Source organism: uncultured Aliiroseovarius sp. (genome assembly GCF_947492455.1).
Classification (GTDB): Bacteria; Pseudomonadota; Alphaproteobacteria; order Rhodobacterales; family Rhodobacteraceae; genus Aliiroseovarius.
The window spans coordinates 168,266-223,353 of sequence record NZ_CANLNB010000004.1 but is presented as its reverse complement, the minus strand read 5'-3'; the positions used below and the strand labels follow the sequence as shown (position 1 = coordinate 223,353).

The 55,088-nt window shown below is 59.6% G+C and carries 59 protein-coding genes, 1 tRNA gene and 1 riboswitch (2 of these 61 running past the window's edge); of the genes, 27 read left to right on the top strand and 33 right to left on the bottom strand.

The features are described 5' to 3' along the window. The 14 genes from ihfB to miaB all read right to left on the bottom strand — a co-directional run. A protein-coding gene (gene ihfB / locus Q0677_RS11015; protein WP_142851987.1) for an integration host factor subunit beta crosses the window boundary here: on the bottom strand, positions 1 to 12 show its beginning. 270 nt of this gene lie to the left of the window's left edge; the window shows 12 of its 282 coding nt (coding positions 1-12); the start codon lies at positions 10 to 12; its stop codon lies beyond the left edge, outside the window. A 276-nt stretch (positions 13 to 288) separates the two neighbouring features. Next, positions 289 to 1,974 carry a 30S ribosomal protein S1 gene (gene rpsA, locus Q0677_RS11010; RefSeq protein WP_298909655.1) on the bottom strand — a complete coding sequence of 562 codons (1,686 nt, stop codon included), beginning with the start codon at positions 1,972 to 1,974 and terminating at the stop codon, positions 289 to 291. 201 nt (positions 1,975 to 2,175) lie between these two features. Continuing rightward, positions 2,176 to 2,712, bottom strand: coding sequence for a hypothetical protein (locus tag Q0677_RS11005; RefSeq protein ID WP_298909653.1), 537 nt, complete (start codon positions 2,710 to 2,712; stop codon positions 2,176 to 2,178). Between the two features lie 100 nt (positions 2,713 to 2,812). Then, positions 2,813 to 3,325 (bottom strand): hypothetical protein, encoded by a 513-nt coding sequence (locus tag Q0677_RS11000; RefSeq protein ID WP_298909651.1) that lies wholly within the window; start codon positions 3,323 to 3,325, stop codon positions 2,813 to 2,815. Between the two features lie 62 nt (positions 3,326 to 3,387). Beyond that, positions 3,388 to 3,993 (bottom strand): (d)CMP kinase, encoded by a 606-nt coding sequence (cmk, locus tag Q0677_RS10995; protein WP_298909649.1) that lies wholly within the window; start codon positions 3,991 to 3,993, stop codon positions 3,388 to 3,390. A 5-nt stretch (positions 3,994 to 3,998) separates the two neighbouring features. Then, a complete protein-coding gene (locus Q0677_RS10990; RefSeq protein WP_298909647.1) occupies positions 3,999 to 4,511 on the bottom strand; it encodes a hypothetical protein in 513 nt (170 codons plus the stop codon). Continuing rightward, positions 4,508 to 5,860, bottom strand: a complete 1,353-nt coding sequence (gene aroA, locus Q0677_RS10985) for a 3-phosphoshikimate 1-carboxyvinyltransferase (protein WP_133489315.1) — start codon at positions 5,858 to 5,860, stop codon at positions 4,508 to 4,510. Before aroA ends, Q0677_RS10990 begins: the two co-directional genes overlap by 4 nt. 126 nt (positions 5,861 to 5,986) lie before the next feature. After that, positions 5,987 to 6,715 carry a tRNA (guanosine(46)-N(7))-methyltransferase TrmB gene (locus Q0677_RS10980; protein WP_298909645.1) on the bottom strand — a complete coding sequence of 243 codons (729 nt, stop codon included), beginning with the start codon at positions 6,713 to 6,715 and terminating at the stop codon, positions 5,987 to 5,989. Positions 6,716 to 6,788: 73 nt separating this feature from the next. Further along, positions 6,789 to 7,955 carry a methionine adenosyltransferase gene (gene metK / locus Q0677_RS10975; RefSeq protein ID WP_298909643.1) on the bottom strand — a complete coding sequence of 389 codons (1,167 nt, stop codon included), beginning with the start codon at positions 7,953 to 7,955 and terminating at the stop codon, positions 6,789 to 6,791. A 6-nt stretch (positions 7,956 to 7,961) separates the two neighbouring features. After that, a riboswitch (SAM-SAH riboswitch) is annotated at positions 7,962 to 8,010 on the bottom strand. A 39-nt stretch (positions 8,011 to 8,049) separates the two neighbouring features. Further along, a complete protein-coding gene (gene lnt / locus Q0677_RS10970; protein ID WP_298909641.1) occupies positions 8,050 to 9,567 on the bottom strand; it encodes an apolipoprotein N-acyltransferase in 1,518 nt (505 codons plus the stop codon). Then, positions 9,560 to 10,516, bottom strand: a complete 957-nt coding sequence (locus Q0677_RS10965; protein ID WP_298909639.1) for a hemolysin family protein — start codon at positions 10,514 to 10,516, stop codon at positions 9,560 to 9,562. Before Q0677_RS10965 ends, lnt begins: the two co-directional genes overlap by 8 nt. Positions 10,517 to 10,548: 32 nt before the next feature. After that, positions 10,549 to 11,043: an rRNA maturation RNase YbeY gene (gene ybeY / locus Q0677_RS10960; protein WP_298909637.1), complete on the bottom strand. Its 495-nt coding sequence runs from the start codon at positions 11,041 to 11,043 to the stop codon at positions 10,549 to 10,551. 1 nt (position 11,044) lies between these two features. Further along, positions 11,045 to 12,094, bottom strand: coding sequence for a PhoH family protein (locus tag Q0677_RS10955; protein WP_298909635.1), 1,050 nt, complete (start codon positions 12,092 to 12,094; stop codon positions 11,045 to 11,047). A gap of 118 nt (positions 12,095 to 12,212) precedes the next feature. Next, positions 12,213 to 13,538, bottom strand: coding sequence for a tRNA (N6-isopentenyl adenosine(37)-C2)-methylthiotransferase MiaB (miaB, locus tag Q0677_RS10950; RefSeq protein ID WP_298909634.1), 1,326 nt, complete (start codon positions 13,536 to 13,538; stop codon positions 12,213 to 12,215). A 161-nt stretch (positions 13,539 to 13,699) separates the two neighbouring features. On the opposite strand from miaB, the gene Q0677_RS10945 reads away from it, so the two are divergent. Further along, positions 13,700 to 14,560, top strand: a complete 861-nt coding sequence (locus Q0677_RS10945; RefSeq protein ID WP_298909632.1) for a hypothetical protein — start codon at positions 13,700 to 13,702, stop codon at positions 14,558 to 14,560. Between the two features lie 110 nt (positions 14,561 to 14,670). Continuing rightward, positions 14,671 to 15,099: a peptidylprolyl isomerase gene (locus tag Q0677_RS10940; RefSeq protein WP_298909630.1), complete on the top strand. Its 429-nt coding sequence runs from the start codon at positions 14,671 to 14,673 to the stop codon at positions 15,097 to 15,099. A 115-nt stretch (positions 15,100 to 15,214) separates the two neighbouring features. On the opposite strand, the gene irrA is transcribed toward Q0677_RS10940, so the two are convergent. After that, complete coding sequence (gene irrA / locus Q0677_RS10935; RefSeq protein WP_298909628.1) at positions 15,215 to 15,631, bottom strand: iron response transcriptional regulator IrrA; 417 nt, start codon at positions 15,629 to 15,631, stop codon at positions 15,215 to 15,217. 186 nt (positions 15,632 to 15,817) lie between these two features. On the opposite strand from irrA, the gene fabA reads away from it, so the two are divergent. The 10 genes from fabA (at position 15,818) to Q0677_RS10885 (ending at position 25,554) form a co-directional block, all read left to right on the top strand. Beyond that, positions 15,818 to 16,327, top strand: coding sequence for a bifunctional 3-hydroxydecanoyl-ACP dehydratase/trans-2-decenoyl-ACP isomerase (gene fabA / locus Q0677_RS10930; RefSeq protein ID WP_133489293.1), 510 nt, complete (start codon positions 15,818 to 15,820; stop codon positions 16,325 to 16,327). Between the two features lie 26 nt (positions 16,328 to 16,353). Next, the gene (locus Q0677_RS10925) at positions 16,354 to 17,013 is read left to right on the top strand and encodes a thermonuclease family protein (RefSeq protein ID WP_298909627.1); all 660 of its coding nucleotides are present in this window, start codon (positions 16,354 to 16,356) and stop codon (positions 17,011 to 17,013) included. Positions 17,014 to 17,091: 78 nt separating this feature from the next. Continuing rightward, positions 17,092 to 18,321, top strand: a complete 1,230-nt coding sequence (fabB, locus tag Q0677_RS10920; protein WP_298909625.1) for a beta-ketoacyl-ACP synthase I — start codon at positions 17,092 to 17,094, stop codon at positions 18,319 to 18,321. 9 nt (positions 18,322 to 18,330) lie between these two features. Beyond that, the gene (locus tag Q0677_RS10915) at positions 18,331 to 19,119 is read left to right on the top strand and encodes an enoyl-ACP reductase (RefSeq protein WP_298909623.1); all 789 of its coding nucleotides are present in this window, start codon (positions 18,331 to 18,333) and stop codon (positions 19,117 to 19,119) included. 185 nt (positions 19,120 to 19,304) lie between these two features. After that, a complete protein-coding gene (locus Q0677_RS10910) occupies positions 19,305 to 20,132 on the top strand; it encodes an alpha/beta hydrolase (RefSeq protein WP_298909620.1) in 828 nt (275 codons plus the stop codon). Next, positions 20,111 to 21,100 (top strand): threonine/serine dehydratase, encoded by a 990-nt coding sequence (locus Q0677_RS10905; protein WP_298909617.1) that lies wholly within the window; start codon positions 20,111 to 20,113, stop codon positions 21,098 to 21,100. Before Q0677_RS10910 ends, Q0677_RS10905 begins: the two co-directional genes overlap by 22 nt. A gap of 12 nt (positions 21,101 to 21,112) precedes the next feature. Then, positions 21,113 to 22,318: an endonuclease/exonuclease/phosphatase family protein gene (locus Q0677_RS10900; protein WP_298909615.1), complete on the top strand. Its 1,206-nt coding sequence runs from the start codon at positions 21,113 to 21,115 to the stop codon at positions 22,316 to 22,318. After that, a complete protein-coding gene (gene pcaD / locus Q0677_RS10895) occupies positions 22,315 to 23,112 on the top strand; it encodes a 3-oxoadipate enol-lactonase (RefSeq protein WP_298909612.1) in 798 nt (265 codons plus the stop codon). The genes Q0677_RS10900 and pcaD overlap by 4 nt, the downstream gene beginning before the upstream one ends. Before the next feature lie 101 nt (positions 23,113 to 23,213). After that, complete coding sequence (locus tag Q0677_RS10890; protein WP_298909609.1) at positions 23,214 to 24,305, top strand: zinc-binding dehydrogenase; 1,092 nt, start codon at positions 23,214 to 23,216, stop codon at positions 24,303 to 24,305. A gap of 4 nt (positions 24,306 to 24,309) precedes the next feature. Further along, positions 24,310 to 25,554: a mandelate racemase/muconate lactonizing enzyme family protein gene (locus Q0677_RS10885; protein ID WP_298909606.1), complete on the top strand. Its 1,245-nt coding sequence runs from the start codon at positions 24,310 to 24,312 to the stop codon at positions 25,552 to 25,554. Here Q0677_RS10885 and Q0677_RS10880 read toward each other — a convergent pair whose 3' ends face one another. Continuing rightward, positions 25,555 to 26,526 (bottom strand): Hint domain-containing protein, encoded by a 972-nt coding sequence (locus Q0677_RS10880; RefSeq protein ID WP_298909603.1) that lies wholly within the window; start codon positions 26,524 to 26,526, stop codon positions 25,555 to 25,557. It abuts the gene before it with no gap. Between the two features lie 354 nt (positions 26,527 to 26,880). Here Q0677_RS10880 and Q0677_RS10875 point away from each other — a divergent pair, with 354 nt between their 5' ends. The 3 genes from Q0677_RS10875 (at position 26,881) to Q0677_RS10865 (ending at position 29,635) form a co-directional block, all read left to right on the top strand. Next, a complete protein-coding gene (locus Q0677_RS10875; RefSeq protein WP_298909602.1) occupies positions 26,881 to 27,840 on the top strand; it encodes a dihydrodipicolinate synthase family protein in 960 nt (319 codons plus the stop codon). A 25-nt stretch (positions 27,841 to 27,865) separates the two neighbouring features. After that, the gene (locus tag Q0677_RS10870) at positions 27,866 to 28,888 is read left to right on the top strand and encodes a proline racemase family protein (RefSeq protein WP_298909599.1); all 1,023 of its coding nucleotides are present in this window, start codon (positions 27,866 to 27,868) and stop codon (positions 28,886 to 28,888) included. Positions 28,889 to 28,954: 66 nt separating this feature from the next. Further along, a complete protein-coding gene (locus tag Q0677_RS10865) occupies positions 28,955 to 29,635 on the top strand; it encodes a GntR family transcriptional regulator (RefSeq protein WP_298909596.1) in 681 nt (226 codons plus the stop codon). A 36-nt stretch (positions 29,636 to 29,671) separates the two neighbouring features. Here the strand turns inward: Q0677_RS10865 and Q0677_RS10860 are convergent, their stop codons facing one another. The 3 genes from Q0677_RS10860 to Q0677_RS10850 all read right to left on the bottom strand — a co-directional run bounded on the left by Q0677_RS10860 (position 29,672) and on the right by Q0677_RS10850 (position 32,915). Then, positions 29,672 to 30,631: an NAD(P)-dependent alcohol dehydrogenase gene (locus Q0677_RS10860; protein WP_298909593.1), complete on the bottom strand. Its 960-nt coding sequence runs from the start codon at positions 30,629 to 30,631 to the stop codon at positions 29,672 to 29,674. 74 nt (positions 30,632 to 30,705) lie between these two features. Beyond that, positions 30,706 to 31,182, bottom strand: a complete 477-nt coding sequence (locus Q0677_RS10855; RefSeq protein ID WP_298909592.1) for a YqhA family protein — start codon at positions 31,180 to 31,182, stop codon at positions 30,706 to 30,708. 137 nt (positions 31,183 to 31,319) lie between these two features. Next, the gene (locus Q0677_RS10850) at positions 31,320 to 32,915 is read right to left on the bottom strand and encodes a glycosyltransferase family 39 protein (protein ID WP_298909589.1); all 1,596 of its coding nucleotides are present in this window, start codon (positions 32,913 to 32,915) and stop codon (positions 31,320 to 31,322) included. Between the two features lie 96 nt (positions 32,916 to 33,011). On the opposite strand from Q0677_RS10850, the gene Q0677_RS10845 reads away from it, so the two are divergent. Continuing rightward, entirely contained in the window at positions 33,012 to 34,004 is a 993-nt protein-coding gene (locus Q0677_RS10845) for a glycosyltransferase family 2 protein (RefSeq protein ID WP_298909587.1), read from the top strand. Positions 34,005 to 34,120: 116 nt separating this feature from the next. Here Q0677_RS10845 and Q0677_RS10840 read toward each other — a convergent pair whose 3' ends face one another. Then, positions 34,121 to 34,414, bottom strand: coding sequence for a hypothetical protein (locus tag Q0677_RS10840; protein ID WP_298909586.1), 294 nt, complete (start codon positions 34,412 to 34,414; stop codon positions 34,121 to 34,123). Positions 34,415 to 34,619: 205 nt separating this feature from the next. Between Q0677_RS10840 and Q0677_RS10835 the strand changes: the two genes are divergently transcribed. From Q0677_RS10835 to Q0677_RS10825, 3 genes are all read left to right on the top strand, one after another. Further along, positions 34,620 to 35,912 (top strand): insulinase family protein, encoded by a 1,293-nt coding sequence (locus Q0677_RS10835; RefSeq protein ID WP_298909583.1) that lies wholly within the window; start codon positions 34,620 to 34,622, stop codon positions 35,910 to 35,912. A gap of 1 nt (position 35,913) precedes the next feature. Next, complete coding sequence (locus tag Q0677_RS10830; RefSeq protein WP_298909581.1) at positions 35,914 to 37,299, top strand: hypothetical protein; 1,386 nt, start codon at positions 35,914 to 35,916, stop codon at positions 37,297 to 37,299. 294 nt (positions 37,300 to 37,593) lie between these two features. Continuing rightward, positions 37,594 to 38,235, top strand: a complete 642-nt coding sequence (locus Q0677_RS10825) for a hypothetical protein (protein ID WP_298909577.1) — start codon at positions 37,594 to 37,596, stop codon at positions 38,233 to 38,235. Positions 38,236 to 38,380: 145 nt separating this feature from the next. Here the strand turns inward: Q0677_RS10825 and Q0677_RS10820 are convergent. The 5 genes from Q0677_RS10820 to lepA all read right to left on the bottom strand — a co-directional run bounded on the left by Q0677_RS10820 (position 38,381) and on the right by lepA (position 41,615). Beyond that, positions 38,381 to 38,457: transfer RNA gene (locus Q0677_RS10820), tRNA-Arg, on the bottom strand. A gap of 54 nt (positions 38,458 to 38,511) precedes the next feature. Continuing rightward, the gene (locus Q0677_RS10815; RefSeq protein ID WP_298909574.1) at positions 38,512 to 38,691 is read right to left on the bottom strand and encodes a CTP synthetase; all 180 of its coding nucleotides are present in this window, start codon (positions 38,689 to 38,691) and stop codon (positions 38,512 to 38,514) included. Between the two features lie 70 nt (positions 38,692 to 38,761). Continuing rightward, a complete protein-coding gene (locus Q0677_RS10810; protein WP_298909572.1) occupies positions 38,762 to 38,956 on the bottom strand; it encodes a CTP synthetase in 195 nt (64 codons plus the stop codon). A 46-nt stretch (positions 38,957 to 39,002) separates the two neighbouring features. Further along, positions 39,003 to 39,509 (bottom strand): alkylphosphonate utilization protein, encoded by a 507-nt coding sequence (locus Q0677_RS10805; RefSeq protein WP_298909570.1) that lies wholly within the window; start codon positions 39,507 to 39,509, stop codon positions 39,003 to 39,005. 306 nt (positions 39,510 to 39,815) lie between these two features. After that, entirely contained in the window at positions 39,816 to 41,615 is a 1,800-nt protein-coding gene (gene lepA, locus Q0677_RS10800) for a translation elongation factor 4 (RefSeq protein ID WP_298909567.1), read from the bottom strand. Positions 41,616 to 41,877: 262 nt separating this feature from the next. Here lepA and Q0677_RS10795 point away from each other — a divergent pair, with 262 nt between their 5' ends. After that, positions 41,878 to 42,393: a hypothetical protein gene (locus tag Q0677_RS10795; RefSeq protein WP_298909565.1), complete on the top strand. Its 516-nt coding sequence runs from the start codon at positions 41,878 to 41,880 to the stop codon at positions 42,391 to 42,393. A 127-nt stretch (positions 42,394 to 42,520) separates the two neighbouring features. Here Q0677_RS10795 and Q0677_RS10790 read toward each other — a convergent pair whose 3' ends face one another. After that, positions 42,521 to 42,976 (bottom strand): Lrp/AsnC family transcriptional regulator, encoded by a 456-nt coding sequence (locus Q0677_RS10790; protein ID WP_298909563.1) that lies wholly within the window; start codon positions 42,974 to 42,976, stop codon positions 42,521 to 42,523. Between the two features lie 124 nt (positions 42,977 to 43,100). On the opposite strand from Q0677_RS10790, the gene Q0677_RS10785 reads away from it, so the two are divergent. Then, entirely contained in the window at positions 43,101 to 44,150 is a 1,050-nt protein-coding gene (locus Q0677_RS10785; RefSeq protein WP_298909560.1) for a Glu/Leu/Phe/Val dehydrogenase dimerization domain-containing protein, read from the top strand. A gap of 147 nt (positions 44,151 to 44,297) precedes the next feature. Then, on the top strand, positions 44,298 to 44,603 hold the full coding sequence (locus Q0677_RS10780) for a hypothetical protein (RefSeq protein ID WP_298909557.1): 306 nt from the start codon (positions 44,298 to 44,300) through the stop codon (positions 44,601 to 44,603). Here the strand turns inward: Q0677_RS10780 and Q0677_RS10775 are convergent. Continuing rightward, entirely contained in the window at positions 44,600 to 45,052 is a 453-nt protein-coding gene (locus Q0677_RS10775) for a low molecular weight protein-tyrosine-phosphatase (RefSeq protein ID WP_298909554.1), read from the bottom strand. The genes Q0677_RS10780 and Q0677_RS10775 overlap by 4 nt on opposite strands. 35 nt (positions 45,053 to 45,087) lie before the next feature. Beyond that, on the bottom strand, positions 45,088 to 45,321 hold the full coding sequence (locus Q0677_RS10770) for a YdeI/OmpD-associated family protein (RefSeq protein WP_298909551.1): 234 nt from the start codon (positions 45,319 to 45,321) through the stop codon (positions 45,088 to 45,090). 105 nt (positions 45,322 to 45,426) lie between these two features. Here Q0677_RS10770 and Q0677_RS10765 point away from each other — a divergent pair, with 105 nt between their 5' ends. Next, the gene (locus Q0677_RS10765; protein ID WP_298909549.1) at positions 45,427 to 46,077 is read left to right on the top strand and encodes a helix-turn-helix domain-containing protein; all 651 of its coding nucleotides are present in this window, start codon (positions 45,427 to 45,429) and stop codon (positions 46,075 to 46,077) included. Further along, on the top strand, positions 46,074 to 46,763 hold the full coding sequence (locus tag Q0677_RS10760) for an NAD-dependent deacylase (protein ID WP_298909546.1): 690 nt from the start codon (positions 46,074 to 46,076) through the stop codon (positions 46,761 to 46,763). Before Q0677_RS10765 ends, Q0677_RS10760 begins: the two co-directional genes overlap by 4 nt. Positions 46,764 to 47,010: 247 nt before the next feature. Here Q0677_RS10760 and Q0677_RS10755 read toward each other — a convergent pair whose 3' ends face one another. The 5 genes from Q0677_RS10755 to meaB form a co-directional block, all read right to left on the bottom strand. Beyond that, positions 47,011 to 47,535, bottom strand: a complete 525-nt coding sequence (locus tag Q0677_RS10755; protein ID WP_298910450.1) for a copper chaperone PCu(A)C — start codon at positions 47,533 to 47,535, stop codon at positions 47,011 to 47,013. Between the two features lie 51 nt (positions 47,536 to 47,586). Next, positions 47,587 to 47,934: a hypothetical protein gene (locus tag Q0677_RS10750; RefSeq protein WP_133489226.1), complete on the bottom strand. Its 348-nt coding sequence runs from the start codon at positions 47,932 to 47,934 to the stop codon at positions 47,587 to 47,589. Between the two features lie 130 nt (positions 47,935 to 48,064). Next, positions 48,065 to 48,352 carry a 50S ribosomal protein L28 gene (gene rpmB / locus Q0677_RS10745; protein ID WP_163037863.1) on the bottom strand — a complete coding sequence of 96 codons (288 nt, stop codon included), beginning with the start codon at positions 48,350 to 48,352 and terminating at the stop codon, positions 48,065 to 48,067. A gap of 202 nt (positions 48,353 to 48,554) precedes the next feature. Next, positions 48,555 to 50,384: an ABC transporter ATP-binding protein gene (locus Q0677_RS10740; protein ID WP_298909542.1), complete on the bottom strand. Its 1,830-nt coding sequence runs from the start codon at positions 50,382 to 50,384 to the stop codon at positions 48,555 to 48,557. Between the two features lie 282 nt (positions 50,385 to 50,666). After that, positions 50,667 to 51,641, bottom strand: a complete 975-nt coding sequence (gene meaB, locus Q0677_RS10735) for a methylmalonyl Co-A mutase-associated GTPase MeaB (RefSeq protein ID WP_298909539.1) — start codon at positions 51,639 to 51,641, stop codon at positions 50,667 to 50,669. A 131-nt stretch (positions 51,642 to 51,772) separates the two neighbouring features. Here meaB and hrpB point away from each other — a divergent pair, with 131 nt between their 5' ends. The 3 genes from hrpB to Q0677_RS10720 form a co-directional block, all read left to right on the top strand. Continuing rightward, positions 51,773 to 54,226, top strand: a complete 2,454-nt coding sequence (gene hrpB, locus Q0677_RS10730) for an ATP-dependent helicase HrpB (RefSeq protein WP_298909536.1) — start codon at positions 51,773 to 51,775, stop codon at positions 54,224 to 54,226. A 161-nt stretch (positions 54,227 to 54,387) separates the two neighbouring features. Beyond that, positions 54,388 to 54,801 (top strand): NUDIX hydrolase, encoded by a 414-nt coding sequence (locus Q0677_RS10725; protein WP_366940967.1) that lies wholly within the window; start codon positions 54,388 to 54,390, stop codon positions 54,799 to 54,801. 128 nt (positions 54,802 to 54,929) lie between these two features. Beyond that, positions 54,930 to 55,088, top strand: the 5' end (the start) of a protein-coding gene (locus Q0677_RS10720) for an inorganic phosphate transporter (RefSeq protein ID WP_298909531.1). 1,323 nt of this gene lie beyond the right edge of the window; the window shows 159 of its 1,482 coding nt (coding positions 1-159); its start codon is at positions 54,930 to 54,932; its stop codon lies off the right edge, out of view.

The following is a 55,088-nucleotide window of genomic DNA, read 5'->3' as shown; positions in this document are numbered from 1 at the left end:
AGACCGGATCATTCTGGTCCCCCCAAATTGGCCTATCTAATGGATTTTGCATCCTTATTCTGTCCGAGTATAGGAGCAAACCAGCGCCCTGCATACAAGTCTTAGGTTAGAACTTGGGGGAATTTAAACGGATTTCAGCCGTTTTCTGCGCGAAAAAACCAATGCTGCAAATGCACATCGTTTCCGCCTTGGAAACGCCCACCGATGATCGACGTGATTCGCTGTGCCTGAAAACAGAACGGCCCCACGCATCGCGCAGGGCCGTTCCAGAATTTATGACGCGAGGACTTAGTCCTGCTTCAGAGCGGCGCCCAGGATATCACCCAGCGATGCACCCGAATCCGACGAACCATACTGTTCTACGGCTTCTTTCTCTTCTGCGATTTCGCGGGCTTTGATCGACAGACCCAGACGACGCGACTTCGAGTCGACGTTGGTCACGCGTACGTCGACCTTGTCGCCGATGCCGAAACGCTCGGGGCGCTGTTCAGCACGGTCACGCGACAGGTCCGAACGACGGATGAACGACTTCATGCCTTCGTATTCGACCTCAACGCCGCCATCTTCGATCGCGGTCACTTCAACAGTGATGATCGAGCCACGCTTCACGCCGCCAACGGCTTCTGCGAAGGGGTCACCGTCCAGGGCTTTGATCGACAGCGAGATACGCTCTTTGTCGGTGTCAACTTCCGAAACAACGGCTTTGACAACGTCGCCCTTCTTGAAGTTCTGGATGGCGTCTTCGCCACGCTCGTCCCACGAGATGTCCGACAGGTGAACCATGCCGTCGATTTCGCCGTCGAGACCAATGAACAGACCGAATTCGGTGATGTTCTTGACTTCGCCTTCGACCTCGGTGCCCTCGGGGTGGGTTTCTGCAAACACTTCCCACGGGTTGCGCATGGTCTGCTTCAGGCCCAGCGATACGCGACGCTTGGCGCCGTCGATTTCCAGAACCATGACTTCGACTTCTTGCGAGGTCGACACGATCTTGCCGGGGTGTACGTTCTTCTTAGTCCACGACATTTCGGATACGTGCACCAGACCTTCGACACCGGGCTCCAGCTCGACGAATGCACCGTAGTCGGTGATGTTGGTCACGCGGCCAGTGTGCACCGATTCCAGCGGGTACTTGGCAGCAACCAGATCCCACGGATCGTCTTGCAGCTGCTTCATGCCCAGGCTGATGCGGTGGGTTTCTTTGTTGATCTTGATGACCTGAACCTTGATGGTTTCGCCGATCGTCAGGATCTCGGACGGGTGGTTCACACGGCGCCATGCCATGTCGGTGACGTGCAGCAGGCCGTCAACGCCGCCCAGGTCAACGAACGCACCGTATTCGGTGATGTTCTTGACGACGCCGTCAACTGCTTGGCCTTCCGACAGGTTGCCGATGACTTCGGCACGCTGTTCGGCACGCGACTCTTCCAGGATAGCGCGACGCGATACAACGATGTTGCCACGGCGACGGTCCATTTTCAGGATCTGGAACGGCTGCTTCAGACCCATCAGCGGGCCAGCGTCACGTACGGGGCGTACGTCAACCTGCGAGCCGGGCAGGAACGCAACAGCGCCGCCCAGATCGACGGTGAAGCCGCCTTTAACGCGACCGAAGATCGCGCCTTCGACGCGTGCATCGTCTGCGTATGCTTTTTCCAGGCGGTCCCATGCTTCTTCACGGCGGGCCATCTCGCGCGAGATGACGGCTTCGCCGCGGGCGTTTTCAGCCGCGCGCAGGTAGACTTCCACTTCGTCGCCAACGGCGATTTCAGGGGCTTCACCCGGGTTTGCGAATTCTTTCAGATCAACGCGGCCTTCCATTTTGTAGCCTACGTCGATGATGGCTTGGCCAGCTTCAATAGCGATGACTTTACCTTTGACAACCGAACCCTCGTCCGGGGTGTCCATTTCGAAGCTTTCGTTAAGGAGGGCTTCGAATTCCTCCATGGTTGCGTTAGCCATGTGGCGTTTCATTCCTTTACAGTCATTTTCACGGGCCGAGCGGTTGTCTCCGCCGGTCTTGGATTTCCCAATTTGGTCAACAGGTTAGACGCAAAACAAAGAGGGCCGAAGCCTCGGCCCTGCTCGTTTTTCCCTGTGTCGCGGCAATTGCACCTTGTCGACAGGGCGGGATTTACGGGGATTCTGCCTGTAAATCAAGGGCATTCCACTTAACTACAGCGGGATGCCCCTCTTCTGAAGCTGCTCGATCAACTCTTGCTGCAAGGCGTTGCTGTCGCCCCCGCCGAACTGCACCCCGCCACCGGTGAAGGCCGTGCCAAAGCTTTGCGCGGCCACCACGGTTTGGGTCAGGCCTGACACGAACTGCCGGGTTTCAAGCGGAGACAGCGGGTGGATAAAGACCGACCAGATCTGCCCGCCCGCCACGGCGTAACGCGCATCCAGCACCGCATCAAAATTGGCCTGCAACATCCGCTGCATCAGCGCCTCGTCCATCGCGCCGGTGGGACCAATCCGCACCATCGCGCGCATCCGGTCTGCGGCTGGATCGGTGACCACGACCATCGGCACGCCCGCGATGACCAACTGGAACCCATTGCCCTGAGGCTGAAGCTCCGGATCAATCGCCGCCAATATCCGCCCGATCCGCTCGTAGGTCATGGGCGGCTCGCTTTGCTCTTGCGCAAGCGCGGGCAAATGACTGGCAATCGCCAGCATTGCAGCAAGGATCAGGGTTTTGCTACTTTGCATCGGGGCACCTCCGTACTATGCCCAGCATAGCCCGCGCCCGCGTCACATACGATGCACAGTGTGGTGAGGGGAATGTCAGCGTTTGGCTCTCTAGCAAAAGCTACTTTGAACACCAAGTAAACCGATCCGCAACTCTGAACCAAATCAAATACGGATCCTCGGAGACCGTAATCATTGCCCCTATCGGACAGTCCTCGTTCACATTTTCCAACGAGACAACGCCGGTCGAGAACAACCCTGGAGAAAGCACAGTAATATCAAGTGCCTTCTTCGGGATCCCTTCAAATCGGGAAGGGAGCTCCTCCATAAAGGTAAGCAACACCTCCGCGACCTCACCGCGCGTCAGCAACGTCTCACTCCAAGCCTGCTGAATACCACACGTAAGCTGTGTGTCGCCACGCCAACTCGCACGCTCGACCTTCACTGCAATCCATTGCGCATCGGGAGGCGAAAGGTACTCTGCAGAACGATGGCCACCAGAAAGGGGCCGAACTGGCTTCCAGTTGCGCACTTCAGGCAGACGTCCGCGCATGATTGCGTTCTCGCACACAGCAAGCGCCTCAAGCGCTTCGGTGGCGAACTGCTTGCCGCGCGCATCTGAGGTCTGGTTCAAAGACACAAAGCCCCAAGCCAGACACAAAAAACTAAAAATTAGTACAAAGGGGAGGTAGCGCCTCATCCAAATACGCTTTCGATCGTTGCCACGGCGGCAGCCACGGCATCCTCGATCGACAGGTCGGACGTGTCGATGATCACCGCGTCCTCGGCGGGTTTCAGCGGCGCCTCTTCCCGTTCGCTGTCGCGTTTGTCGCGGGCGATGACGTCGGCCAGCACTTGCGCGCGGGTCACGTCGTGATCCTTGGCGGACAGTTCCAAGAAACGACGCTCGGCGCGGACTTCGGCGCTGGCGGTGACGAAGAGCTTCACATCCGCACCCGGGCAAATCACGGTGCCAATGTCGCGCCCATCCAGTACCGCGCCGCCGTCGCGGGTTGCGAAATTACGCTGGAAGTCGACAAGTGCTGCGCGGACTTCGGCAATCACAGCGACTTTTGACGCTGCTTGCGCCACTTCGGGGGTACGCAGTTCGCCCTGCATGTCTGCTGGGGTCAAGGTCTTGGAGGCGTCAATCGGATCGGTGCCAGACAACGTCTTTGCACCAACGGCCCGGTACAGCAGTCCCGTATCCAGATGGGCAAATCCGAAATGTGCTGCGACCGCTTTGGAAATGGTTCCCTTGCCAGCTGCGGCGGGGCCGTCAATTGCAACGATGAATGTCATACCGATTATCCTTTCCATCGACGCCACATCATACCAACAACTCCGACAAGGAGTATGGTCAACGCGACGGTTACAAAGCCCGATTTCAACATGGTGAAAAGCGCCGCGACCGAGACCACTTCTTCATCAATGCCTTCCGCTCCCAGTCGCAAAAGATCCGCAACCGCACTGTTTTCGCTCCAGTCAAACACAGCGACCAGAACAGCCAGCACCGAAAACCCGACAGCCCACGTCTTTGCGAACAACAAGTGATAGGCCAAGATCAAAGAAAGGGCCATCAAACCGGGATAGAGCGTATCCAGCTTGTGCTGGACGCCCAAATAATGGGCCTGACCATCCTCGCTGAGGGCCGACAGAAACGCGCGCGCCTCTTCGGTGGTATATCCGCTTGGACGCAGGTCAAACGGCATCAACCCGTTCGCATCGCTCATGATGATCGGCAATGACCATAGCACCATCGTCAGATAGACCAGCAACATCAGGGCAAAGACCGCCCAGAATGCGCGTTTAAGGTTCATGAATTGTTGCGCACGATCTGCGCGCCAAGACCGGACATCAGAGGCTCGAACACCGGGAAGCTGGTGGCGATCGGGCCGCCATCGTCCAGATTGACGGGTTTCTGCGACGCAAAGCCCAAGCAGGCAAAGCTCATCGCGATGCGGTGGTCCAAAACGGTGGCAACGGTGCAGCCGCCGGGGACGCCATCAGGTCCAAGGCCCTCGACTGACCACCAATCTTCGCCTTCATCCACGGTCACACCTGCGGCGCGTAGACCCTTGGCCATCGCGTCGATCCGGTCGCTTTCCTTCACGCGCAGCTCGTGCACGCCGGGCATCTCGGTCTTGCCGGTGGCAAAGGACGCCACGACGGACAGGATCGGATATTCGTCGATCATCGAGGCGGCGCGTTCAGGCGGCACCACGATGCCCTTCATGTTGGGCGAGTATTTCGCACGCAGATCAGCAACGGGTTCGCCACCTTCGGTGCGTTTACTTTCGAAGGTCAGATTGGCGCCCATTTCTTGCAGGGTGTAGAACAGCCCCGCGCGCGTTGGGTTCAGGCCGATATTCGGCACCAGCACCTCGGACCCCGGCACGATCAACGCCGCACAGACCGGAAACGCGGCCGAGCTTGGATCGCGCGGGACGGTGATGGTTTGCGGTTTCAGTTCCGGCTGACCGGTCAGGGTGATTTTGTGGCCTTCGTCGGTCTCCTCGACGGTAATTTCGGCGCCAAAGCCTGCCAGCATACGTTCGGTATGGTCGCGGGTGGCTTCTTTTTCGATCACCACGGTCTTGCCCGGCACGTTCAGGCCCGCCAGCAGCACAGCCGATTTCACCTGCGCCGAGGCCATCGGCGTTGTGTAGGTCACGGCAACGGGTTCGCGCGCGCCAACGATGGTCATCGGGATGCGGCCACCCTCGCGGCCATAGCTTTGCGCACCGAACAGCGCGATCGGATCCGTCACACGACCCATTGGGCGCGAGCGCAGGGACGCATCGCCGGTGAAGGTCGCGGTGATCGGAGAGGTCGCCATCGCCCCCATGATCAGACGGACACCAGTGCCCGCGTTGCCGCAGTCGATCACATCCTCGGGTTCCGCAAAGCCGCCAACGCCAACGCCATTCACGCGCCATTCGCCATCGCCCAGACGTTCCACATCTGCACCAAAGGCCCGCATCGCGTCCGCCGTGCCCAGAACGTCTTCACCTTCCAGAAGGCCGGTAATGTGGGTCTCGCCCACCGCCATCGCGCCCAAGATCAGCGACCGGTGGCTGATTGACTTATCCCCCGGCACATTGGCCGTGCCCTTCAGCGGGCCGGATTTGCGGGCGGTCATGGGGATGGCGGGGCCGTGGCCGGACATGGGCGTTCTCCTTTAGTCTTGCAGCCCTGATAGCGCAGACATTTTGGCGAGGCCAGTGGAAAGGGGCTTTGCCCCTCGCCCTGGCGGGCTCACCCCAGGATATTTGCAACAAGAAAATGCGAGATGTCAGATCCGACGGAAGGTCAGATAGTGCGGCGTGCGGCCTTCGCGCAGCGCTTTCTGTTCATAGCGCGTCGAAATCCAGTCGCTCCACGGGGTGCGCCAATCGTCGGCGCACTCGCCCAGCCACTCAAAGCCCGCGCGCGGGACTTCTTCCAGCGTTTGGCGGACATAGTCGGGGATGTCGGTGGCGACGCGGAATTCGGCGCCGGGTTTCAGGACTTTGTGGAAGGGTTCCAGATATTCGGGCATCACGAAACGGCGGCGATGGTGACGTTTCTTGGGCCACGGGTCGGGGTATAGCAGGAAGGCCTTGTCGATACTTTCCGGCGGCAACACGTCGAAAAGGTCGCGTACATCGCCCGGATGCACGGCGACGTTTTCGCATCCCGCATCGCGGATTTTACCCAGCAGCATTGCGACGCCGTTGATATAGGGTTCGCAGCCGATGATGCCGATCTCGGGATAGGTCGCGGCCTGATGCACCATATGCTCGCCCCCGCCAAAGCCGGTTTCCAGCCAGACAGGTTTATCGCCAAACAGCGCCTTCAGGTCCAAAGGAGTGCGGTCGGGGTTTTCGTCCCAGCCGACAGCGCCGGGGCTGAGCGCAGCCAAATCCTCGTCCAGATAGGTCTGCTGGCTGTCGCGCAGCCCTTTGCCTTTCAGACGGCCATAGAAATTGCGCCACGGCGCGCCCGAGCGGTGTTTGTTTTGCGATGCATCATCTTGGGTCATGGCGGGGCCTATGCAACGCAAAGGGCGGGCGCGTCAAGTGACGGCCCGCCCTTTCGGTGTATTCGATCCAAGATCAGACGGCTTTCTTCAGCGCCTCGACCAGATCGACCTTTTCCCAGCTAAAGCCGCCATCGGCCTCGGGCGCGCGACCGAAATGGCCGTAAGCCGCAGTGCGCTGGAAGATCGGTTTGTTCAGGCCCAGATGCTCGCGAATGCCGCGCGGGGTCAGGTCCATGACCTGTGCGACGGCGCGCTCGATACCTGCTTCGTCCACTTCACCCGTGCCGTGCGTATCGACATAAATCGACAGCGGCTTGGCCACGCCGATGGCATAGGACAGCTGCAAGGTGCAGCGTTCGGCCATACCCGCCGCGACAATGTTCTTCGCAAGATAGCGTGCGGCATAGGCCGCCGAGCGGTCCACCTTCGTCGGGTCTTTGCCCGAGAAAGCGCCGCCGCCATGCGGAGCCGCACCGCCATAGGTGTCCACGATGATCTTGCGACCGGTCAGGCCTGCGTCACCATCCGGTCCGCCGATTACGAACTTGCCGGTCGGGTTCACGTGCCATTCGGTGCCGCCGTTGATCCATTCCGACGGAACAACCTCGCGGATGTAGGGCTCGACCACGGCGCGCACGTCGTCGCTGGTCATGTCTTCGTCAAGGTGCTGGGTCGACAGCACGATCGAGGTGACCTCGACCGGTTTGCCATCCTCATAGCGCAGCGACAGCTGCGATTTCGCATCCGGGCCCAGCGTCGGCTCGGTGCCGTTTTTACGCACCTCGGCCAGACGTTTCAGAATAGCGTGCGAATACTGGATCGGGGCGGGCATCAGCTCGGGCGTTTCGTTCACCGCATAGCCGAACATGATCCCCTGATCGCCTGCACCGTCACGGTCCACACCTTGGGCGATATGGGCCGACTGTTCGTGCAGGAAGTTCATCACCCGGCAGGTATTCCAGTGGAATTGCTCCTGCTCGTATCCGATGTCGCGGATGCAATCGCGGGCGATCTGGCTGATCGAGCCCATCATCACCTTCAGACGTTCCGGATCGGACAATCCGACCTCGCCGCCGATGACGACCATGCCGCTGGTGGCGAAAGTCTCGCATGCCACGCGCGCGTTCGGTTCTTCGGTCAGAAACGCATCAAGTACCGCATCTGAAATACGGTCGCACACCTTGTCGGGATGCCCCTCGGACACACTTTCCGAAGTGAATGTATAGTTCTGTCGTGACATGAAACATGCTCCATTTAGATCTACCCGCCACGCCAGGAAGCCGTTGTGACGGTGGTCCGGATCGGTATCTGGCCTTTATCTGCAAAGGTCAATGTTAAAAGCGACGGCGCGCCAAAGCGCCCCAGCCTGCGACGCTGATCAGCAACAGGAAAAGCGGCCAGTCACCGGCGCGGGCATAGGGGGTTACGGGGGCGGCGGCTGGTTGGATCACATCCAAATAGCCCGCTTCACCCAATGCCAGCGCCGCACGCACCTGACCGCGCACATCAATCGCCGCACTGATCCCGGTATTGGCCACGCGAATGACCGGAAGACCAAACTCGATCGCGCGGAAGCGGGCCTGGATAAGGTGCTGCTGCGGACCAGAGAAATTGCCGAACCACGCGTCATTCGTGATCTGCAAGATCCAATCTGGGCGCTCTGGCGCATTGCGAATATCGCGGGGAAACACAGCCTCGTAGCAGATCAGGGGCAGGACCTTGCCTAGGGCGCCCATATCCAGCACGACAGGCCCCGGCCCAGCCGAATAGCCCTGACCGTATTGCGCCGCAAAAGCGCGGATGCCGATGCGGGCCATCGCATCGCCAAGCGGGACGTATTCGCCAAAGGGCACGAGGTGATGCTTGTCATAGACAGGCTGCGCGATGCCGTCCGCGTTGACCTGTACCATGCTGTTGAAATAGCGCAGTTCCTCGGCCCGTTGGATGCCCATCAAGACGGGCGGTCCGTCCGCGGCCTCGGCAATCAGCGGGAACAGAAGCTGAGCATGTCGCATCAGATACGGCACCGAGGTTTCGGGCCAGATGATCAGGTTCGGGCGGGCGCCTTCAGGCGGCGTGGCGGTCAGGTCCAACTGGCGGTGGACAAAGCTTTCGGCAAAGTCGGGATCCCATTTTTGGTGCTGCGGCGCGTTGGGTTGGATCAGGCGCAGCGTGTGGGGCGTGTCTTCTGGCAGAGGCGTTGGCGATAGGACTGCGGCCACCCCCAATGCCAGTGACAGGGCCATGACCCCGGCGGCGTGTTTGACGGTTCGGCCACCCACCGCGACAGCCAACAGAGCGACCCACAGCGCGGTTAGAAAGCTTAGCCCTGACACACCCACCAGACTTGCGATCTGCGCCAGAGGCGTCTCGATCCACGCCAGCCCCGGCCCGCCCCACGGAAAGCCAGTGAACAGCACGCCGCGCAACAGCTCGGCTGCCGCGAGTCCTGCGGGCCAGAACAGCCACTCAAAGCGGTGATTGCTTACAAACCAGCGCGCAACGCCCCAGCCCAGCGCCCAGAGCAGCGCCAGCCCACCGGCCATGCCCAAAAGCGCAAAGGGCGCCATCCAGCCGTGACGTTCGGGTTCGACAAAGAACGGATTGACCAGCCAGCTCATCGTGACAGTGAAATAGCCCAGCCCGAACAACCAGCCCTGCAGAGCCGCCGCGCGGGGTGACCGGCTATGGCGCCAAAATAGAAACGCGACCAGAAGGCCCGCCAGCGTCACCGCCCAAATCAGAAACGGCGCCTGTCCCAGCGCCGCAATAGCACCCGCCAGCAGCAACAGAATGACCCGCACCCGAGGGCGCGCGGCCAGTCGCGCCACGTAGGCGTCAATGTCAGGCATTCGTCGCGGGCGCGTCATCCGCGCTGACCTCAGCCACCTGATGCGGCGTAGGCATCGGGCCCGGAACGCGCAGGCGCAGGCGCTTGATGCGACGGGGGTCTGCATCGACGACTTCAATTTCGGCACCGCCGGGATGGGCGATCACTTCGCCGCGTGCAGGCACCTGCCCGCACAGCACGAAGACCAACCCACCCAAGGTCTCGATCTCGTCGTCATCGGCTTCATCGGTCTGAAGCTGTACGCCGGTTTCGGCCTCGAATTCATCTAGTGGTGTCTTGGCTTCGACAAGATAGCAGCCGGGCTTTTCTTCAATCCACAGCTTGCCTTCTTCAAGGTCATGCTCGTCCTCGATCTCGCCGATCACCTGTTCGATCAGGTCTTCAATGGTCACAAGTCCGTCCACGCCGCCATATTCATCAATGACCAGTGCCATGTGAATGCGTTCGGTCTGCATCTTCTGCAAAAGCACACCGATGGGCATCGAGGGCGGGACGAACAGCAGCGGACGGATCAAATTGCGTAGGACAAAGCGCGCGGTTTTCGCGCCGGATTTGCCGTTGAACCCGTGATTCAAGGCAAGGTCTTTCAAGTGGACCATCCCGATGGGGCTGTCCAACGTGCCGTCAAACACAGGCAACCGCGACAACCCGCTTTCGCGGAACACGTCCACAAGTTCGTCTTTCAGAATATCCACCGGAGCCGATACGATCTCGGATTTCGGGATCATGACGTCTTCGACACGCATCCGTCGAAGATTGACCATCCCCGGAGCAGCGTTGGGAAGCGCGCCATTTCCAGCGGGCGCGGCGCCAATGGGCGCGACCTGATCCTGTGTGTCCGGGCCGCGCGCACCGAAAATGCGGCTAAAAAATCCCGGCCTGTGATGTTGTGTTTCATCCTGCAGCGCGCTCTGCGCTGCCTTAGAAGATCCGTCTGCGGTGTCGCCCATTTGTCCTTTTCCAGTTTCGCGCGAAATGCGCCTTACTCTTCATATGGGTTGGAAATGTTCATCTTGCCAAGGATTTCAACCTCCAAACCCTCCATAAGTGCCGCATCTTTGTCGTCTATGTGATCATAACCCAACAGATGCAGCACCCCATGCACCAAAAGATGGCTCACATGGGTGGAAAATTCCTTGCCCTGTTCATCAGCCTCGCGGGCGCAGGTTTCATAGGCAATCGCGATGTCGCCAAGTTCGGGATCTTCCGGTGGCAGGGGATCGCCACCCGCGAGGTCCGCCGCTCGTTCTTCGGACGGCCACGACAGCACATTGGTCGGTGTGGGCTTGTCGCGGAAGTCGCGGTTCAGGTCAGCAATGCGGGCGTCGTCACAGGCCAGAAGGCTGATCTCGAACCCGTCCCCGAAAGGGGGCTTCAATTGAAGATCGTCGATCACCGCGCGCGCCGCTGTGTCCGCCAATGCTGACAATCCCGCAGCTTCCCAGCGAGGATCCTCAATAATGACATCTACCAGCATTTTACTTGTCACGCGCCCGCTTGACGGCATTCGCCATCGCTTTTTGCGAGGCCTCATCATACGCCTCGATGATCTTGGCCACCAGCGGGTGACGCACCACGTCTTTCGAGGTGAAATAGTTGAAGCTGATCTGGTCGATACCCTTGAGCAGCCCCTCGGCGTCACGAAGACCGCTGTCCACGCCACGCGGCAGATCGACCTGAGACCGGTCGCCCGTGATCACCATGCGCGAGCCTTCGCCCAAACGGGTCAGGAACATCTTCATCTGCATGGTCGTTGCGTTCTGCGCTTCATCCAGCACGACAAAAGCATTCGCCAAGGTGCGGCCACGCATAAAGGCCAGCGGCGCAATCTCGATCTTTTTCTCTTCGATCAGCTTGGTGACCTGCTTTGAGGGCAGAAAATCGTTCAGCGCGTCGTAAAGCGGCTGCATATACGGATCGACCTTGTCCTTCATGTCACCGGGCAGGTAGCCCAGCTTTTCACCCGCCTCGACCGCGGGACGTGCCAGAATCATCCGATCCACATGCCCGCCTAGAAACATGTTCACGCCCACGGCAACAGCCAGATAGGTCTTACCGGTGCCCGCCGGGCCAATCCCGAAAGCAAGTTCGTTATTGAACAGGCTTTGCACATAGGCTTTCTGCGCTTCGGTGCGTGGTTCAATGGTCTTCTTGCGGGTCTTGATCTCGACCGCGCTGCCTTTGAACATCTCCATCTGGTCGCCGTCGCGGGTGCCAGTGCCATCCTGCGAGCCGCCCATGCGGATCTCGGCGTCGATGTCACCGGGCTCGACCGCTTTGCCGCTTTCCAGTCGCGTATAAAGCGCGCTCAGCACCTCGCCCGCCTTTTCGCGTGCGTCCATCTCGCCCATGACGATCAGCTGATTGCCGCGTCGGATGATTTGCACGCCCAGATGGCTTTCTATGTGAGTAAGGTTGCGATCAAACTCGCCGCACAGATCAATCAGCAGGCGGTTGTCTGGAAATTCCAGCAGCACTTCGGGGGTTACTGGGGTCTCGGGTGCTGCGGTCAGGTCTGCTATTCCCAAATGGGGTCTCCTGTCAGGTCTATACCCTGATGGTGCCAAGAGCGGACGAGACACGCAAGCCCCATCCGCAAAATGTCATGTGATTGTCATCTCACTGCCTGCGCAGGCAGCACTCTGCTTATTCCACAAGCTCGCCGGCCAGCGAGTTCGGCCCGCTGTCGGTGATGCGCACGCGACGCAGATCGCCAACGGCCGCGTCACATTGAACGTGCACCGCATGCAGGTGATCGGATTTGCCGACCATCTGGCCCTCAAGACGGCCCTTCTTTTCAAACAGTACGCCGACCTCTTGGCCGACCATGCTGTTCTGAATGGCGCGTTGCTGTTCGGTGATCAGCGCTTGCAGACGATAGAGCCGTTCCGAGGCCACCGCGTCATCGACCAGCGCGCGTTCCGCTGCCGGGGTGCCGGGGCGGGTCGAGTATTTGAAGCTGAAGGCCTGACCATAGTTCACTTCGCGGATCAGGCTCATCGTGTCTTCAAAATCCTGATCATCTTCTTCCGGGAAGCCGACGATAAAGTCGCCCGAGATCAGGATATCCGGACGCGCTTCGCGAATCCGTTCGATCAGACGCAGATAGCTTTCGGCGGTGTGGCTGCGGTTCATCCGCTTCAGGATCTTGTCCGAGCCCGACTGAACCGGCAGGTGCAGATAGGGCATCAGCTTTTTGCAGGTGCCATGCGCTTCGATCAGGTCGTCGCTCATGTCATTGGGGTGCGAGGTGGTGAAGCGGATACGCTCCAACCCGTCAATGTCGTCCAGCGCCCAGATCAATTTCGCCAGAGACCAGTCACCATCCGGCCCAGCGCCGTGATAGGCGTTTACGTTCTGACCTAAGAGGGTGATTTCACGCACACCACGCTCAACCAGCTCGCGCGCTTCGCGCAGGATGCGTTCAACCGGGCGGCTGACCTCGGCCCCACGGGTATAAGGGACCACACAGAAGGCGCAGAATTTGTCGCACCCTTCCTGAACCGTCAGGAAGGCGGCAGGAGCGCGCTTGGCCTTGGTGCCGCGCAGCTTGGGCAGGTGTTCGAATTTGTCTTCCTCGGGGAAATCAGTGTCCAGCGCCTTTTCGCCCTTGGCGACCTGCTCCATCATCGTGGGCAGACGGTGATAGGTCTGCGGGCCAACCACCAGATCGACCATCGGCTGACGGCGCATGATCTCTTCGCCTTCGGCCTGCGCAACACAGCCCGCGACACCGATCTTCAGGTCGGGCTTTTCAGCCTTCAGACCTTTGAAGCGGCCCAATTCCGAATAGACCTTCTCGGCGGCCTTTTCACGGATGTGGCAGGTGTTCAGCAGGATCATATCCGCATCATCCGGCGTCTCGGTCTGCACATACCCATCCGCGCCCAGCGCTTCGGCCATGCGTTCACTGTCATAGACGTTCATCTGGCAGCCATAGGTGCGGATGAAGAGTTTTTTCTTGTCGGACATGGCGCGTTTCCCAAGGTTTTTAGCAGCACAAGCTCAAGTTCCCGCCTGTTACAGCAAAGGGATCAGGCCCGCAACGCTTGCAAAACAGGTTGATTTCATGAAATTTCTGTCGGCAATCGGCAAGACCTCGCAAATCAGCGGGACACCAACTGGGGCACATCATGCGGTATAGCGACCTTCAACAGTTCCTTCAGACCTCGGGGGCTGTCTTGGCCAAAGGCCCCGTCGCGATGATTTTCGTCGAGGATCTGGTCGAGGTCGACAGCACCATTCGCCACCATCAGAACGCCGGCTTCCGGGCGGTTTTGGTCTTTGCCCCCGATGCGCTGGACCTGCCCGATGATCTGGAAAAATCCATTCACCGCATCAGCTTCGACGCCACTGCGGCGGCGGTCGTGGACGCTGTCAATCAGGTGATCGAGGCCGCCCCCGGCACGTGGCTTTATTACTGTTTCAACGCCGAATACTTGTTCCACCCGTTCTGCGAATCCCGCACCGTGGGCGAGCTGTTGGCCTTCCAAACCGAAGAGCGCCGCGATGCGGTGCTGAGCTATGTTGTGGATCTGTACGCCGACGACCTAGACCAGTTCCCGAATGCGGTGTCACTGGATCACGCCTGTTTGGACAAGTCGGGATATTATGCGCATGGCCGCAAAGGTCCGGATGGCGACCCGCTAGACCGCCAGCTGGACTTCTTCGGCGGCCTGCGCTGGCGATTCGAGGAGCACGTCCCGGCAAACGGCCACAAGATCGACCGCGTGTCCCTGTTCAAAGCCAAGCCCGGCCTGAAACTGCGCCCAAACCACACGTTCAATGACGAGGAATACAACACCTATTCCTGCCCGTGGCACCACAACATCACCGTCACCGTCGCCAGCTTCCGCACCGCCAAGGCGCTGAAAACGAATGCTGGGTCGAAACACGACGTCCACAGCTTCAATTGGCACAACACCACGAAATTCCAGTGGAATTCACAGCAACTTCTGGATTTGGGGCTGATGGAGCCGGGGCAGTGGTTCTAGGCGACGTTTCCATTCGGCGCGTTTTTCGTTAAACACCCCTATCCGACACGAGCACCCGCTGCGTTACGCCTCGGCCTCGTCCATTCATTCCCAGACATCACGAGGTTCCCATGACCGAAGTCACGCAAGGCGCGAAGGTGCGCATTCACTATACTGGCACGCTGGAAGACGGCAGCATTTTCGACAGCTCGGAAGGCCGCGATCCGCTGGAGTTCGAAGTAGGCTCGGGTATGATCATTCCCGGTCTCGACAAAGCGCTGCCCGGCATGAAGGTTGGTGACAAGAAAAAGGTCTCAATCGTGCCGGAAGAGGCGTACGGACCGCGTCATGACGAAGCCGTTCTGGAGGTGCCGCGCGCTGACATCCCCGCCGAGATCCCTCTGGAAGTTGGCATTCAGCTGCAGATGAGCGGCCCGCAGGGTCAGCCTGTGCCCGTCACCGTCACCAACCTGACCGACGAGACTGTCACGCTGGACGCCAACCACGCGCTGGCCGGCAAGACTCTGATCTTTGATTTCGAGGTTGTTGGCATCGGCTAACGCCTTTGCAGGTTTCGGGGGCCGCGCGTAACCGCGCGGCCTTCAGGGGCTTTGCCCCTCGCGCCAAAGGCGCTCACCCCAAGATACTTGTGACAAGAAAATGAGCAAACGCGGATCAGCTGCGGCGCAGGCGGATCACCACGTCGACTTTGGCAATCTCGGCCCCTGCGGGCGCTTCCGGCAGTTGCGCGATCTTTAGGTCTTCGTCCGGCGCATCCATCAGTTCTTCGGTGTCTTCCCAGAAGAAATGCGGGTGGTTGGTGACGTTCGTGTCGAAATAGCTGCGCGCGCCGTTCACGGTAATCTCGCGCAGCAGGCCTGCGTCTGAGAAAACTCGCAGCGTATTATAAACCGTTGCAAGTGACACTTTATCCGCGCCATCGCGCGTCGCCTCGTAAAGGCTTTCGGCGGTGACGTGACGGTGTTGACCGTCGCCAATCAGCAGATGCGCCAACGCCAGACGTTGCCGCGTCGGGCGCAGCCCTGCGCTGGACAACCAGTCGGCTTCGGTGTGGCGATTTTCCTGCGTCATGATCCGGCTCTTCTGACTTCTAACGGATGTTTCCAAGCGAATATAAGGGCTCTGGGCGGCGAGCGCCAATAAAAACTGGCCTTTGCGGTTCAGATTGCCCGTGCGTGCCGTCGCCCGCTCTTGCGTCGGGCTTTGCGCGGGTGCTAGAGGGTGGTGGACTGAAAACACACAAGATATGGGGCGAAGATGGCGGACTATCCCACAAGCTTTGGCAAGGAAGACCTTTTGAAATGCGCAGCGGGCGAGCTGTTTGGCCCCGGCAATGCGCAGCTTCCGGCCCCGCCGATGCTGATGATGGACCGCATCACCGAGATCTCGGGCGATGGTGGCGCGCACGGAAAAGGCCACGTTCTGGCCGAATTCGACATCACCCCTGACCTGTGGTTCTTCGACTGCCACTTCCCCGGCAACCCAATCATGCCCGGCTGTCTGGGTCTGGATGGTCTGTGGCAGCTGACCGGCTTTAACCTTGGCTGGCGCGGCTGGCAGGGGCGCGGCTATGCGCTGGGTGTGGGCGAAGTGAAGCTGACCGGCATGGTCCGCCCGGACCGCAAGATGCTGACCTATAAGATCGACTTCACCAAAGCTATCCAAACACGCCGCCTGACCATGGGCGTTGCTGACGGCATCGTCGAGGCAGACGGCGAAGTGATCTATCAGGTGAAAGACATGAAGGTTGCGCTGAGCGAGAGCTAAGCCAAAGCTGCGGCAAGAGGCGCACAGTGCTAGAGTTCCTCACGACAGTTCTACTTATGATTTTGGGCGGTGTCCTCATTGCCCAAAAAATTGATCGCAAAGCGCGGCGGTTCGAAAGAAATGTTAAGCGTGCATTTGCGCCGCCCAAAAGGCAAAGCGCGCCTCGAAGGACGGCACCCACGGCGCCAAAGCAAAAGCCTGTCCCAAGCGCGCCCTTCAATGCGGAAAAATCCCAGCCCGCCGAACCGCATACCGAGATTAGCGGGCCCGCGTATATCGTCGATGGCGATACCATAAAAATTAAGAAAACGCAGATCAGGCTCTTTGGCATCGACGCACCAGAGCTAAACCATCCACATGGCAAGAAAGCCAAATGGGAGCTGGTCGGCCTGTGCAAGGGGCAAACTATCCGCGCCGTCATCACTGACGAAGATGACCACGGGCGAACCGTTGCCAAATGCTACTTGCCCGATGGTCGTGATCTGTCTGCTGAAATGGTTAAGGCTGGGCTGGCCATTGACTGGCCAAAGTTCTCGGGCGGGCAATATCGCCCCTTGGAAGTCGAGAACGCGCGCAAGAAAATGTGGCTGGCAGATGCGCGACAAAAAGGCCGCATACACGTGTGGGAGCAATATGAAGAGCGGAAGAAAGCCCGTAAAGAAGGTGCTTCGGGAACGTCGAACTGACCGAACCCTCCGTCCTCGCCTTGCACCACCCCCACCAATCCCCTACTAAGAATTGAACGTATTTAAGGGAGGCCACGCATGCGTCGTGTCGTCGTTACCGGTCTGGGCATTGTCTCGGCCATCGGGAACAACAAGGACGAGGTTCTGGCCTCGCTCAAGGCTGGCAAGTCCGGCATTACCGCCAATGCAGACATGGTCGAGCATGGCTTCCGCAGCCAGATTGCGGGCATGCCGAATATCGACATCACCGAACATGTGGACAAGCGCGCGCTGCGCTTCATGGGTCCGGGTGCCGCTTATGCCCATATCGCGATGGGGCAGGCGATCGAAGATGCCGGTCTTGGCGAAGACGACGTGGTGAATCCTCGCACCGGTCTTGTGGCTGGTTCCGGCGGCCCGTCGACCAGTGCGATGTTTGCAGCGCACCAGACCGCGCTGAAAACAGGTGCAACCAAGCGGATCGGGCCGTTCGCGGTACCAAAGTGCATGGGCTCGACCATCTCGGCGAACCTTGCGACCGCCTACAAGATCAAGGGCATCAACTATTCGATCACCTCAGCCTGTTCGACGTCGCTGCACTGCATCGGAAACGCGGCTGAACAGATCATGATGGGCAAGCAAGACGTGATGTTTGCGGGTGGCGGCGAGGAGCTGGACTGGACACTGTCCTGCCTCTTTGACGCGATGGGCGCGATGTCGTCGAAATATAACGACACGCCCGAGAAAGCCTCGCGCGCGTTTGACTCCGACCGCGACGGGTTCGTGATTGGCGGCGGCGGCGCCATCTTGGTGCTGGAAGATCTGGAGCACGCAAAAGCCCGCGGCGCGAAAATTTACGCCGAAGTGACCGGCTATGGCGCGACCTCGGACGGTCACGACATGGTGGCTCCGTCCGGCGAAGGCGGGGAACGCGCCATGCGTCTGGCGATGGACATGCTGCCGGAGGGGCGAAAGGTTGGCTACATCAACGCCCACGGCACCTCGACCCCGGTTGGCGATGTAGGCGAAGTGGAAGCCGTGCGCCGCGTCTTCGGCGAAGGCACTACACCTCCGATCAGTTCAACCAAGTCGATGACGGGCCACAGCCAAGGCGCCACCGGCGCACAGGAAGCCGTCTATTGCCTGCTCATGCTGGAAAACGACTTCATCGCTCCGTCGATCAACGTCGAAAATCTGGACCCCGCCATCAATGAAGGCGAGATCGCCACGTCGCTGGTGGAAAACGCAGGGCTCGACAGCGTGATGACCAACAGCTTCGGCTTTGGCGGCACCAACGGGTCGATGATCCTTAGCAAGTATCAAGGGTGAGGAACTGACATGGCAGGTCTTATGCAAGGCAAACGCGGCCTCATCATGGGTGTCGCAAACCAACGTTCCATCGCTTGGGGTATCGCGCAGGCGATGGCCAATGAGGGCGCGGAACTGGCGTTCTCGTATCAGGGCGAGGCCTTCGGGCAGCGGGTCGCCCCGCTGGCGGAATCGGTTGGGTCCGACATTCTGGTCGACATGGACGTGACGGATGACGACGCGCTGGACAAAGGGTTCGATGACCTGTGGTCCAAGTGGGACTCGATCGACTTTCTGGTCCACGCGATTGCGTACTCGGACAAGAACGAGCTGACAGGCCGCTTCGTTGACACCTCACGCGCGAACTTCAAACACTCGATGGACATCAGCTGCTATTCACTGATCGAGGTCGCCCGCCGTGTGGCCCCCAAGATGACCAATGGCGGCACGATCCTGACGCTGACCTATGGTGGCTCGAACCGCGTGACCCCGTTCTACAACGTCATGGGCGTGGCGAAGGCCGCGCTGGAATCCTCGGTCCGTTATCTGGCCAACGACCTTGGCCCGGACGGCATCCGCGTGAACGCGATCTCGCCCGGCCCGATGAAAACCCTGGCAGGAGCTGCCATCGGTGGCGCACGCAAAACCTTCCGCCACACGGAACAAAACGCGCCCCTCCGCCAGAACGCCACGCTGGAAGCCGTGGGTGGCACCGCCGTCTATCTGGCGTCCGACTATGGCAACTGCACCACCGGCGAAATCATCACCGTCGACAGTGGCTTCCATGTTCTGGGCATGCCGCAGCCCGACAACCTGTGATCCGGCTCAAACACGACCCTTCAAAGGCTCCCGACTTGGGGGCCTTTTTTTCTGCGCCCCCACTTCCTCTTGCCCAAAATACCTCGGGGTGAATGCGCGCAGCGCAAAGGGGCAGCGCCCCTCCCTCTGGACCCTCGTGACGATCTGGTGCTTACTGCACGCAACATCGCCAAGGGAAGACACGCATGCAGACATTCACCGCCAATGACGGACTGGAAATCGCCTATCGGGACGAGGGCGAGGGCCTGCCTGTTCTGGCCCTGTCGGGCCTGACGCGCAACTCGGACGATTTCAACTTCGTCGCGCCGCATCTGAAGGGCGTGCGCCTGATCCGCATGGATTATCGCGGGCGTGGGCAGTCGGATTGGGGCGACCACAAAACCTACACCGTGCCGCAGGAAGGGCTGGATGCGCTCTTTTTGATGAACCATCTGGGGATCGAGAAAGCCGCCATCCTTGGCACCTCGCGCGGTGGCCTCATCGCGATGGGCCTTGCCGCCACGGTGAAGGGCAAGCTGTTGGGCGTTTGCATGAACGATATCGGCCCCGAGCTTGCGCCGGGCGGACTTGAGAACATCATGGGCTATTTGGGCCGCAAACCGTCCGCCAAGACCATCGAAGAGGCCGCCGAGGCACGCGCGAAGCTTATGGCTGATTTCGGCTTCAAGAACGTCCCGATGGACCGCTGGGTCGAGGAATGCCACAACTTGTTTGAGCAGGACAACAAGGGGCTGACCAACCGGTATGACCCCGCTCTGCGCGATGCGGTCGAGGCGGCGGGCGCACAACCCGCCCCCGACCTCTGGCCCTTCTTTGACGCGATGGACGGACTGCCGCTGGCGCTGATCCACGGCGAAAACTCGGACCTTCTAAGCGCCGAGACGGTCGCCGAAATGCAAAAGCGGCGCCCTGACATGGGCTATGCGAAAGTCCCCGATCGCGGCCATGTCCCGTTTCTGGACGAGCCCGAAAGCCTCGCCACCATCACTGAATGGCTGGAGAAAATGCGGTGAACATCAACGAGATCCGCAATGCCGCCCGCCGCAACGCGGGTCACGTCCGGCGCACACCGCTTCTGACCTCACTTTTTCTGGACGAGATCGCGGGGCGGCAGATCTATGTGAAGCCCGAATGCCTGCAACACACAGGCAGCTTCAAATATCGCGGGGCGCATAACGCGATTTCCCAGCTGACCGCAGATCAGCGCGAGATGGGCGTGATCGCCTTTTCCTCCGGCAATCACGCGCAAGGCATTGCGCTGGCAGCGCGCCAGAATCAGACACCGTCGACCATCGTGATGCCCTCGGACGCGCCGCAACTGAAGATCGACAATACCCGCGCGTTGGGCGCGCGGGTCGTACTGTATGACCGCGCCACTGAAAACCGGGACGAGATCGGCGCACGACTGGCCGAGGAAAACGAGCTGACCCTGATCAAGCCCTTCGACAACGAGGCCGTTATCGCAGGCCAAGGCACGGTCGGGCTTGAGATTGCCAACCAAGCCCGCGACGAAGGCATCCGCGACGCGCAGGTTCTGGTGCCCTGTGGTGGTGGTGGCCTGACGGCAGGCATCGCCTTGGCGCTGGATCACGAGGCGCCCGGGTTGCAAGTCCGCCCCGTCGAGCCCAAAGGCTTTGACGACGTGGCGCGGTCTCTTGAAGCGGGCGCGATCCGACGCAACGCGCAGCTGACCGGCTCTATCTGCGACGCGATCATCACAGCATCACCCGGCGAACTGACCTTCCCCATCATGCAGCGCCTGTGCGGGGCCGGGCTGACCGTCTCGGACGAGGATTGCCTGCGCGCCATGGCCCATGCCTTCACCCGCCTAAAACTGGTGATCGAACCCGGCGCGGCCGTCGCACTGGCTGCGGCGCTCTTCCAACCGCTCGAGATCAAGGGGGATACGGTGATTGTCGTTGTGTCCGGCGGCAATGTCGACGCCCCGGTCTTTATTGATGCCCTGAACCGCTTCGCCTAACCGGAGACCCTTATGACTGATTTCACGATTGCCTCGTTCAACGTCAAAAACTTGATTGGCGCGGACCAGGAGTTTTACAAGTTCCTCAGCTATACCCCCGAAGAATACGCGTGGAAGCGCGATTGGATGGCGGATCAGATGTTGACGCTGGACGCCGACATCATCGGTTTTCAGGAAATCTTCGAGGAAGACGCCCTTTTGGACGTGATTGGCGAGGCGAACACCCGCGCCCACGAGCTGAACGCGGCAACCATCCCGGATGAAACCAAGCGCTATCACCGCAAGGCGATCTTTCGCAAATTAGCGGTGACGCCGTGGCCCAAGGATGGGCTGGTCTTCGCCCCGAACTCGGCCGATGGCGGCCCCGGCGAACGGCGCCCCGGCGTCGCGATCCTGTCGCGCTTTGGCTTTGTGGGTGAGCCCGAGATTATTCAGGACCTACCCGAGCCCGTGACCATCCCCTTCCCTGCCCTGCGCGGGGACGAGGGCGATGCGGGATCATATACGCTCACCCGCCTGTCGCGACCGATCCTGAAGGTGCGCATTCCTGTCGGGGATCAGGTCATCACGCTGTTCAATTGTCACCTGAAATCCAAACTGGGCGAGTTCATCCAGCCCAAAGGCGCCTCTTATCCGCCCGAGGCCGACTTGACCCAATATGACCCCATTGGCCGCGCCCTTGGCTCTGCCAGATCCGCCATGCGCCGGATGGCCGAGGCATGGGTTCTGCGCAAGCTGGTGGTCGCCGAGATCAAGGCCGGCCATCCCGTCGCCGTAATGGGGGATTTCAACGATGGCGAACACGCCGTTAGCTCGGAAATCATCGCGGGCGAGGTACCGTTCAAAAACTATTCGTGGATGCTGCGCCACGACGCCAAGACGGACCGCGATCGTTATAGCCGCGAGGAAAACAAGCAGATCACCGCGGCGGTCGAGGCGTTCCGCCTGCATTCCGCCGAGAAGCTCTTTGTGCGCAAATCGCTGCGCGACATGGTCTATACCTCGGCCTTCGGGGGCGTGTTTGAAAGCATCGACCAGATCTTCCTCAGCCGTCATTTCCATCCGGACAATGCAAAACGGATCGCCGACATGACCTATTTCAGCGTGCTGAATGACCACATCACCGACGGGTCCCACCCCGAGGCCCCGTATAACAAGCTCGCCTCGGACCACGGGCAGATTATGGCGCATTTGACCCTGCTTGGGGACGAGGAATGATCGTCATCCCCAACGACAAGGGCGTGGCGCTTCACGTCGTTGAAAGCGGCCCGAAAGACGGACCCGCCGTGGTGTTCGCCCATGCGCTGGGATCGGACCTGACCATGTGGGACGCGGTGGTGGACGCCCTTCCCGACCGCCTGCGCCTGATCCGCATGGACATGCGCGGGCATGGTCAAAGCCCCTGCCCCGAGGGTCCCTATCCGATGGGCGATCTGGTGGGCGACGCGGCTCGCGCGCTGGACAATCTGGGCGTGAAAGAGTGTGTCTTCGTCGGGCTGTCCATCGGCGGCATCATCGCGCAGGGACTGGCGGCGGAACGGCTGGATCTGGTGCGCGCGCTGGTAATCTCGAACACGGCGGCGAAGATCGGCACGCCGTGGATTTGGGAGGCGCGGATCAAGAAGGTGCGCGACAGCGGGATCGACGCCGTGGTAGACGCCAATATCGACCGCTGGTTTTCGCGCGCCACCAAACGCGATCACCCTGAACTTCTGGACGACGCCCGCGCCCGCATGCGTGCCACGCCACATCAGGGCTATCTGGGGTGCATGGAGGCCATCGCCGACACCGACCTTTACGAAAGCACCGCGCGGCTTCGGCTGCCGACGCTGGCGATTGCGGGCAGCGAAGATGGCTCGACCCCAGCCGACATGGTGCGCGAGACCGCCGGGCTGATCCCCGGATCGCGGTTCGAACTGATCCGCGGCACCGGCCATATGTCTCCGGTCGAAAAGCCCGCCGAGTACGCAGCACTTCTGACGGACTTCCTGCGCTCCATCGGGCATTTCTAGGAAACGCCGCGTCGTTTTCCGACCTTCCTGTCGCAGTTTTGTTGGCAAGCCCGCGTTTTCCGCGCAAGCTTTCAGAAAACATGACACCAACAGGAGCCGCCATGGACCGGATCAAAGCCGCCGTCTGCCACGAATTCGGGAAACCGCTGGTCATCGAAGAGATCGCCATCCGCCCTCCAGAAGGCAGCGAGGTCGAGGTGACGCTGGATGCCGTCGCCATTTGCCACAGCGACATTTCCTATGCGGATGGCGCGTGGGGTGGATCCCTGCCCGCCGTCTATGGGCACGAGGCTGCCGGACGGATCACCAATGTCGGCGATCACGTGAAAGGTCTGTCCGTGGGCGACCCGGTCGTCGTGACCCTGATCCGCGCCTGTCAGACCTGCCCTAGCTGCGCTTCTGGCACGCCAACGGCCTGCGGCACGCCCTATGATGGGGATCACGGGCCGATCACCGATGTGGACGGCGGGAAAATGCATCAGGCGATGGCCACCGGTGCCTTCGCCGAACGTGTCGTGGTCGAGCAAAGCCAAGTGGTGAAACTGCCCGAGGATATGGCGATGGATGTCGCCTCCTTGCTGGCTTGCGGCGTCATCACCGGCGTCGGGGCTGCGGTGAATGCAGGCGGCGTGCGCGCGGGCGATGTGGTCGTGGTGATCGGCGCGGGTGGCGTGGGTTTGAACGCAATCCAAGGCGCGCGCATCGCCGGTGCCTCGCGCATCATCGCGGTGGACATGTCGGAAGATAAGCTGGACGTGGCGATGGAGTTCGGCGCGACGGACGGTGTACTTGCCACGTCCGAGAAGCCCTGGAAAGCCGCCATGAAAGCCGCCGGGCGTGGGGCCGACGCGGTGTTGGTGACGGTGGGCGCAATTCCCGCCTATGACTCTGCGCCACGCTATCTGGCCCCCGGCGGCAAGGTCGTCATGGTCGGCATGCCGCATTCCGGCGACATGTCCAGCTATGAACCCGTGGTTCTGGCGGCCCTTGGTCAGGGCATGGTCGGCTCGAAAATGGGCGACGTGGTCATCCAGCGCGACATCCCGTGGATGATCGACCTTTATCAACAGGGCCGGCTGAAGCTGGACGAACTGATCTCGGGCCGTTGGTCGTTTGACCAGATCAACGAGGCGATTGCCGACACCAAGACCGGCGCGGCGCGGCGCAACGTCATCCTGTTCGACAAGGTCTAATACCATGCGCCTGAAGGATCTCGACATCATCGTCACCGCGCCCCCGGCCCCCGGCTGGGGCGGGCGGTATTGGATCTTCGTGAAAGTCACGACCGATGACGGGATCACCGGCTGGGGCGAGGTCTATGCCAGCGCCGTTGGCCCCGACGCCATGCGCGCGGTGATCGAGGATGTGTTTGCCCGCCACATGCAGGGCGAAAATCCCGAGAACATCGAGCTGATGTTCCGCCGCGCCTATTCCGCGGGTTTCACCCAGCGCCCCGACCCCACGGTGATGGGTGCGTTTTCGGGGTTGGAGATCGCCTGCTGGGACATTTTGGGCAAGGCGCGAAACCGGCCCGTCTGGGCGCTGCTTGGTGGCAAGATGAACGAACGTCTGCGCTCTTACACCTACCTCTATCCCAATCCCGACCACGCGTTGCCGGAGTTTTGGACTTCACCCGAGATGGCCGCAGAAGCCGCGCTCACTCGCGTAGAACAGGGCTTCACCGCTCTCAAATTCGACCCCGCCGGGCCGTACACGATCCGCTCGGGCCACATGCCGTCGATGAAGGACATCTCGCGATCCGAAGCGTTCTGCAAAGCGATCCGCGAGGCCGTCGGTGACCGCGCTGACCTTCTGTTCGGAACCCACGGCCAGTTCACCACCGGCGGCGCGATCCGCATGGCGGAAGCCATCGCCCCCTATCAGCCGCTCTGGTTCGAGGAACCCATCCCGCCCGACAACATCGCAGAAATGGCCAAAGTCGCGCGCGCCAGTTCGGTCCCCGTCGCAACTGGGGAACGCCTTTCCACCAAAGCCGAATTCGCGGAAGTGCTGCGCCAAGGGGCTGCCTCGATCCTGCAACCTGCGCTTGGCCGTGCGGGCGGGATTTGGGAGGCCAAGAAGATCGCAGCGATTGCCGAAGTCCACAACGCCCTTGTCGCCCCACACCTTTATGCGGGCCCCATCGAGTGGGCGGCGAATGTGCAACTGGGCGCCTCGATCCCCAACCTGCTGATGGTCGAGACCATCGAACAGGGCGGCGACTTCCACCTCGCCTTGATCGGTCACACGATCCGCTGGGAAGAGGGCTTCGTGATCCCGCCCGACGCGCCGGGGCTGGGGATCAACCCTGACGAAGACCTGATGCGCGCGCATCCCTATACCGGCGACGGGTTGCATCTGGAAATGCAGGAAGACCCCTGCAGCTATACCGAAGAGAACTGCTTTGAAGGTGGTGCACCGGCACCAAAAGACGACCGCTGATTAGCAGTGCGACAACAGCGGCTTTCCGTTTTTCAGATGCCGCGCCACCAGTTTTTTCTGCCGCTTCCCATCGGGCGCGAAAGTGGCGAACTCGGGGGTATAGTCTCGGTCCGCAAGCTCGGGGAACAGCGCCAGCACCTCGTCCCGCGCCTCGTCACTTATCGCCTTCAATGCCTCGGGTCCGGTATAGAGGCTTTCGCTGGGTGCGCCCTCGGCATAGACCACCTGATGGTCATCAAACAGCATGTGGTAATAGGTGACCTCGGCCACGGATTGATCCACGTAAATGCCCGGAAGCGCGGTCAGTTTGATCGCGTGGACCAACACATCTGAGGTCCCGAACATCCGCCGCGCGATAGGGGATTGGACCAGCATCCGGTGCTGGCGAGACACCAACAAATCGCGCTTGGGCAAGCCGATGCCCAGTGCGCCGGCAGCAATTCGGATCGGAAACAGCTTCGGATTGTCCAAGAGCTGGAGTGACGAGACCGGGCTTTGCCCGATCCAGCGCACGGGCTTCAACCCGTCAGAGGTCAGGACCTGGTCGCCTTCGTGAATGTCTTCAATCGCAACGGGGCCGCGATCCGTTTCAATCAGCGTTCCGGCTGTAAAACAGGTTACATCGGTCCAAGCAAAGCCCGAAAAGATCTCTTTCGCTCCGCCGTCGCTGACTACGACCGAGCCATCATCGAACGCCGACCCCGGCGCGGGCACGAAGACACTCGTCGCTCCAGAGTTCCACCAAAAGAAATCTTCGGTATGCGTGACCCCATTTGAATCTGTGAACGTGAGTTCGCGTGTTCCTCCGTAGATGTCGCCATATGTTGTGCCGCCGATCGTGATTTCTTCGCTGGAATCAAGCGTGAAATAGGGCGACATAAGCGGGTCGTCATCTTCGATGGTCACCGGCTGCAACGTGATTGCAACGCCCGTGCCTGACCATATCCAACCTTGCGTGCTATAGGTGGCCATGCGCCCGCTCCACCTTTGTCGCTCGCACCATATGACGCCAGATGTTCGGCGACAGAGAGGATCCCGCACTCGCCCCGTAGGCCGAAGTTTGGTGACGCTTGATCCTGTCGATCGTCATCATGGGTTTGCCTGCTTTCATTGTAGATTGGCGCCGGTTGAACGTGCGGCCATCAATCTCCCTTAACGAAAGATTACCCTAAATAAACTCTCTTTCAAGTAGTATTCCCCATAAAGTGGTATCCCTTACACTTTGACCACATACGAACAGCCATTGCGGTCGCGGCACATTTTTCTGGATTTTGGATACATTATCCCGTACTGGTGACCCTAGCCCTAGATTGCAAAGGAAACCCCATGTCCAAAACCGTGTTCGCAGGTACGATGCCTGCCCTGATGACCCCCTGCAAAGATGACCGCACCCCGGATTACGATGCGCTGGTCCGTAAAGGGCACGAGATGATCGCGGCAGGGATGTCCGCCGTTGTCTATTGCGGCTCGATGGGCGACTGGCCACTGCTGACCGATGAAGAGCGGATGACCGGCGTCGAGCGTCTGGTCGACGCTGGCATTCCGGTGGTTGTCGGGACCGGCGCGATCAACTCGAAATCCGCCGTGGCGCATGCAGCACACGCCCAGAAAGTTGGCGCCGTCGGTCTAATGGTCATCCCGCGCGTCTTGTCCCGTGGGGCGTCGATGGCGGCGCAGAAGAACCACTTCAAGGCCATTCTGTCCGCTGCACCCGACGTGCCCGCCATCATCTATAACAGCCCGGTTTATGGCTTCGCGACCAAAGCGGATCTGTTCTTCGCCCTGCGCGCCGAGCATCCCAACCTGATCGGCTTCAAGGAGTTCGGCGGCAAGGACGACCTGCGCTATGCAGCCGAGCACATCACAAGCCAAGACGACGACGTCACCCTGATGGTCGGCGTCGATACCGAGGTCTATCATGGCTTCGTCAACTGCGGCGCGACGGGTTCGATCACCGGGATCGGCACCGCCCTTCCGAAAGAGGCTCTGCTGCTGGCGGCCCTGTCCCAAAAGGCTGCCGAAGGCCACGCCGAGGCCCGCAAACGCGCGCAAGAGCTGGAAGACGCCTTTGCAGTGCTCGCCAGCTTTGATGAGGGCACGGATCTGGTGCTCTACTACAAGCACCTGTTGGTTCTGAATGGCGAAGACGAATACCGCCTGCATTTCAACGAGACCGACGAACTGTCCGCCGCCCAGCGCAACTATTGCGAACAGCAATACACCCTGTTCCAGACGTGGTTTGCGGACTGGTCGAAACAGGGTGGCGTCATCGCCGAGTGCATGTAAGCTCTGACAAAACACGAGGTTCCAGATGCGCAGCAGCAAGACCATTCATGTTGTCTCGGCCCATGCCGAAGGCGAGGTCGGCGACGTCATCGTCGGCGGCGTAGCCCCACCCCCGGGCGACTCGGTGTGGGAGCAACGCAATTTCATTGCCGAAGACCAGACCCTGCGCAACTTCGTCCTAAACGAGCCACGTGGCGGCGTGTTTCGCCACGTGAACTTGCTGGTCCCGCCCAAGCATCCCGACGCCGATGCTGCGTGGATCATTATGGAGCCGGAAGACACCCCGCCGATGTCGGGCTCGAACTCGATCTGTGTGTCGACCGTGCTGCTGGACAGCGGCATCCTGCCCATGACGGAACCGGAAACACACCTGACGTTGGAAGCTCCGGGAGGGCTGGTCCGCGTGCGCGCCGAATGCCGAAACGGCAAGGCCGAGCGGATCTATGTGCAGAACGTCGCCAGCTTTGCCGACAAGCTGGACGCGATGATCGAGGTCGAGGGGATTGGCACCCTGCGCGTCGACACCGCCTTTGGTGGCGACAGCTTCGTGATCGTGGACGCCGCTGACCTTGGCTTTGCCCTGACCCCGGACGAGGCCCGCGACCTTGCCCGCACCGGGGCAAGGATCACCGATGCGGCCAACGAGCAGTTGGGCTTCAACCACCCGGAAACCGATTGGAACCACATCTCGTTCTGCCAAATCGCAGGTCCGCTGACCCGTGAAGGCGACGTACTGACCGGCAAGAACACCGTGGCCATCAAACCCGGCAAGCTGGACCGCTCGCCCTGCGGCACCGGTGCGTCGGCCCGCATGGCGATGCTGTTGGCGAAAGGGCAGATGCAAGCGTCAGATCGCTATCACGCCCGATCCGTCATCGACAGCGAGTTCCGCTGCCGCATTGTCGAGACCTTCGACCTAAACGGACGCCCCGCCATCACGCCCGAGATCTCGGGCCGTGGGTGGATCACCGGCACGCACCAGCACATGTTGGACCCGGAAGACCCGTGGCCCGGTGGCTATCGCCTCAGCGATACGTGGGGGGCTTAACCAGCCCCTTGCACATCCCGCACCCGCACACCAAAATGCCCGACAACCAAAAACCGGGATCACCCTATGACCGCCAAACGCAAGATCGCACGCCAAAGCCTTCCGGATGTCATCGCCAATGACCTGCGCGAGCGCATTCTGAGCGGCGAACTGGCCGAAGGCGAGGTGATCCGGCAAGAGGCCTTAGCCGACGAGTACGACGTCTCGCGCATGCCCATCCGCGAGGCGTTGAAGCGGCTGGATTCCGAGGGTCTGGTGCATCTGACCAACAATCGCGGTGCCTCGGTCGTGAAGCATTCCATCGCTGAAATCGCCGAGATTTTCGACCTGCGTATCCTGATTGAGGTTGATCTGTTCAAGCGTGCAATCCCCAACATGACGCAGGCCGATTTTGCCCGGTGCGAGGGTATTCTGGACAAGATGGAGGCCTCGTATGACGCGGATGACGTGACCCAGTGGGGCGCGTTGAACTTCGACTATCACACGGCGCTTTATGCCGCCGCCGGGCGCGGATTGACGAACGAGCTGCTGCACCGCGTGAACCTGCAATCGGACCGCTATGTCCGGATGCATCTGAGCATCAGCGGCAAGCGCGAGTCCGCCAAGGACGAACACCGCCGTCTTCTAAGCTTCGCCAAAGCCGGGGACGTTGACGCGGCCGCGGCCCTTCTGACCCACCACATCAGCCACACCAAGACCGAGCTTCTGGGCGTGATCTCCGAGCTTCGGGACGCCGAAACGCGCTGAGCGTAGAAGGTGGCACAAAAATCGCCCGGCGATTGGCTATGCGAGTTCTGGCTTGATGACGATCTTTCCCAAAACCCTGCCCTTACCCGTCCGCGCCAAGGCCTCGGGAACGGATGCAATAGGCAACACGGCGTCGATATGCGGAACAATCCGACCCTGAAGTGCAATCTCGGCCACGCGCCGCGTCAGATCCTGACCGGACGGCACCAAAAGCATCCCGATTGATTTCCCGCGTGACAGAAGCTTTCCTCCGAACACGATGGACAGAAGCGTGGGAACGTCGCCGCCCAGCGCCATATAGGCCCCACCTTCGGCAAGCGCCCGAGAGATCTCGCGCGGGCCGCGGGTTGCGACCATGTCGAGGATTCGATCCCATGTCTGCCCCGTTTCGGTGAAGTTCACCTTGGCATAGTCGATCACCTCGTCCGCGCCCAAACTGGCAAGCCATTCAGTTTTGCTGGCGTTGTCCACCGCAGTCACATGTACGCCAGCCGCCTTCGCTAGTTGCATCACCATCGTCCCGGACCCGCCGCCTGCCCCGTTGATCAGCATCCGATCCCCGTCTGACAGCCCATCGGTGCCCGCCACAGCGATCCCACCCGCCTGCGGGATGCAGGCCGCGATCTCATCCGAAAGCGCATCGGGGACAGCCACGGTTTCGTCGGCGGGCACACAGGCAAATTCAGCAAAACCGCCGCGCGTCATGACGTAGTCCCCCATGACCCGCTGCCCGATCTTAAAGCCGCTGACACCCTCGCCCAGCTTGTCGACAATCCCGACAATGTCCGACCCCAGAACCGGCACCTTCGGTTTAAACAGCCCCCCAACCATGCGCACCCATGCAGGCGCACCGGTCAGGTATTCCCAATCGGACAGGTTAACCGCGCAGGCCAGAACCTTGACCCGGATTTCCCCCTTGGCGGGTTCGGGCATGTCGATCTCTTCCAACCGAAGCTGCTCGGGACCGCCATACCGATCATAGATAACGGCTTTCATGGTCTATTCCTTGCTATCAGATATCGGCGCGTCAGCCGCAATTCTTTCAGCAGGATAGCAGACTCAGACCGGGCTTACTTTGATTTCCCGCCTGCCTTCTGCGACAGGAAATAGCTGAGCGCCCCGATGACAAGCGCCACCGCCGCGCCATACCCCAGCAGGTCGCGTTCGCCGTCCCACGTAACAACCTGCCCCAAAAACAGCACGCCAAGCACGACGATCACCACGGCGATCAGCTTGTTCTTCAGATCATCCAGATTGTTGATCGTCAGCCAGTTTGGCAGCTTCACATTTGTGCTGATGAACAGCTCGTACAGCCCGATCGCGACAATGTAGAACACCGTCCCAAGCAAGAAGAGGTCGATGATTTCAATGAACTCCAGCGCAAGCGCCTTTGCAATCTTCCGCGTGACTTCACCGTTTTGAATAGTGCTCAAGATCAGCTGCACTGTCTCGAGCAGCCCATAGACAAGCAACGTCGTCGCGGCCAGAAGTGCGCCAATCACTGCCAAGATGACCAGAAAGCGGCTTGCGCCAAGGAGTGTGCTCATTCTTTTTGCTCCGTTTTCGCCTATCTGCGTGGCACGTCGGCCCGCGTCAAGCACAGTCTTGTGGTGAAGGAACTTCTAAAACGGTACTGGTACACAGCGGCAACCCGAGCCAAGCATGGTTGACGGATTGCCGCCCCTTACTGACCTTCGACGCCTTTGTTCGCAGCTTTCAGCTCGTACAGTTTGAACCTCGGATACTGCTCTATCAGGCGATAAGAGCCAGTGATAAACGCGCGCAGCTCAGGAAACTCGTTGAGCTGTTCTTCCGAGGATCGTTGATTACCAGTCACCCAAGGCACCGCGTCTTTCGGTTGCACGACGATGCGGGTGGGGGGAGAGGCCTTCAACCGCGCAATAAGATCCTGATTGTGCTGTCCTGCGTAGTGGTTGACCATGAACGGCCAAGAATAGGGGTATTTGTAGAGCGGGGGCGTTTCCGTCAGGAAATACAACATCGACGCATACCCCCAAACAAACAGCGTATCACCGGGTTCTTGGTGCTTGTTCAGCGCCGCCGCGACGTCGAGCGTTTCCGGAAGATCAAAGTCGGTGGTGGGTTTGAGCTCCGAGAAATACACACTTCCCTCACCGCCCGTCGCAAACGCGATGATCCCGAACTTATTCGACTTGGCAGCCGCGCTGGGAATGTAGAGCGCCAGCATCAAAACGCATGCAATTCCAAAGGACCGTTTACGATCGTCAAAGAGGGTAGAAAAATACTCGATCCCTACGCCGATCAGAAGTGCGTAAACCGGCACCAAAGGTAGGAAATGATACGCGAACCCCTTCCCTTGTGCTCCGCCAGACAGCCACCCGGCAAATATCCAAAGAATGCACAACGCCAAGGCGGTAGACCGTTTGGTTTTCACCCATTCAGATGCAGCGCAAAATAGTCCAGAGAACACCACGCCCAGAACATAGATCGAGGCCATTCCGGGAAGCAGGAAACCAACGAGTATTCCCGGAGCATCGGGATTTTTGTATCCGATATAGCTTAGAACGAACTCTTGAATCTGGATGAAGTCCGCCCAGGCCCCGAAATAAACGAGCACGGCAACCACAGCAGCAAGTGCAATTACCCCCCCGACGCAACAGGCAAGGAAGTCAGCGGCGTAGAAGCGGATGTCGCTTTTTCCAATCAGATTGGCAAGCAAAGGCACAAAAACCAGTATTCCCGCTCCGCCGATCGTGTACTTGAAACAAAAGGCAACTCCGAGGATTGCGCCAGCCCCGACCATCATAGCGAACCGCGTTTGGTCGTTTTTGCGTCTCCATCCCCTAAGCATAAGCAAGAGGGCTGGAACCGCCAGAAAACCTGCCCAGCCGTCCGTTTGCGCATGCTCCCAGTACCCATAGCTAAAGTACAGAACCGAGAACCCAATAGCCGTCGCAAAACCAAAGATCGGATGTCTGCCCAGTTGCCTGCCGATCTCGATCAGCCCCAGCACCGTAAGGGTCGCGATGACAAGATCCAGCGCACGAATTGCTGCCATACTGTGCCCGAAAAGAGCTTGCGACACCCAGTGCATGGCCGTCGTCAGCGGGGGCTTCATGTTGTAAACATCGCGGTAGGTCACAAGCCCTTCATCCAACCCGAAGGCGATCGTGGCGTGGATCCCCTGATCACGCCCAAAGGGCTCGAGAAGCGTGTAGGAGCCAATGAATGGAACCACGAGTATGGTGAATACGCGCACAGCCCACCAAACTGTCTCCCGCTCAAAGTTTTGCTGCATAGGCTGACCTGTGATGGAAAATGCTTTATGTTTTGAGTTACATAATCTTATAACCACTCCATAAAATTGAACAAGACTGGCCAAAAAGGCTTACAAATGAAGCGCAATACAATGGTTGAAACCGCAGATACTCCGTCGCCAGTTGCGCCCGAAGATGCCAGTGTTTCCATTGTCGTGCCGTTTCTTGATGAGGCATCAACCCTTGAAACGCTGTGCAGCCGCATTCAGGCCGTCATGGAAACGCTCGATCGCGAGTGGGAGCTGATCTTCGTTGATGACGGAAGCACCGACGGCGGCGGAGAAATTGCCGCCGATCTGGCAAGGCGCGAGCCTCAGGTGAAACTTGTTCGATTTACAAGAAACTTCGGCAAAGCATCCGCGCTGTCTGCGGGGATTGCGCAAGCACAGGGCGACATTATCGTGACCATGGATGCCGATCTTCAAGACGACCCTACTGAAATCCCACGCTTTTTGGAACGGCTGGCCGAAAACTACGACGTTGTATCCGGATGGAAACAGACACGTCATGATCCGCTGGGAAAAACACTGCCGTCACGCGTGTTTAACCGCATGACCGCAAAAATGTTCGATATCGACATTCATGACATTAACTGCGGCTTCAAGGCTTACACCCGACGCGCAGCGAAACGCCTGAACCTGTACGGAGAACTTCACCGCTTCACCCCAGCCCTACTGCACGCCGTCGGCTTTAACTGCACCGAAATCATCGTTCAACATCATGCGCGCGAGCACGGTCACTCGAAATATGGCACCAAGCGCATGATCAAAGGGTTCCTTGACCTCAGCACGGTGAAGCTTTTGACACGCTATCAATCGCGCCCCCTGCATTTCTTTGCGATGCTAGGCCTGCCACTGCTGCTTCTTGGCCTTGGCTTCATCTCTTACCTTTCGGTGCTTTGGCTGCTTGGCTTGGGGCCGATCGGGACGCGTCCGCTGCTGTTCATTGGCATTCTGTTTACCGTCACCGGCACGCAGATCCTTGGCGTCGGCCTTGTGGCAGAGCTTTTGCAAGCCTCGGGCCTGCGCGAACGTGACAAATACGTTATTGACGAAATCATTCAGTCCTAAGCCGCACAGCAAGTAGGCGGTGTGCGTTGCGCCAATGTGTGGTCAGGAGCCTGAGACGTTGGATCGAAACCTCCCGGTGGCACAGTCACGCGGCCTGTTCGCAGGCATCTCACCGCTCAGGACGACCCATCCAATTGCGCGCGTTTTTCGCGGTTTCTGATCAAGTGGACATTGTACAGCATCAACAGCAACGTCGCGCCCATCAACAACGAAATCGACACCGACCCAACCCGTATGCCTTCGAAAGTAAGAAGGGCGGATGCAAGCGCACGCAGGACAAAAAAGCTTTTGGACACAATGGCCTGTCCGGCCTGACGAGACTGCCAGGCTTGCAAAAGCCACGATCCAAAAAACACGGCTCCACCGATCAAACCCACGGCCTCATCGACGAGAAAACTGGTTAAGTCCATCTGCACATACTCCTTGCGCCTGCAAGATAACACGGTTGATCGGGATTGTGGCACCTATCACAGCTTCCCAAATCTCACTTAAAGTAGAACCGACTACTTGTAAGAGAAAGCAACATCGCGCAAAAACTCACAAGATTTTCGCCTCCTAGCGTGCCCTAGCGGGAAGTTTCCCCATTTTCTGGCGATGCCTTTTTGAAAGGTTATTATGCACGTATTTAAATTCTTCCTATCGGGTTTATTCATCCTCTTCGGCGGAACCCTACATGCTCAGGACGTCATTCCACTGACGGATAAAGGCGGCTTGCACGCAGCCTATGTCGTTCCAACAGATGTCCGAGACCGGGTAGATGTTCAGCTGATCGTTCTCTCAGGCGCACATGATGATCCCGAGCCCTCTGGCACCGCGCATCTGACAGAGCATCTGGCCGCCTTTTCCGCAGATGCCACTGTCCTGAGACAGCCCCGAGAGCGGGATATTCACGCCACCATCCACAATGTCGCAACCGTGTACACGAACTCGGGCACGCCAGACGAGGTTGACAAGCTTATGCGGCTGTCGCGGGCAGTTCTGGACAGCCCGAAATTGCCTGACGGCTTCGCAGAAAGCGAAATTGACATCCTGCACCGCGAGACTCTGCTGCGCGAGCGGCAGTCATCGTACCGGTGGCTGCAACGAAAGGCGTTGCAAAACCTTTATGGATCGCTTCGCGGGCGCGCCAATAATACCATCGACGACCTGCCCAAGTTAAACCTTGAGGCCGCGTATCAGTTCCACAAAGAGCACTATGTTCCGTCCAACGTCTCGTTGATTATTTCTGGAAATATCGCGCCAGACGACGCCGCTGAGCTTGTGGCGAAGTATTTCAAGGACACGGTGCATACCGCCCCGCCGCCGGACAAGCCTTGGTTGGCTCAGAGACCCGATCCCGCGCTTCGATATGTCGAGCGCATCCAATCAGACAGGCTGATGCATGACACGGTCCAGCTTGTGAAGTTTGTAGAATTTGAGGGCCGGACAACCAGTGTTGACATGCAGGGCGCGTTTTTCATCGCAACAACCATTTTGCAAAATCGGCTTTCCAAGGCGCTTTACTACGACACCAATCAGTTCCTCAAGATGGAGATAGACATCTACTTCTCGAAGGCTGCAGACCTTGAGCTTTCGATAATTGCCGAACTAATGCCGGGTGTTAGTCTCGAGGATGCACACGATACGCTGAACACAACTCTGGCCGGCCTGCTGAAGACGCCGATCAGCCCGCAAGAGATCAAGCGCGCGCGCCACCAACAGATCGAAGGCGCCCAGAATGTCGCACGCCGCGCTTCGGGCTTTCTGTATTTCCTACTGAATGTCGCCGCGGACGGGTTCCCACCTGTCAGTCCCTCGATCTTCACCCATACCCTAAATGCTACATCAGATCAGGATGTTATTGAATTCATGACAAGCATTGTCAGCCCTGCCGCAACATCAGTCATTCTGGCCGAGAAAGCCGATTAAGATGCCACATCTTTCAGCCAAAATCGCAGCTATCCTGCTGGTTGTTTTGTCCCTTCTATCGCCCCAATCAGCGCACGCTGAACGGCTTGTCGCCACCAACAGAACAAGCACGGTCAACATGCCCGCCCTTCGTAACGGCCTTTCGGCACTCACATTCGTGTGGTCGCTTGATCAGCCAACCAATTCCCAAGCTTTGGCGCTGAAAGCGGGACTATCGAGCACGATTTCAGGCGGGACAGAAAATCGGTCAGCTTACAGCGTCGCGGATTTTCTCTGGCTCAAAGGCATCGAGTATCGCGTCGCCTCCACAGCCCAACACCTGATGCTCACCATCACCGCCCCAGACGAGAATATCCTGACCGCACTGGATTATTTTGAGGTCCTGTTCCACGATGCAAGTTATTCGAAGGACTGGTATGCGCGAGAGCTTCAGCAACTGGGGCTTCGGATCTCTAGCAAAACCGGCCGCCCCGAAGATGTGCTGAACGAGATCGCCTATTACCTAGACTACCTCCCCGGAGGCGAAACCCAATCCGCGCAAGACCACCGGTATCGTTTCGGACGCCCTGATCAGGTGATTATCAGGTCCGACGTCAGCGGCATTGAGCGTCGTGCGACGCGTTTGATCGACACGCTACCCGCAGCAAAACGACAGACTCTTAGTTCGGTTTGGAAGTGGATCACCTCTTACTTCGAGATGGATGATCAACCGTATTCTCTGCCCACCGGGACCATTCATTTCCATGACACCGACGCGACCGAAATGCTTGTCCTGCTTATCAAAGCCAAGACATTTCAGGACACTGCGCAGCTGTTGGGTGCAAATCTTCTGGTCGACTATATCGGCGCCAATCAAGGGTCCGAGATGTTTCAAATCATCCGGCAGGACATGCGTGCAGCCTATGACCCAAGATCTGATTTTATCATCATGGGCAAGAATAAGGCGATCATGACGCTCAGCGCCACCACAAAGGCGACCAACTGGCCTGACGTATATCAGCGCATCAAGGACATCTATATCGCCACACGCGCAGGAAATGCGGAAATGGCCGGACTAAACCTTCAGCATTCAACGATGGATCGGGGCTATGCCTTCGACTTCTTCATGGATTCTGAATTCGGCGCGTTGCATTACCTGCACGAACACCCCACCGGTACAGACGGCACTTTCAACCTATCATTTTTTACAGCGCTCGAAAACGTGTCACCCGTGAAGGTAAAACTAAATGCGCACGCGTTTTTGCCACCATGGAACGATTTTCTGCTCATCTTGATCGGAGGAGGCGAACCCCCGAATGCGGAGTTGAAGTCAAAAGGCTATTGCGTGCTCCCAAAGAACACACCGCTAAGCTATTGCCTTGACTCACTGACTGGCGCGCACAGCTGACTGATGTCGCCCACAAACTGCAGCCAATAAGCCCCGCGCCGCTAATCCCCGGAGGCAATGCAACGACACCCTATGAGACGTCACAACCCGCGTATCCCGAGCGAATGAGCCACCTCGAAAGCGCCGTTGGAAACATGTCCTACCGAGCAAAAAACTTGTTCTCACATGTGGCAAATTGGTTAGTGAACCCGGAAGCCGCGAACGATACAAAACCCGAAGCAAGCTCAACTCTGAGAGGAAAACCCGAGGGATCTAGCTTAGCGCGTGGTGAGTATGAACGAAGGGGCAACTAAGATGTGGAACAGAAGACCAATAATAGCCTTGCTTTTCGCGATCCTATTGCTTGCTCCATTTCTCGGAAAAACTGCGTTTGATCAGGTTAGCATTTCAAAAGAGAAGATAGCAGCAGAGAAGGAGCTTCTCAGTTCATTCAGTGAGATGGGCTACACTGAAATGTTGCTCGATGACTGTGTGATCGAATTTTCGAGAATACTTGAAAATGATCCACACGACCGAGTTGAAAGAAAATATAAGCGGCACATCAATCTCGAAAGCTTAGATGCGCTGAGCGCGACACGTGTTTACCAAGTAGGGCAATCCGCTGCGTACGGTTCCATTTTTGCATTCTCGGTGCCGTACAACGATAAATACTCCGATACCATTGATAAAATTAGAGATTTTAACTTTTACGTTAAAGTACAATTTCCCGGAATCAGATGGCCGTTTGAGTTCACCCAAGAGTTCCTCGAAATCGAAGAGCTTCTCAAAGAAAATTTCCCACAACTCCAAGAGATTAACTATTGGAGTTCCGATATTAAAAACATCCAATACACCCAGATCTTTGAGCGAGTAGATTTCACCTACTCCTCTGAGATTGAACTCAATCGCTTTCGCGCATCGCTGATCAACTACAGCAGATTGTATAGCTGCACGTAAGCGTGGCTGCTTCCGTTCCTACGCATACACAACACAAACGACACTCGACTCTCGCCGACTCCGCTTCCACATTGCTGCCTGCGATCAGGACGCCGAAGTTGCGCCAGCGGCATCCGAGCTCAATTTATTGCTCTAATATAGAAAATGGCGATCCCTGAAGGACTCGAACCCTCAACCTGCTGATTAGAAGTCAGCTGCTCTATCCAGTTGAGCTAAGGGACCGCTGGACGAAGCATTACCCCCGCCTGCGGTCCATTTTCAACCTGAAAACGTGGCTTAGCCGTTGATCTGCTTGGCGACGACCCAAGATACGGGGGCGGCGACAACGAAACCGGCGATCGCGGCATAGATGATCGGCTGGGCGGTATCCATGCCCACGGTCAACGCAGCAACGATGAAAATGCCGGCCAAGGTAGCGCCCAGAAGGATGTAGATCACGGCGGCAAGACGTAACATGTTAATCTCCTTGCATAATATTTGCAGGAGCGACCTTCTGCCCGTCTAAACCATGGCGCTTTGATCAGGATCAATCGCCCGCCATCGCACGCGCGACATAGTAACTCACCGGCAGGCCGATCACGAAGCCCACGGCTGCCGCGCTCAGAAGCGGCCACAGACCCGTCACGCCGTTTACAAGCGCGATTACCACCAACACCGACGCGACGGTCGAGCCGATGATGCCGTAAAACGTAGCGACGATTTTCCAAAGCGGTGCGCGCATGGGGGGTCTCCTTTGCGGGCGGCATAGCCCACGGGGCCCGCGCTGCCTACTTCTTCTTCACAAACTGCGTCAGAATGACAATGCGCTGCCCTTCCACGCGGCCCTCGATATGCTCGGGATTGTCGGCCACAAGGCTGATCCCCCGCACCGCCGTGCCGCGCTTCGCCGTGAAGCCCGCGCCTTTGACGGGAAGATCCTTGATCAACACCACGGTATCCCCCGCATTCAACGTGACCCCGTTGCTGTCCTTGTGGTTCGAGGCCGCGGCGACATTGTCGACCCACGACTGCGTGTCCTCGTCCAGATAAACCTGATCCAGCAAATCCCGCGCCCACGCAGCCTCCAACCGCTTGAGCATCCGCACCGACAGCACCTGAATCACCGCATCCTCGGACCACATCGAGGACGCTAGGCCGCGCCAGTGGTTCTCCTCGGGCGTGCCGTCGATCTGAGCGGCACAGGTGGCGCAGATATCAGCCGAGGCGTCAGCGGGTCCGCCGGGAACGGGGAAAGAGGAAAGAGGCGCGTCTGCGGCGCAGAGGGGGCAAGGCATGGGGGCTCCAAGGTTGGGTGAGTGAGCTATAGGGGGGATTGGGAGGGGGAGTCACGCGGAACTTTGGCGTGTCGCTTCAGAGGGCAGCGCCTGACCCTGGGTGGGCGGAACGCCCTCCCGTGGGGAGGGTCGGGCGTTGTCCGGCTTATAAGCCGGACAGTTGGTGTTGGGATGCGACGACGGGTTAGCGCTCCGGGTGGGAGGCTAAGGGATTTTGGAAAATTCGTCGAAGGAGTTGCGAGGGGGTGCGCACGCGATTTGCTTCGCAATTCGCTGCCGCGCACTCGCTCTAAAAACGGCCGACTTTTAGTCGTCCATTTTCAGCGCGTTGATAAACGCTTCTTGTGGGATATCCACCTTGCCGAACTGGCGCATCTTCTTCTTACCCGCTTTCTGCTTCTCCAGCAGTTTCTTCTTCCGGGTCGCGTCGCCGCCGTAACACTTCGCAGTCACATCTTTGCGCATCGCCGACAGCGTCTCGCGGGCGATGACTTTGCCGCCGATGGCCGCTTGGATCGGGATTTTGAACATATGGCGCGGGATCAGGTCTTTCAGCTTCTCGCACATGGCGCGGCCACGCTGTTGGGCGCGGTCGCGGTGCACCATGGTTGACAGCGCGTCCACCGGCTCGTCATTCACAAGAACCGACATTTTCACAAGGAAGTCCTCGCGATAGCCGATCATCTGGTAGTCGAAGCTGGCATAGCCTTTGGTGACCGATTTCAGGCGATCATAGAAGTCGAAGACAACCTCGTTCAGCGGCAGGTCATAGACAACCATCGCGCGCGAACCCGCATAGGTCAGGTCCATTTGGATACCGCGGCGGTCTTGGCACAGTTTCAGCACGTCGCCCAGATACTCGTCAGGCACAAGGATGGTCGCTTTGATGCGCGGCTCTTCCAAGTGATCGACGGTCGACAGGTCGGGCATGTCGGCGGGGTTGTGCAGTTCCATCATCGAGCCGTCTTTCAGATAGACGTGATAGATGACCGAGGGGGCGGTGGTGATCAGCTCGATGTTATATTCACGCTCGATCCGGTCGCGGATGACTTCGAGGTGCAGGAGGCCAAGGAAGCCGCAGCGGAAGCCAAAGCCCAGCGCGGCGGAGGTCTCCATTTCATAGCTAAACGACGCGTCGTTCAGGGCGAGCTTTTCGATGGAATCGCGCAGGTCTTCGAACTCGGCGCTGTCCACGGGGAACAGGCCACAGAACACTACGGGCTGGGCAGGTTTAAAGCCGGGCAGCGCCACGTCGGTGCCTTTCTTCTCATGCGTGATCGTGTCGCCCACACGGGTGTCGCGCACCTGCTTGATCGAGGCGGTCAGGAAGCCGATTTCGCCCGGACCCAATACGTCAATCGGCTGCATCTCGGGCGTGAAGACGCCCACGCGGTCCACGGGATACACGGCATTGGTCGAGAGCATGCGGATCCGCTCGCCCTTTTTCAGCTTGCCGTCGATCACACGGATCAGAACGATCACGCCCAGATAGGCGTCATACCAACTGTCAACCAGCATGGCTTTCAGCGGCGCATCGGGGTCGCCTTGCGGGGCGGGCAATTCGGTCACGATGGCTTCCAACGTCTCGCGGATGCCCTGCCCGGTTTTGGCCGACACCTGAATGGCGCCGGAGGCATCAATGCCGATCACATCCTCGATCTGCTCGGCCACGCGGTCACAGTCGGAGGCCGGCAAGTCGATCTTGTTCAGAACCGGCACGATCTCGTGATCCGCGTCGATGGCCTGATAGACGTTGGCCAGCGTCTGCGCTTCCACACCTTGGGTCGAGTCCACAACAAGCAGCGAGCCCTCAACGGCTTTCATCGAGCGGCTGACCTCGTAGGCGAAGTCCACGTGGCCGGGGGTGTCGATCAGGTTGAGGACATAGTCCTCGCCATTCTCGGCCGTGTATTCAATGCGAACGGTGTTCGCCTTGATGGTAATCCCGCGCTCGCGCTCGATATCCATACTGTCGAGCATCTGCTCTTTCATGTCCCGGTCGGCAACGGTGTTCGTCTCTTGGATGAGACGATCAGCCAACGTGGATTTGCCGTGGTCAATATGCGCCACGATCGAGAAATTGCGGATGTGTTTCAGGTCGGTCATAGTTCAGCGTATTAAAGGGATTTTGGGGGCGGTCAAGCGTGATCGGCCTTGAGGGTAGTTGAAGGCAAATCAACAATTATTAACCCGGCAGGCATTCCAGCAGAGAGCCCCGCATCCTTTCCTGCGAAAAGGGTGGCGAATTTTTACTGTCGACCCGATAGCTTGTTCGACGCACGTCCGCACAATTAATGACATGCTGCCACAATACTGCCCGTTTCCGTCTTCAATGTTGACGCGCATCGATATTTCGAAAGGTCTTTAGATGAAATACCTTAAGCTCAGCTTCTTAATTGCTGCCCTATTGGCACCGACATCCCTATTTGCAGAAGACATCATCTTTCCATCCGAACCGCGACTGAAGGATCTTCCGAAAGCAAACCACAAAGGTGAACGGCTTGGGATGCTTGCGCTCTTTGCCACCTCGGTAACCAGAATGGCCTCAGGTGAGAAGATCGTCATGCACGGATTTATTACGGGTAGCCCGGATGGGACGTCCAGCTTCTTCTATTGGAATGACAAGCTGAACATGGAATGCCATGGAACCACGGAACGCATGGAAGACAAGTCTGGCAAAGGCGATTTGATCTGCACAGAAAATGGCAAAACATTCATCAGCGATACTCTTGTGATTCCTGCCAAGAAATACATGCGGCTCAAAGGTGTTTCGACCCACAAAAATGTAGACACCTCAGGCAGAACGGTTTGGACCGTCATCAAGTGGCAAGCGAGAAGCAAGTTCCCGGATCCTCAACCACTTATTGACGCCTTTAAAAGCTGATCTCTGTCGCCAGATACTTCCCAACCCAATGAAACCGTGCGGTGGGCAGAATGCCCCCGCAGAGAGGGCGGACCCTGTGCGGTCTATCACCCAGTCAGAATAACTCAGAATGTTGCCCCCCGTGGCCTCACTCCATCGGCATCACGTTCCGCTTCACCATGGTCCGCAAAGTAAAGCTCGACCGCATGCGTGCGATGCCGTCAACGCGCATCAGTTTCTCTTCCATGAAGCGGTCAAAGGCGGTCAGGTCAGCGACGACGACGCGCAGAAGGATGTCTCGGTTGCCGCTCATCAAGTGGCATTCCATCACCTCGTCCAAGCGCGATACCGCGCGTTCAAATTTGGTGACGGCCTCGCCCATTTGGCTTTCCAGTTCGACCGAGATGAAGACCGTCACGGGCAGGCCGAGTTTGGCTTGATCCACGCGGGCGCCATAGCCAGTGATCACGCCGGCCTCTTCCAGCGCGGTGATGCGGCGGGCGCAGGGCGTGGGAGACAGGCCGACGGAATCAGCAAGCTCCCCCAGCTTCTGGCGGCCGTTCTCTTGCAGGGCGGCGATGATGCGGCGGTCGATGGCGTCCATTCGATTTCTCTCGTCTTCACGTCTTTTACATTAGATAATCTCTAACATTTACCAAGTCGACGCCTGTTTTTGGTGAAATTCCCCCAAGTCGCGTTGTTAGCCTGTTAACAACAGGGAGGACATCATGAACATCACACAAGTGGCATCGCACACCCACGAAAGCGTTTACCGCGTCGAAGCAGCCGAGTTTGGGTTGGTCGGATTTATCGCCATCCACTCGACCGCGCTTGGCCCGGCGGCGGGCGGTTTGCGGATGAAACCTTACGGGTCCGAGGACGAGGCGCTGACCGATGCGCTGCGGTTGTCCGAGGGCATGACCTATAAGAACGCGGCGGCGGGCCTGCCCTTGGGCGGCGGAAAATCGGTGATTATGGGCGATCCGGCCACGCTGAAAACGCCCGAGCTGCTGCGCGCCTTCGGCAAGGCGGTTGAGGCCTGTGAGGGCAGGTATTGGACAGCCGAAGACATGGGCATGACGCCGGCGGACATGGCCGAAGTGGCGAAGGAATCGCGCTATGTGGCCGGGCTGGCAGACGGCAAGTTCGCGTCGGGCGACCCGTCCCCGATCACCGCGCGTGGGATCTTTAACGCAATCCGTCAGGTGTCGGAACATGCGCTGGGCGATGCGTCGCTGAAAGGTCGCGTGATCTCGGTGCAGGGATTGGGGCACGTCGGGTGGAACCTGTGCCACCGCCTGAAAGCCGCGGGCGCCGAGTTGATTGTCACCGACATTGATCCTGACCGCGTCAAGGCCGCTGTCACCTCGCTGGGGGCAACCCCCGTTGCGCTGGACAAGATCCATGCGGTCGAAGCCGACATTTTTGCGCCCTGCGCCATCGGCGGCATTTTGAATGCCGAGACCATTCCGATGCTGAAGGTGAAGGCCGTGGCGGGCGGCGCCAACAACCAGCTGGCCACCCCCAAAGATGCCGAGTTGCTGCATGGCCGTGGCATCCTTTATGCCCCCGACTACGTTGCAAACGGCGGTGGCATCATCAACGCCGCAACCGAGATCCTTGGCATCGAAAACCAAACCGACTGGGTGGATGAGAAGCTGCGCGCCTTGGACTCCACCATGGGCGACATCCTGACAAGCGCGAAAGAGGCTGATGTCAGCCCAGCGGTGGTGGCGCAGGATGTGGTCACCCGCTCGATGACGCCGCGCGCCGCGTAAACTGAATAGCGCTGTCCGATTCACCGATCAGGCAGCGCCAGTATCCGCGCATTGAAGTGCGGGGCAAATTGCATCCGTCGCATTCTGTCGATAGTCTATACGCAAATCGGGCAACAGACCCAAACAGGCACATATTTAGGTGATGGTATGAAACGAGCAGTTCTTGCAGTGACCTTGGCGACCGCGATGCTATCAGGCCCATCGGCCTATGGCGGAACCATCGAACGCGCATGCCTAAAGGCGGATCGTCCCAATGCCACGCGCTCTCTGTGTCGCTGCATTCAGCGCGTTGCTGATGCAACCCTCAGCGGCGGGGAACGCTCGAAAGTGGCGAAGTTCTTTAGCGATCCGCACAAAAGCCAATCCACGCGCCAATCCGACCGGCGCTCGGACGAGCAGTTCTGGCAAAGATATAAGCAATTTGGCGAGCTGGTGTCGCAAAACTGCAGCTAAGACAGCCGCGCGATCAACCCCAATGATGACGCCTGCACCAGATCCAACGTCTGGTCGAAATCGCGCGTGTAATACGGGTCCGGCACGTGATCCATGCCGGTCTCAGGGGCGAAATCCGTGAAGATCTGGACCGGGGTCTGCGATCCCGCAGGACGCAGGCGTTCGATATTCTCGAGATTGCTAGCATCCATACCGATGATCAGGTCGAACGCGTCAAAGTCTCGGGCGGTAAACTGGCGTGCGCGCAGGTCGGACAGATCGAACCCGCGCTCCTTCGCCGCTTTCTGCATCGGCCCATACGGCGGGCTACCAACATGCCAATCCGAAGTCCCAGCGCTGTCAGTTTCAACATTCAACCCCGCGTCCGCGGCAAGCGCACGAAACACGCCCTCGGCGCTGGGAGAGCGGCAAATATTGCCAAGACAGACGAAAAGAACACGTGCGGTCATGGCGCAGTTGTAGCGGCGCGGGTCGGGGCTGTCACCTATGCGTCCTTGCGCCAGACCATTTTCATGTACAGACGCCCGCCCCGCAGCTCGTCACACATCTGATCAATGCGCTTCTGCCGCGTCTTGGGGCGTTTCGCTTGGGCGATCCAGCCAAGATAGTCATTCCGCTGATAGGGTGGGCGCGCGTCATAGGCGGGCCGCAGCCCGTCGGCCTCCAGGCGGGTCGCAATATCATCTGGCATCGGTTGGATCGGGCGTTTCAAGCTCATAAGATTAAAATGCAACACGCTTGGTTCGCAGGTCAACGGGCGCCCTTTCGCCCAAGGTGCAGATCGTATCTTGCGGCCCCCTTTGCACTGGGTCAAAAGGCGCGCATGTCGCGTGCAAAACCCTACTCTCTGAACTGTCCGATTTCCCTGTCGCTTGACCTCTTGGGCAACCGCTGGGCGCTGCATGTCCTGCGCGAGCTGCATGCAGGTCCGTCCGGCTTTGGCAAACTGCGTAACGGGCTTCCGGGGATCGCCACAAATATGCTATCCGCGCGTCTGGCCGAACTGGTCGAGGCCGGGCTGGTCTCGAAATCCGGGCGCGTATATGCGCTGACCGAACGCGGGCAAGCAACGCGCGGGATCCTGTTTGAGCTCGCGCGATTTGGCCGTGACATTCCGGCGCCCGAAAATGCCGCCCCGACCAATGCGCCGTCGTCGCGGGTTGCCGTTCTGGCGGGCGCAATTGAACGTGCGGCGGGGCCTCTGGACGAATTGCGGGCCGAGATTTGGCTGGACGAAGCACCGTTTTCGCTAACCGTCTCGCAGGGGCGGGCCGCGATGGTGGCCGGGCCGATGCCACTGGCGCCGGTGCGGTTGGGATTTGCGTGGGCCGACCTTGAAGCGGTCGCGCAGGGCAACCAACGGGTTGCCAACTTCGCCGCACAAGGCGAGATCGCCGCGCAGGATCCCTTGCAAGTGGCCGCGTTGCTTGATCTGTTGCAGAAAGCAATGGACATTTATGGCGGCTTCAAATGACACATATCCTGATCCTGACCGGCGCGGGCATTTCGGCTGAAAGCGGGTTGGGAACGTTTCGCGACGTCGACGGGCTTTGGACGAAGTATGATCTGGAAGACGTGGCCACGCCCGAGGGCTTCGCCCGCGATCCTGCGCTGGTGCATGCGTTTTATAACGCCCGTCGCGCCAACTGTCTGGACGCGACGCCCAATGCGGCCCACGACGCCTTGGGCCACTTGCAAGCCAAACACTCTGGCCGTGTGACGCTGGTCACCCAGAATGTCGACGACCTGCATGAACGCGGTGGCGCGACAGATGTAATCCATATGCATGGTGAATTGGCCGGGGCACTCTGCGCGCAATGCGATCACCGTTGGCCCGCCCCGCGCGAGATGTCACCGTCCGCCCCCTGCCCTAGCTGCAATGCCCCGCGCACCCGCCCTGACATCGTGTGGTTCGGAGAGATGCCCTATCAGATGGACATGATCTATGCCGCGCTAGGACAAGCGGACCTGTTCGTCGCCATCGGCACCTCGGGCACCGTTTATCCGGCCGCCGGGTTCGTCGGAGAGGCGCGGGCGATGGGCATCCCGACACTGGAACTGAACCTGGAACCATCGGATACAGCGGGCATCTTCGACGAGGCACGCTTTGGTCCGGCGACCCAAATTGTCCCAGCGTGGGTGAACGAGGTGCTGGGCTAGCCGGCTTCGGTGGCTCGCTTCGCGAGCCTGAAGGGGCTTTGCCCCTCGCCCCTGCGCGTTCGTCGACGAAACAGTCCCCTGGACTGTTTCTAAGTTGTCTCCGAACACCCCAAGGTATTTAGGGCAAGAGGAAATAGGAAAGGCCGCAGCGCATCGCTACGGCCAATCGGGGTTGACGAGACCCCTTTAGGGGCACGGGGCTGGGGACGCATTATCGCCCCGCACCCTCAATTCTGAAGGGTTGCCCTTAGTTTGACTTGCCGTCGCCCATGGTCATGGTGCCGTGACCCTCACCCATTTTGCCGTCTTCAGGCTTGCCGTGCTGCATGCCGCCAGCCATCGGGTTGCGGTTCAGGTCGACCGGGATCTCGACTGTCATTTCACCGGCTTTTTCAAAGACCAGCGTGACGGTCACGGTTTCACCGTCCACGAAGGGCGCGTTCAGGCCCATGAACATCACGTGATCTCCACCGCGTTTCAGTTCATGCATGCCACCGGCGGCAATCGGGAAGCCTTCTTCGACTTCCATCATTTTCATGACGCCATCACCCAGATCTTTGTGGGTGTGCAGCTCGACGCGCTTCGAGGCATCGGATTTAGCGGCGATCAGGCGGTCATCTTCGGTGCCATGGTTCATGATCTGGAAGAAAGCGGCACCGGCCTTGGCGTTCATGCCCGAGGCACGCGCATAGGCGTCGTTGATCATGATGTCACCCGCGAAAGCAGGCATGGAAAGAAGGGCAGCTGCACTGGCAGCCAGAACGGTTTTCATACGGAACATAGTCTTGTCCTTAGGTCTTTGGGTTGGTCTTGATAGAAGGGATCAGACCAGCGCCGGGGGACCTCGGGCAGACGGGGACAGTTCATCCCGGCCCGGCATGGCGACAGCACGCGAAGGGACGATGCGCGCGATCACCCGTGTTTCGGGCATATCAAGGGATGGAAGCGAGAATGCGGCCGCGAAGATCGACGTGCCATCGGGACACAGGTGCACCGATTCGATGGGCTCACCATCGGGGCCAAGCGTGATGGTGGTCATGCCGGTGCCAGTACACAGCACCATCTCGAACGCACCATTCATATCCGGGTTTTCACCACGGGCATCCGCCAGCGCAAAGCTGGTGATGGTCAGCGCAAAGGCCAGAACATATGCAAATACCGCACGGATCATGCCACTTAGCTATGCCTCTTTTTCAGGGGCGACAAGTGACAAAATGTAACAGGTGTAGAACACGCGAAAACCGCCCGCAGCCAAGGGCCGGGGCGGTTCAAAATCTGGTCGATCCAGAAAAGCGCGGGGCTTAGGCGGCTGCCTGAGCTTTCGCGATTTCTTTCTTGATCTTCAGAGCGTTGGCCGACAGCTCAACGTCTTTGGCTTTTGCCAGGAACGCGTCCAGACCACCACGGTGGTCAACCGAACGCAGGGCAGCAGCCGAGATGCGCAGTTTGAACGCGCGGCCCAGTGCTTCCGACTGAAGCGTCACGTCGTTCAGGTTCGGCAGAAACCGGCGGCGGGTTCTGTTTTTGGCGTGGCTGACATTGTTGCCAGTCATCGGGCCTTTTCCGGTCAGTTCGCAAACACGCGACATGGCTCTTATCCTTGCTCTCTCGGGCCAGATTGGTGAGAAGTTCAGCGCGCCCTCGCGCCGCTCACGTCCAGCCGGTCAATACAAACGGGCGCCGCAACGGCAGCGCCCCGAATTCCGTCCGCGGTGAATAGACGCCTTATCGGGGGACGTCAAGTGAGTCGCGGCGCAGTGGGGCAGGAATTTTCCACCCCACCACAATTGTTTACTCTTCGGCCAGGAAACCGCCCGATTGGCGCTCCCACAGACCGGCATAGATGCCCTTGGCGGCCAGAAGTTCATCATGACTGCCGTCTTCGATCACCCGGCCCTGATCCAACACCACGATCCGGTCCATCTGGGCAATTGTCGACAGGCGGTGCGCGATGGCGATCACGGTTTTGCCCTCCATCATACCATAGAGGGTTTTCTGAATCGCGGCCTCGACCTCGCTGTCCAAGGCCGATGTGGCCTCGTCCAGCACCAGAATCGGCGCGTTCTTCAGCATCACGCGGGCGATGGCGACCCGCTGACGTTGGCCGCCCGACAGTTTCACACCGCGCTCGCCCACATGGGCGTCATAGCCGGTGCGCCCTTTCGGGTCCTCGAGCGACTGAATGAAGTCATGCGCTTCGGCGCGTTCGGCGGCGGCGATCATCTCGGCCTCACTGGCCGAGGGACGACCGTAGAGCAGGTTCGCCCGCACCGAGCGGTGCAGAAGCGAGCTGTCTTGTGTGACCATGCCGATCTGTGCACGCAGGCTGTCTTGGGTAACGCCCGCCACATCCTGACCGTCGATCAGGATGCGCCCGCCTTCGGGATCGCGGAAGCGCAGAAGCAGGTTCACAAGGCTCGACTTACCCGCGCCCGAGCGCCCGACCAGCCCGACCTTTTCGCCCGGATGCACCGACAGGGTGACGTTGTCCAACCCGCCCGATCCTTTGCCATAGTGATGGGTCAGCCCATCAAACTGGATCTCGCCTTTGGTCAGCGCCAGCGCGGGGGCGTTCGGCGCATCGGTTACTTCATGCGCGACCGCGATTGAGCGCAGACCTTCGCGGATCACGCCTGCATGTTCAAACAGCCGCACCGTGACCCACATAATCCAGCCAGACATGCCGTTCAGACGGATGGTCAGGGCGGATGCTGCAGCAACCTCGCCCACGGTGACGACGCCACGGGTCCAGAACCAGATCGAGGTGCCCAGAACGCCCACGATCAGCAGCCCGTTCAGCACGTTCAGGCCAAAGCTCAGTTCCGTCATCAGGCGCAGGAATCGCTGGAACCGCAGGCGGTGGCGTTTGAGGGCGGACAGCACATAGCGTTCCTCGCTTTCACCCTGAGAGAACAGTTTGACGCTTTCGATATTGGCATAGGCGTCCACGATCCGCCCCGACAGAAGCGACCGCGCGTCGGACCATTTTTCCGACGCGGACGCCACGCGCAGCGCGACCCAGCGGGTGTAGATCACATAGAGCACCAGCCAAATCAAAAGCGGCGCGGCCAGACGAGGGTCGATCTGGCTTAGGATCAGGGCCGCCGCGATCACATATGTCAGCGCGTACCAAATGCCCTCGAACGCCATATAGGTGCCGTCCTCGACCGCGCCGCCCAGTTGCATCACGCGGTTGGACAACCGCCCGGCAAAGTCGTTCTGAAAGAACCCCATGCTTTGCCCCAGCAGGTGCTTATGCGCCCGCCAGCGCACCTGATCGTGCAGGTTTCCGACGAGGGTTTGCTCAAGCAGCAGGTGGTTCAGCCCGATGGTGGCCGGGCGTAGGAACAGGATGAAGAGTGCCGCCAACAGCAGCTCGACCCCATGGGAGGCGAAGAAGCTGTCGGTGGTGCTGCCATCCATCAGGTCGATCACCCGGCCCGAGTAGAAGATCAGGCTGGTTTCGATCAGGGCGACGACGACGCCGGATATGGCCATGAACGCCATCAGCCTGCCGAAGCCGTCATATTGCGACTTCAGATAGGGCCACAGCGTGGCGGGCGGGGTGTCGTCCGGCGACGGACGGAACGGGTCGATGAGATTTTCAAAGAAACGGAACATGGTGGCGCCTCATGCGCTGGAAGAAATAGAAATAGGGAAACGGGGCTGACGACAGCCCGACAGGACCGGCGTTCTACGCGTGGTATGGGGTCCTGGCTGTTCGCATCCGGCAATTCCTTCTTGGTGTCCGTGATGGGACGCTATCCGAAATGTTAGCGGTGATCAACCTTTGGTTTTAGACCGGGTTTCGGTGGCTCGTTTCACGAGCCTGGAGGGGCGTTGCCCCTCTGCGCTGCGCGCATTCACCCCAAGGTATTTGGGGCAAGAGGAAGGGGAAAGCTGCTAGGGCTTCAGGTGCGCTAGCATATCCTCGGCCGCGCGGGTGGCGGAGAGGGTGCCGCTGGCCACTTGAGTGCCAAGGCTTTCGATCCGGGCGCGGGTGTCGGGATTCTCCAGCACAGACAGCAGGCCGATGCGCAAGTCTTCTTCAAACCAGTGGCGCGCTTGGGCGGCGCGGCGTTTGTCCCAGTAGCCATGTTCGCGGCGCCAATCGGTGAGCTCGGTCATGGTGTCCCATGCGTCGGGCAGGCCGTCATGGGTGACGGCCGAGACCATCAGCGCCTTGGGGAAACCTTCGGGATCGTAAACGCGCTTGCGCAACAGGCGCAGCGCGCCGGCGTAGTCTGCACAGGTGCGCATGGCGGTTTCTTTCAGCGGGCCATCGGCCTTGTTCACCAAGATCAGGTCGGCGATCTCCATGATGCCGCGTTTGACGCCTTGCAGTTCGTCGCCACCGGCAGGGGCGAGGAGGAGAAGGAACAGATCCGACATCTCGGCGACCATGGTTTCGGACTGGCCGACGCCGACGGTTTCGATCAGCACGATATCAAAGCCAGCCGCCTCACACAGAGCGACAGCCTCGCGGGTCCGGCGCGCCACGCCGCCCATTTGCGCCTGCGAGGGCGAGGGGCGGATGAAGGCGTTCTTCTCGCGGCTCAGGCTTTCCATGCGGGTTTTATCGCCAAGGATGGACCCGCCCGACCGTGCGGAACTGGGGTCGACGGCCAGCACAGCCACTTTCAGCCCTTTTTCGATCAGGAACATGCCGAAGGCTTCGATGAAAGTCGATTTGCCGACGCCGGGCGTGCCGGACAGGCCGATGCGCAGGGCTTGGCGGCCTTCGGGTGCCGTGGCCTCGAGCAGTTCGACCGCTTGCGCACGATGGTCGGCGCGTCCGCTTTCCACCAGCGTGATGGCGCGCGCCAAGGCGCGGCGTTCGCCTGCAATCACTCGTTTGGCCAGATCCTGAATATCCATGTCGCCTCCGTTATTCGGGTCTGTTCATGCCGTGCGGAAACGCCCCTGTCCAGAGCCCTGAGCGATGTTAGCGCCGATGTCGCCTGTGATCCGGACTGGACCCGGCGCGCGGGGCGTCGGATAAGGGCGGGATGACGGACCAACTGCCTATTCACGACGCGATCCCTGATCTGCTGGCTGCCCTGCGCGCGCAGGGTCGCGCGGTGCTGATGGCGCCGCCCGGAGCGGGTAAGACGACGGTGGTGCCGCTTGAGATGCTCAAGGCGGGCGCGTTCGAGGGGCGGCTGATCATGCTGGAACCGCGCCGTCTGGCCGCGCGAGGCGCTGCCGAGCGGATGGCGCAGACGCTGGGCGAGAAAGCAGGCGAGACGGTGGGCTATCGCATTCGGGGCGAGGCGAAGGTTTCCAAGTCCACCCGGATCGAGGTCGTGACCGAGGGCATCCTGACGCGGATGCTGCAAACGGACCCCTCGCTGGAGGGCATAGGCGCGGTGATCTTTGATGAGTTCCACGAACGATCCCTGAACGCGGACCTTGGGCTGGCGCTGACATGGGAAGCGATGGGCGCGCTGCGCGATGACCTGAAGCTGGTCGTGATGTCGGCCACGTTGGATGCGGACCCGGTGGCACGGCTTTTGGACGATGCGCCGATTATTCGGTCCGAGGGACGGGCCTATCCGGTCGAGACACGGCATCTGGACCGGCCCTTGGCGAAGGGCACACGATTGCCGGACGCCACTGCCGATCTGGTGATGACCGCCTTGGCTGAAACCGAGGGCGGCGTTCTGGTTTTCCTGCCCGGCGAGGGTGAAATCCGCCGCTGCGAGGCCGCGCTGAAAGGGCGATTGCCCGGCGGCTGCCACCTGCACACACTTTATGGTGCGATGGACTTCGCTGCCCAGCGCGCGGCCATTCAGCCCGCCAAGGACGGCCGGAAGATCGTGCTGGCAACTGCAATTGCCGAGACCTCGCTGACCATTCAGGACATCCGCGTGGTGGTGGATGCGGGACAGGCGCGGCGCGCTCGGTTCGATCCGGGTTCGGGGATGTCGCGACTGGTGACCGAGCGCGTGTCTAAGGCCGAGGCTGAACAACGCCGAGGCCGCGCAGGCCGTGTAGCGCCGGGCACATGCTACCGGCTCTGGACCAAGGGCGAAGACGGCGGGATGCCGCCCTTTGCCCCCGCCGAGATCGAGACCGCAGACCTCGCCCCCTTGGCGTTGGAGCTGGCCGGATGGGGCAGCCCGGATGGCGCAGGGTTGGCGTTTCTGACGCCGCCCAATGTGGGCGTGCTCTCGGAGGCGCAAGCGCTATTGCGCGGATTGGGCGCGCTGGATGATACCGGGCGGATTACGGATCATGGCGCGCAGCTGTCTCGCCTACCGTTGCATCCGCGTCTTGGACATATGCTGCTGACGGCTGGAGCCGACGCAGCCGATCTGGCCGCCCTTTGGAGCGACCGGGATCCCCTGCCCCGTAGCGCCGCGATGGATCTAATCCTGCGGCTTGAGGCCATCCGCGACCCCAAGGGGTTTGCCGCCCGGCGTGGCATTCAAGCAAACCGGGGTGGCATTGAACGCATTCGCACCGAGGCTAAGCGCCTGCGCCGTATGGCGGGGGATGCGCGCCCGGATCTCAGCCCCGCGCAAATGGCGGCTTTGGCCTATCCCGATCGCGTGGCCTTGCGGCGCCCCGGTGACATTCCGCGTTTCGTGATGTCTGGCGGCAAGGGGGCCGTCATGGACGACGGCGATGCGCTCGCCGGATCACGCCTTCTGGTGATCACCGATACTGACGGCAATCCACGCGAAGCACGCGTGCGTCAGGCGATCCTGATCGGCGAAGGTGAATTGCGCGAGCTGTTCGCGAACCAAATCCGCTGGGTCGACAACTGCGCATGGTCCAAACGCGAAGGGCGCGTGATCGCGCGACGGCAGGAATGCTTGGGCGCGGTGGTGCTGGATGATCGGATCTGGAAGGACGCGCCGAAAGATATCGTGGCGCACGCGATGCTGGATGGGGTGCGGGATCTGGGGTTGCGGCCCTCGGACGCGGCGAAGCGGTTCGTCGCGCGGGTTGAGCTGGTCCGGGCCGGTGGTGACAGCCTGCCCGAGATGACCGAGCCCGCCTTGATGGAGACCCTCGAAGACTGGCTTCTGCCGCACTTGTCCGGCGTGAAAACCACCGCCGACTGGAAGAAATTCGAAACCTTGGACGCCCTGCGCGCAATGCTCGATTGGAACCAGATGTCGCGCTTGGATGCCGAGGCGCCTGCCCATTTCCTCACGCCGCTGGGACACAAAACCCCCATCGACTATTCCGGCGACACGCCCGAGATCAGTCTGCGCCTACAAGAGATGTTCGGCGTCACCCGTCACCCGACCGTGGGCAAGACCCCGCTGCGCGTGACGCTGCTGTCACCCGCGCGCCGACCAGTGCAAACGACGACAGACATCCCGAATTTCTGGGCCACCAGCTATGCCGATGTGCGCAAGGACATGCGCGGACGCTATCCCAAACACCCGTGGCCCGAGGATCCAACTGTCGCGGACCCGACCCTGCGCGCCAAACCAAGGGGCAAATAGCCACACAAACAGGCCGCAGGCACCTGATCACGGCCCATTTACTTGCAATTTGGTCGCAAACAGTTATTTAACAGCGCAACAAGTAGAATAATGAGCAAGAAATCCACAGGCACCCTATGTCGTCGCTTTTGAAACAAGCTTGGGACGAAGTCCTAGTACCTATGTTGAAACGCCCCAGCCGCCCGCAGGTTGCGGCGCTGTGCTATCGTGGGCAAGGCGATGACAAGGAAGTACTGTTGGTGACATCCCGCGGAACCGGACGTTGGATCCTGCCCAAGGGCTGGCCGATGGAAGGCACAAACGACGCTGACGCCGCCGCCCAGGAAGCTTGGGAAGAGGCCGGGGTTAAGAAAGGCCAACTGGATCGCGCACCGATCGGCGAATACAGCTATGCCAAGGAATTGGACGATGGTGGTCTGGCGCATTGCTCGGCCCGCGTGTTCCCTCTGAAGGTCAAAACGCTGGAAAACGACTTCCCCGAAGCGGACGAGCGCACGCGAGCGTGGGTGTCGCCGGAAGAGGCCGCCGAGATGGTGCAGGAAAAAGGTTTGCGCAAACTGTTGCGTGATTTCTGATTTCCCAACGCCACATGGCATTTCCATCACAGAATCTGTTGCAATCGCGGCCCTGACAAGCTAGCGCGGGCGCTGAATTGTAACGGCTGCGTAACGGCCGTGTAACAAGCAGCTTGCGAGGATGGGACATGAGCGGCGAGAACAGCGGCAACCAGTGGAAGACACTGGACAAGGACCTGAACAAGATCAGCCAAGTCGAATACGCAACCCAACTGGTGGCCCGTCCGCTGGTGGGCATGGGCGTGGCTTTGGCCTTCATCGTGGTCGCAGCGCTGGGTGCGGCTGTA

Coding starts and splice junctions, on each gene's coding strand:
- Q0677_RS10835 (WP_298909583.1), top strand. CDS start 34,620: ATGCACGTATTTAAATTCTTCCTATCGGGTTTATTCATCCTCTTCGGC.
- Q0677_RS10915 (WP_298909623.1), top strand. CDS start 18,331: ATGGCAGGTCTTATGCAAGGCAAACGCGGCCTCATCATGGGTGTCGCA.
- Q0677_RS10765 (WP_298909549.1), top strand. CDS start 45,427: ATGTCGCGTGCAAAACCCTACTCTCTGAACTGTCCGATTTCCCTGTCG.
- irrA (WP_298909628.1), bottom strand. CDS start 15,631: ATGACGCAGGAAAATCGCCACACCGAAGCCGACTGGTTGTCCAGCGCA.
- hrpB (WP_298909536.1), top strand. CDS start 51,773: ATGACGGACCAACTGCCTATTCACGACGCGATCCCTGATCTGCTGGCT.
- Q0677_RS10980 (WP_298909645.1), bottom strand. CDS start 6,715: ATGACCCAAGATGATGCATCGCAAAACAAACACCGCTCGGGCGCGCCG.
- Q0677_RS10865 (WP_298909596.1), top strand. CDS start 28,955: ATGACCGCCAAACGCAAGATCGCACGCCAAAGCCTTCCGGATGTCATC.
- lepA (WP_298909567.1), bottom strand. CDS start 41,615: ATGACCGACCTGAAACACATCCGCAATTTCTCGATCGTGGCGCATATT.
- Q0677_RS10890 (WP_298909609.1), top strand. CDS start 23,214: ATGGACCGGATCAAAGCCGCCGTCTGCCACGAATTCGGGAAACCGCTG.
- aroA (WP_133489315.1), bottom strand. CDS start 5,860: ATGTCCGGCCACGGCCCCGCCATCCCCATGACCGCCCGCAAATCCGGC.
- Q0677_RS10785 (WP_298909560.1), top strand. CDS start 43,101: ATGAACATCACACAAGTGGCATCGCACACCCACGAAAGCGTTTACCGC.
- Q0677_RS10870 (WP_298909599.1), top strand. CDS start 27,866: ATGCGCAGCAGCAAGACCATTCATGTTGTCTCGGCCCATGCCGAAGGC.
- Q0677_RS10965 (WP_298909639.1), bottom strand. CDS start 10,516: ATGGGCGACACCGCAGACGGATCTTCTAAGGCAGCGCAGAGCGCGCTG.
- fabB (WP_298909625.1), top strand. CDS start 17,092: ATGCGTCGTGTCGTCGTTACCGGTCTGGGCATTGTCTCGGCCATCGGG.
- Q0677_RS10990 (WP_298909647.1), bottom strand. CDS start 4,511: ATGAACCTTAAACGCGCATTCTGGGCGGTCTTTGCCCTGATGTTGCTG.
- Q0677_RS10845 (WP_298909587.1), top strand. CDS start 33,012: ATGAAGCGCAATACAATGGTTGAAACCGCAGATACTCCGTCGCCAGTT.
- ybeY (WP_298909637.1), bottom strand. CDS start 11,043: ATGCTGGTAGATGTCATTATTGAGGATCCTCGCTGGGAAGCTGCGGGA.
- Q0677_RS10740 (WP_298909542.1), bottom strand. CDS start 50,384: ATGTTCCGTTTCTTTGAAAATCTCATCGACCCGTTCCGTCCGTCGCCG.
- Q0677_RS10725 (WP_366940967.1), top strand. CDS start 54,388: ATGTTGAAACGCCCCAGCCGCCCGCAGGTTGCGGCGCTGTGCTATCGT.
- Q0677_RS10755 (WP_298910450.1), bottom strand. CDS start 47,535: ATGAAAACCGTTCTGGCTGCCAGTGCAGCTGCCCTTCTTTCCATGCCT.
- Q0677_RS10805 (WP_298909570.1), bottom strand. CDS start 39,509: ATGCCTTGCCCCCTCTGCGCCGCAGACGCGCCTCTTTCCTCTTTCCCC.
- rpsA (WP_298909655.1), bottom strand. CDS start 1,974: ATGAAACGCCACATGGCTAACGCAACCATGGAGGAATTCGAAGCCCTC.
- Q0677_RS10905 (WP_298909617.1), top strand. CDS start 20,111: ATGGCTGGAGAAAATGCGGTGAACATCAACGAGATCCGCAATGCCGCC.
- miaB (WP_298909634.1), bottom strand. CDS start 13,538: ATGTCCGACAAGAAAAAACTCTTCATCCGCACCTATGGCTGCCAGATG.
- Q0677_RS10795 (WP_298909565.1), top strand. CDS start 41,878: ATGAAATACCTTAAGCTCAGCTTCTTAATTGCTGCCCTATTGGCACCG.
- Q0677_RS10830 (WP_298909581.1), top strand. CDS start 35,914: ATGCCACATCTTTCAGCCAAAATCGCAGCTATCCTGCTGGTTGTTTTG.
- Q0677_RS10760 (WP_298909546.1), top strand. CDS start 46,074: ATGACACATATCCTGATCCTGACCGGCGCGGGCATTTCGGCTGAAAGC.
- Q0677_RS10780 (WP_298909557.1), top strand. CDS start 44,298: ATGAAACGAGCAGTTCTTGCAGTGACCTTGGCGACCGCGATGCTATCA.
- Q0677_RS10825 (WP_298909577.1), top strand. CDS start 37,594: ATGTGGAACAGAAGACCAATAATAGCCTTGCTTTTCGCGATCCTATTG.
- Q0677_RS10840 (WP_298909586.1), bottom strand. CDS start 34,414: ATGGACTTAACCAGTTTTCTCGTCGATGAGGCCGTGGGTTTGATCGGT.
- Q0677_RS10900 (WP_298909615.1), top strand. CDS start 21,113: ATGACTGATTTCACGATTGCCTCGTTCAACGTCAAAAACTTGATTGGC.
- Q0677_RS10790 (WP_298909563.1), bottom strand. CDS start 42,976: ATGGACGCCATCGACCGCCGCATCATCGCCGCCCTGCAAGAGAACGGC.
- Q0677_RS10875 (WP_298909602.1), top strand. CDS start 26,881: ATGTCCAAAACCGTGTTCGCAGGTACGATGCCTGCCCTGATGACCCCC.
- Q0677_RS10775 (WP_298909554.1), bottom strand. CDS start 45,052: ATGACCGCACGTGTTCTTTTCGTCTGTCTTGGCAATATTTGCCGCTCT.
- Q0677_RS10815 (WP_298909574.1), bottom strand. CDS start 38,691: ATGTTACGTCTTGCCGCCGTGATCTACATCCTTCTGGGCGCTACCTTG.
- Q0677_RS10855 (WP_298909592.1), bottom strand. CDS start 31,182: ATGAGCACACTCCTTGGCGCAAGCCGCTTTCTGGTCATCTTGGCAGTG.
- Q0677_RS10910 (WP_298909620.1), top strand. CDS start 19,305: ATGCAGACATTCACCGCCAATGACGGACTGGAAATCGCCTATCGGGAC.
- Q0677_RS11005 (WP_298909653.1), bottom strand. CDS start 2,712: ATGCAAAGTAGCAAAACCCTGATCCTTGCTGCAATGCTGGCGATTGCC.
- lnt (WP_298909641.1), bottom strand. CDS start 9,567: ATGCCTGACATTGACGCCTACGTGGCGCGACTGGCCGCGCGCCCTCGG.
- fabA (WP_133489293.1), top strand. CDS start 15,818: ATGGCGGACTATCCCACAAGCTTTGGCAAGGAAGACCTTTTGAAATGC.
- pcaD (WP_298909612.1), top strand. CDS start 22,315: ATGATCGTCATCCCCAACGACAAGGGCGTGGCGCTTCACGTCGTTGAA.
- Q0677_RS10880 (WP_298909603.1), bottom strand. CDS start 26,526: ATGGCCACCTATAGCACGCAAGGTTGGATATGGTCAGGCACGGGCGTT.
- Q0677_RS10945 (WP_298909632.1), top strand. CDS start 13,700: ATGCGGTATAGCGACCTTCAACAGTTCCTTCAGACCTCGGGGGCTGTC.
- rpmB (WP_163037863.1), bottom strand. CDS start 48,352: ATGTCGCGTGTTTGCGAACTGACCGGAAAAGGCCCGATGACTGGCAAC.
- Q0677_RS10850 (WP_298909589.1), bottom strand. CDS start 32,915: ATGCAGCAAAACTTTGAGCGGGAGACAGTTTGGTGGGCTGTGCGCGTA.
- cmk (WP_298909649.1), bottom strand. CDS start 3,993: ATGACATTCATCGTTGCAATTGACGGCCCCGCCGCAGCTGGCAAGGGA.
- Q0677_RS10750 (WP_133489226.1), bottom strand. CDS start 47,934: ATGATCCGTGCGGTATTTGCATATGTTCTGGCCTTTGCGCTGACCATC.
- Q0677_RS10940 (WP_298909630.1), top strand. CDS start 14,671: ATGACCGAAGTCACGCAAGGCGCGAAGGTGCGCATTCACTATACTGGC.
- Q0677_RS10810 (WP_298909572.1), bottom strand. CDS start 38,956: ATGCGCGCACCGCTTTGGAAAATCGTCGCTACGTTTTACGGCATCATC.
- Q0677_RS10860 (WP_298909593.1), bottom strand. CDS start 30,631: ATGAAAGCCGTTATCTATGATCGGTATGGCGGTCCCGAGCAGCTTCGG.
- Q0677_RS10885 (WP_298909606.1), top strand. CDS start 24,310: ATGCGCCTGAAGGATCTCGACATCATCGTCACCGCGCCCCCGGCCCCC.
- meaB (WP_298909539.1), bottom strand. CDS start 51,641: ATGGATATTCAGGATCTGGCCAAACGAGTGATTGCAGGCGAACGCCGC.
- metK (WP_298909643.1), bottom strand. CDS start 7,955: ATGTCACGACAGAACTATACATTCACTTCGGAAAGTGTGTCCGAGGGG.
- Q0677_RS10770 (WP_298909551.1), bottom strand. CDS start 45,321: ATGAGCTTGAAACGCCCGATCCAACCGATGCCAGATGATATTGCGACC.